Raw genomic sequence first — 57671 nt, 5'->3', positions numbered from 1 at the left:
GGCGGGGCTCGCCGTCGACGACCTCGCCCTGCGCCGCCCCACGCTCGACGAGGTGTTCCTGCATCTCACCGGCGGCACCGCCGGCACCGCACTCGACCCCGTCCAGGAGGCACGATGACCACCACCAGCTCCCCCATCGCCGCACCGGCCGACCTGCGCGACCGCCGCCCGAACGCGCTGCGCGAGGGCCTGCTCATCGCGGGACGCGATGCCCTGCACCAGGTTCGCGAACCCTGGGGCATCGTGTTCGGTCTCGCGTTCAACATCATGCTGATCCTGATGTTCGGGTTCCTCTTCGGCGGCGCGATCGAACTGCCGGGCGGCGGCGACTACATCGCGTTCCTGCTGCCCGGGATGTTCGCCCTCGCGATGCTCTTCGGCCTCGAGTCGACCATGACCGCGATGTCCGACGACGCGAAGCGCGGCATCACCGACCGCTTCCGCTCGCTGCCCATCACGAGCGCCTCGGTGGCACTCGGTCGTGCGATCGCCGACCTCGGCTCCTCGGCCCTCAGCCTCGGGGTGCTGATGATCGGCGGCCTGCTCATCGGCTGGCGACCGACGACCGGCCCGGCAGAGATCGCCCTCGCCGTCGTGCTGCTGCTTTGGCTGCGATTCGCCCTGCTCTGGCTCGGCATCTTCCTCGGCCTGAGCTTCCGCGGCCCGGGGGCGACCACGGCGGTGCAGGTGCTCGTCTGGCCGATCGGCTTCCTCTCGACGGTGTTCGTCTCGGCCGAGACGATGCCCTCGTGGCTCGGCGCGATCGCGGCGTGGAACCCGATCTCGGCGACGGCGACCGCCGCGCGTGAGCTGTTCGGCAACCCCACCGGCGCGACGAGCGGGTGGCTCGCCGAGAACGCCGTGGTCGCGGCATCCGTCTGGCCACTCGTGATCACCGCGGTGTTCCTGCCGCTCGCGGCAGTCGCCTACCGGCGCCTGCGGCGCTGACGCGCGCCGCCACTCCGCGGGCACGTCCCATTCAGCCCACCCACCTCACACGTCCCGAAAACAGGAACGAGCGACCTGAGATGGTCGCTCGTTCCTGTTTTCGGGGCTTCTCCGGCGTGTCTTCCTGTTTTCGGGACGTTCGCCGCGGCATTGCACGGTGAGTCACGCCCGGGCGGCGGGCGCCGGGCAGGCGACCGGATGCTACTTCTTGGACTTCTCGGGCACCGGCAGGGTGCCCGACGCGCGCTGCGCGGCGTAGTAGGCGCGCGCCTCGTCCTGGCGCTCAAGCTCGGCGCCCGAAGCGATCTTCGCGCGCAGGTGCTCGGGCTTGTAGCCGAACGCGTCGACGAGGTCCTGCGCGTGCGGCCGGAGCCGCTCGAGCAGCCGATCGATGTACGCCGTCACCGCCTGCGCACGCTGCGGCGAGAGCCGCCCGTTGATGAGGTACCAGGCCAGGTGCTTCTCGATGAGGCCGAGGCCGAAGAGGTCGCGCACCCACGTGAGCACCTGCTTCGTGCCGGGGTCGGTCGTCTTCGCGAGCCCGCGGGTGAACGCCTCCCACTGCAGCAGCTCGCCGTGCGCGCGAGCCGCCTCGATGAGCTGGTTCTGGTGCCGATTGAACGCCGCCGCCGCGTCGGCCTTGGGCAGCTTGCGCGCGTCGCGCAGGTGGCCGGCGATCTCGGCGATCATGGCCTCGACGCGATCGGTCAGCAGTTCGCGCTGGGTCTCCTCGTCGCGCAGCTCGGTGACCGAACGAGCGGTCGAGCCGAAGTCGGCGATCGTCTGCGCGAGGCGTCGCAGGCCGGTGCCGTGGTAGGCGCGCTCGGCGGTCGACTGCACGACGTAGCGGGCCAACGCCCCCGCGTCGGCGTTCGCGAACTGCTTCGAGAAGTCGGTGAGCAGGCGCTTGGCGACGAGCTGCAGCAGCACGTTGTTGTCGCCCTCGAAGGTCGCGTAGATGTCGAGGTCCTGTCGCAGGCCGACGATGCGGTTCTCGGCGAGGAACCCGGCGCCGCCGGTGGCCTCGCGGGCCTCCTGCAGCGTCTCGAGGGCGTGCCACGTCGACAGGGGCTTGAGTGCGGCGGCGATCGTCTCGAGGTCCTGGCGGTCGTCGTCGGTGTCCTCCCTGCCCGAGAAGACGGCGTCGAACTTCAGCAGGAACTCGTCGTGCGCGAAGACCTGCGCGTACGTCGTCGCGAGCTTCGGAAGCAGGCGTCGCTGGTGGCGCTGGTAGTCGAGCAGCACCTCTTCGTCGGTGTCGCTCGCGGCGTTGAACTGGCGGCGCTGGTTGCCGTAGGTGATCGCGATCGTGAGCGCCATCGCCGCGGCGCTCGTGGCCGCGCCGTCGAGTGAGACACGGCCCTGCACGAGCGTGCCGAGCATCGTGAAGAAGCGGCGGCCGGGGCTCGCGATCGGGCTCGAGTAGGTGCCGTCCTCGGCGACCGAGCCGTAGCGGTTCAGCAGGTTCTCGCGCGGCACGCGCACGTTCGTGAAGTGCAGCCGGCCGTTGTCGATGCCGTTGAGGCCGCCCTTGAGCCCGTCGTCCTCACCGCCGATGCCCTTGAGGAAGCCGCCCTTGGTGTTGCGGATCGGCACGTAGAACGCGTGCACACCATGGTTGACGCCCTTGGTGATGAGCTGCGCGAACACGACCGCAGCGGTGCCGTGCAGCGCCGCGTTGCCGAGGTAGTCCTTCCACGCGCCACGGAACGGCGTGTTGATCACGAACTGCTGCTTCGCCTCGTCGTACGTCGCCGTCGTGCCGATCGCTGCGACGTCGGACCCGTGCCCGGTCTCGGTCATCGCGAACGCGCCCGGCACCTTCAGCGACATGATGTCGGGCAGGAACGTCTGGTGGTGGTACTCGGTGCCGAGGTGCAGCACCGCGGCACCGAAGAGGCCCCACTGCACACCCGACTTGATCTGCAGGCTCGGGTCGGCGATGACCAGCTCTTCGAACGAGGCGATGTTACCGCCGTGGTCCTCCTCGCCACCGAGCTCCTTCGGGAACGCCCGATGCACGGCGCCCTGCTCGACGAGCAGTTTCAACTGCCCGAGCACGCGCTCGCGGTGCTCGGCCATGGACTGGCCGTCGATGCGCTGCAGGTCGGGCTGGGCGGCGCGCTCACGCGCCGCGATGCGCAGGTCGGCCCACGTGCCGAGCAGTTGCCGGCCGAGCGACGCCACGTCGACCTTCGGCTGTGGTGCCGCTGCGCCGTTCGGCGACGAGGGTGCAGGGGCGGATGCCGCGGGGCGGGCCGGCTTCGACCCAGCGGCGGTGCCGGGGCGACGTGCAGGTGCCCCGGCGGTCTTGGTGGTCTTCGAAGTGGTACGGGGTGCCGTGTCAACCATCGAGCGTCCTTCGTGTGGATTTGGTGGGCTTCATCCCCACGGTATGACCGCCCGCGAGCGCGACGAAACCCTGCGTTCGGCCCCTACAAACCGCTCGGGCGGGGCTTCGACGACCGCTGTGGGCACCCTACAAACCCGGGTGACCCCGGCAATGGGACATCCACAATGCGTCGTCAGTCGCGGAAGAAGGCGCTCGCGCGACCCGACCAGAGCAGCGCCAGCACGATCACCGAGACGGCGATGCCGAAGTACTCGCCGATCGCGCCGGCCGGGTACGCGATCGCGAGGAAGATGGATCCGGCGATCGACAGCACCTGGAAGACGGTGATGACGATGCGGGCGGTGGCGCTGCCGCGAAGCAGCATCGTCGCGATGATGATGACGATCGCCCCGACCAGGATCGAGATGATCGCCGAGGTGATGAGTGCGCTCGCCCCGCCGAACTGCTCGACCGTCGCGGCGACGCTCGTCTGGAACAGCAGGATGGTGCCGCCGAAGATGTCGAGCAGCCCCGAGATCCACGTGAGCACCGCGACGAGGGTGACCCCGCCCGGACGATCGATCGATGCAGACATGTGCGTCCCCTTCGCCGTTTGCATTGGTTGCAATGTAGCGCCGGGCACGCGGAAAGCGCGACCTTGGCACGCGTGGCGGGCCAGAGGGACCGTCACGGAGGTCGCCGCCGTCGCGAAGCGCGAAACGCCCGGATCAGCCCGCGGCCACGACCTGGAGGAGCGCCTCGCCGTAGGCCTCGCGCTTCTTCGCACCGATGCCGGTGATGCCGTCGAGGTCGTCGAGGCGCTCAGGCCTCGCGACGGCGACGGCGCGCAGGGTCGCGTCGCCGAACACGATGTAGGCGGGTACGCCCTGCTCGCGGGCCTCGGCCGCCCGCCAGGCGCGCAGCTGCTCGAACAGCTCGGCCTGGGCCGGCTCGAGGTCGGCAGCGGCCGGAGCCGCCCTGGGGCCGCGAGCACGCGCCGCCCGCTCGGGCTCGGTGCGCAGCATCACCTGGGCGGAGCCCGCGAGCACGGCAGACGCGGCATCGGTCACCGTGAGCGTGCCGTACTCGCCGTGGGTCGCGAGCAGCCCTTGCGCGAGGAGCTGTCTCACGACGCCGCGCCACTGCTGCTCCCCGAGGTCTTGGCCGATGCCCCACGTCGCCAGCGAGTCGTGACCGTACTGGCGCACGCGCGGCGTCTCTTTGCCGCGCAGGATGTCGATGAGGTGACCGGCGCCGTAACGCTGGCGCCGCTCGCGTGCGAGCCGCACGATGGTCGACATGAGCTTCTGGGCGGGCACCGTTCCATCCCACGCGGCGGGCGGCTCGAGGCACGTATCGCAGTTGCCGCATGGCCGGCTCGCCTCGCCGAAGTAGCCGAGCAGGTTCTGCCTGCGGCACTGCACGGTCTCGCAGAGCGCGAGCATCGCATCGAGGTGCTGCGTCAGCCGCCGTCGGTGCGCCAGGTCGCCGGGGCTCTCGTCGATCATGCGACGCTGCTGCACGACGTCTTGCAGGCCGTAGGCGAGCCACGCGGTCGCCGGGGCACCGTCGCGGCCGGCGCGACCCGTCTCCTGGTAGTAGCCCTCGACCGACTTCGGCAGGTCGACGTGGGCGACGAATCGCACGTCGGGCTTGTCGATGCCCATGCCGAATGCGATCGTCGCCACGACCACGACGCCGTCTTCGCGAAGGAAGCGTTCTTGCGTTCGCCGACGCACGCCCGCGTCGAGGCCCGCGTGATACGGCAGCGCGTTCACGCCGTTGGCCGCGAGGAATCCGGCGATCTTCTCGGTGCTCGCGCGCGACAGCGCGTAGACGATGCCCGAGACGGGCGTACCCGCGGCGTCGACGCCCTCGCTGCGTACGAAGTCGAGCAACTGCTTGCGCACCTCGAGCTTGGGCGCGATGCGGTATTGGATGTTGGGCCGATCGAAGCTCGAGACGAAATGCTCGGCCCCTTCGAGCGAGAGCCGCGACGTGATCTCGCGGTGGGTCGCCTCGGTGGCCGTGGCGGTGAGGGCGATGCGCGGAACATCGGGCCAGCGCTCGGCGAGCTCCGAGAGCGCGAGGTAGTCGGGCCGGAAGTCGTGCCCCCACTGGGCGACGCAGTGCGCCTCGTCGATGGCGAACAGGGCGACCGTGCCGTTCCCGAGGAAGCGCTTGACCGCCTCGCTGCCCAGCCGCTCGGGCGCGATGTAGAGCAGGTCGAGTTCGCCCGCGAGGTAGGCGCGCTCGACTGCCGCGCGCTCGGACGGCTGCTGGCTCGAATTGAGGTAGGCGGCGCGCACGCCGTTGCGCACGAGCGCATCGACCTGGTCGTGCATGAGCGCGATGAGCGGCGACACCACGATGCCCGTGCCCTCGCGCAGTAGTGCGGGGATCTGGTAGCAGAGGCTCTTGCCGCCGCCGGTGGGCATGAGCACGACGGCGTCGCCGCCGCCCGTCACCTGCTCGATGATCGCGGCCTGCTCGCCGCGGAAATCTTCGTAGCCGAAGACGGTGTGCAGCGCCTCGGCCGCGGTCGCGAACCGCGGTGGGGCTGCTGCGGCGACCAGAGGCGCCGGCGCCGCCGGCGCCGTATTCGACGCGGATGTCGCGGGGCCGGGCACCCCCTCGGGGGCGGGCTGCCACGCGTCGGCAGGGGGCGGCGGGGCCCACTCGTCGGGCGGAGGGGCGAGCTCGTCAGGATCCCACGGCACCTCTTCGGTCGGGTCGGGTTCGGTGCTCCAGCTCACCCGTCGAGTGTAACGAGCGCCCCCGACGGGCGAGCCGGATCATCCTCAGGCTCGGCGGCGTCGAGCGGTGAGCGCGAGCACGATGCCCACGGCGCCGACCACGAGGCCGCCGATGCCGAGCACCCGAGCCACCGTGTCGTCGGTGGTCGTGGCTGCGACATCCGATGCCGACTCGACGTGCTCATCGGAGACGGTCGCCGCGGTTCCGTGCCCGCCCTCTTCGCCGGTCGCCTCGGTGACGACGATCGTCGGCGCCGGGCTCTCGGGCTCGGCCTCGCCCTCTTCGGCGACCTCGCTCCAGTCGTTCTCGCCCACGACGCACGTCTGGAGCACCGGGAAGGCGAGGGTCTCGCCCGCGGCATCCTCGGGGAGACGCATCGAGAGCTCGATCGTGTCGCGATAGCCGTCTTCGACCGGGGTGATCGCGGTGTAGACGACTTGCGTCGTGCGGTCGCCCTCGACGACCTTCTCGATCGTGTAGTTCGGGTTGAGCGTCGGCGAGACGCTCGGGAACGACTCGGGGATGTCGATCGTCAGCTTCGCCGTCGGCGACTCGGCGCAGCCGTGGCTGAATGCGAACGTCAGCACGGTGCTGCTGCCGGCCGCCGTGCTGCTCGGCGTCACTCCGACGTGGGCCGAGGCGGCGAGCGGTGCGGCGAGGGCGAGGAGGGCTCCGCCGGCGAGGGCGGTGACGGCGATGGTCGTGGTGCGGATGGTCGTCGTGCGAGTGCTCATGGTGTTCCTGATTTCTGTGCGGGGGTCGCCGAAGCGACGCGTGCCGGTGTGAGGTGGTTCGGAGCCGCGGCGCGCGCGGGCGCGCAGGAGAGCAGAACGTCGGATGACGCTGCTCAGGCGGCGGCGAACCCCACCGGCGGACCCCGATGGCGCATCGCGGACAGCACGACGAGGCGAATGCTCGGGCGCGGCGAGCGCATGGCGACGGGCCGCGGTCGCGGCAGCCACGCGCCGTCGAGCACTGGGACGCTCGGCAGCACCGACGCGACGGCGACTCGGATCGCCCGCAGCGCCGCCTGCATGGCTCGCTTTCCATGACGGATGGCGACGACCGTGACGGCGATGGCGACCAGGTGCGAGACCAGCATCGGCGCCTCATAGGACAGCGGCGAACCCGCGGTCGACGACCAGTCGACGGCGGCGTGCTGATGGCTCACGGAGCCCGAGGTTGCGATGGGTGCCGCGCCCTGCACGGAGTACAGCGTGTGCAGCAGGAACTGCGTCGCCGCGACCGCGATCACGGTGCGCGTGAGCGTCAAGCGACCGCCGGCGACCGTGAGGCACAGGAGTGTCGAGAAGGCCATCGACAGCACGACGGCGAGCAGCCCCGGGGGCGCACCGCCGCCGACGGTGTGCGAGAGCGCCGCGACGAACGTCGCGAAGGCCGCGACCGCCGCGCCCTGCGCGACACGCGCCCATCTCGAAGTCACAGGGGAAGCCTAGGCGACCGGTGGACGATTCGGCCACCGTCTGGGGCGGGCACCTCACCCTCAGCGGCCGGCGTCAAGGGGAACGGCCCCCGACTCACGTCGGGGGCCGTTCTCGTATGGTCGAGACTCAGCTCACAGCGGAAGCGTGAACGAGCTCGTCGTGCCGGTCGGCGTCGTGATCACGAAGCGCGACTGCGCGGTGGCGCCCGCGGGAATGGCGAACGTCACCGTCGCCCGGCCGATCTCATCGAAGGTGTTCGGTGTGGGGAACGAAGCGTCGACCGCGGCGCTGGTGCTGAACCCGTCGAGCGAAACCGTGACGGTTCCGGCCTTCGTGTCGGCCGCCGTGCTGAAGTCGAGCGACGAGAGGTTGACCGTCGCCTGGCCGCCCGCGACGCTCACGACGTCGACCCCGACCGCGCGCTGAGCGTAGTCGGGCGATGCGGTGCCGAACGCCTCGAAGTAGTCGACCATCGCCTCGAGGTCGATCTTGCCACTGTCGGCCTTGTTCACGCCGTCGCGGAAGGTGACGAAGTTGTCACCGCCGCCCGCCAGGAACGAGTTGGCGCCCACGGTGTACGTCGCCGCGAGGTCGACCGGCGCACCGTCGAGGAACATCTCGGTGATGCGCGCATCCTCGGGGGCGTTCGGGTCGTACGTGTACGTGAACCCCTCGTTGACGCCGAGCCGCAGGAACGGACGCGACGCGCCGACGGGCTGCCACTGCTCCTCGAGAATCTGCTTGATCTGCGCACCGGTGAGGTCGAGCGTCACGAGCGTGTTCGCGAACGACTGCACGTTCGCCGCCTCGCGATACGTCGTCTCACCGGCATTGATGTCGGCTCGGAGCCCACCGGGGTTCATGAACGTGATGTCGACGTCACGGGTGCCGTCGACCTCGAGCGCCCACAGCTGCACGTCGGCGACGAAGTTGCCGAGCGTCGACTCACCACCGCGGTTCTCGACGAGGGCGGGCTGGCCGTTCACGGTGCCCGGCCGCTGGGCTCGGTTGAAGGCCGCGGTCGTCGTGCCGATCACCACGTTGCCGAGTTCGTTGGCGACCTCGGTGGCCTCGGTCACGATCGGCACGATCTCGGGATCGGGCTCGAACAGCCAGGCCGTCGGGTTGCCGTTCGCATCGAACGCGGTGGCCATCGTGTAGAGCGTGTTCTCCATCTTCGTGATGGAGCCGGTCGCACGGTCGTAGCTGATCTCCATGTTGCTGAACCGCTCGCCGTACTGGCCACTCGAGATGACCGGTCGGCCCTCGATCACGTGGTTGTACGGAAGGTGCGTGTGGCCCGAGACGATCGCGTCGATGTTGTCGTTCGCGTTGAGGACGATGTCGCCGAAGCGCGTCGTCGGATCGGTCGCCGACGCGATGTCGGTCGTCGCGGCGCCCTCGTGCACGAGCATGATGACGATGTCGGCCTCGCCGTTGCCCTTCTTGCCGTCGCTGAGCTGATCGGCGACGCGGTTCGCGGCCTCGACCGGCGAACCGACCGAGATGTCCTCGATGCCCGTGGGGCTCACGAGCGAGGGCAGCTCGTCGGTGACCGCGCCGACGAACCCGATGGTCACGCCCTGGAACTTCTGCAGCCAATACTCGGGCAGGGCCGGGTCGGTGGTGTCCTTGTGGTAGATGTTCGCGCCGAGGTACTCCCAATCGGCGAGCGGCATCACGCGATCGGTGAGGTCGGCGAAGCCCTTGTCGAACTCGTGGTTGCCGACCGAGCTCACGTCGAGTCCCGCTGCGTTGAGGGTCTCGATCGTGGGCACGTCCTGCTGGATGAACGACGTGAACGTCGATGCGCCGATCAGGTCGCCGGCGGCGGCGAACACCGTGTTCGGGTTCGCGGCACGGAACGAGTCGACGGCGCTCCCGAGGCGGGCGATGCCGCCGGCGGTGCCGGCCTGCTCGATGCGGCCGTGGAAGTCGTTGACGGTGACGAGGTTGATGTCGACGCTGCGCGCCTCTTGGCCCTTCGGCGACGGCACGGCCTGCGCCGGTGCCATCGCACCCAGCGTCAGCCCGACGGCCGTGGCTGTGGCGAGCGTGCCGGCGACGATCCGCCGGTGTGAACGTGTGGTCCCCCTGGCGCGGACGCCCGCGCCATTGGAATGTGACTGCATCCCGTGATCTCCTCTGCGAGTCGCCCGAGGAGCGTCGGATTCGCATTCCCCGGCCCTGCGTCCCCGGCACGGAGTGCAGGTGACCCTCGCAGCCTACGTTCGCGGTTCGACCCTGCCAAGGGGGTAATGCGCATTGCTTGTCGGGTCGTTACCCGAGATTCATCCGGCACCGCTCATATGAGCACGAATGCCCGGTCAGACCGCGCGAATGCGCACGAATGCGCCCAGCAGGGCCGAGCCGCACGTCAGAGCCGCACGACCTCGACGACGCGCACCACCGCGGTGCCCTGCTCGGCCGATGCCTCGAGGTCGACCTCGGCGCGGATGCGCCAATCGCGATCACCCGCCGGGTCGTCGATCGTCTGCTCGACGCGCCAGACGCCGGCAGCGGCATCCGTCTCGTCGATCGCGACGAGTTGCGGCGACCGGGCCGCCGGCCCGACGCCGATCTCGTCGTGCTCGTCGTAATACCGGTCGAGCGCGTCGGGCCAGTCGATGTCGGGGTCGAGTTCGGCGAGCTCCTCATCGCGCTCGAGCGCCGCGAGCTGCACCCGGCGGAACAGCTCGTTGCGCACCAGCACCGTGAACGCACGGCGATTGGTCACGACGCTCGGCGGGTCCGGCGGCACGACCGCAGCTTCGTCTTCGGGCAGGTGCGACGCGGGGTCGATGAGCTCGGCCCACTCGTCGACGAGACTCGAGTCGACCTGGCGCACGAGTTCGCCGAGCCACTCGATCAGGTCGAGCAGCTCCTCGTTCTTCGCCTCCGCGGGCACGGTCTGCCGCACCGCGCGGAAGGCGTCCGAGAGATACCGCAGCACGAGTCCCTCGCTTCGCGCGAGCTGATAGAACGAGACGTACTCGCCGAACGACATGCTGCGCTCGAACATGTCGCGCACGACCGCCTTGGGGCTGAGCTCGAAGTCGCGCACCCACGGCTGGCTCGACGCGAACGTCTCGAACGACTGGGCGAGCAACTCGTCGAGCGGCTTCGGCCAGGTGACCTCTTCGAGTGCCTCCATGCGCTGCTCGTACTCGACGCCGTCCTGCTTCATCACCGCGACCGCCTCGCCGCGGGCCTTGTACTGCTGCTGCGAGAGGATCGGCCGCGGGTCGTCGAGCGTCGACTCGATGATCGACACGACGTCGAGCGCGTAGTGCCCCGTGCCGACCCCGGGCGTGCCCGGCGCCTCGTCGGGGTCGAGCAGTTCGATCGCGGCGAGCGCGAACGGCGACAACGGCTGGTTGAGGGCGAAGTTCGGCTGCAGGTCGACGGTGAGCCTGATCTCGACGCCGAGCCCCGGCCTCGTCGTCGCCCCGCCGCGGCCCTCGCCGCCGCCGCCATTCGCCGAATGTTTCCGTTCCGACCCGGTGTCTCCAGTACCGCGGGCACCGTCGGTGGAAACGGAAACATTCGGCGGCATGAGGGGATTGGCGGACGAGGCGAGCGGCGCGATCACCACGACGCCCGCGTCGCGGAGGGTGCGGAAGATGTCGAGCGCGCGCCGGGCCAGCTCGAACCGCCGGGCGCGCGGCTCGTGGTTGTCGAAGACGAGCGAGCGGATGTCGCCGACGACGTCTCCCCCGCGGGCGATCACGTTGATGAGCATCGCCGCAGTGAGCTGCAGGTGCGGCGCGAGCGGTTCGGGCTGGGCCTCGACGAGCCGCTCGAACGAGACGGCGCTCCAGTTCACGAAGCCGGCGGGAGCCTTCTTGCGCACGACCTTCTTGAGCTTCTTCGGGTCGTCGCCGGCCTTGCGCAGCGCGACCTCGTTCTCGATCTCGTGGTCGGGCGCGAGCACCACGACGGTGCCGGCCGTGTCGTAGCCGGCTCGTCCGGCCCGCCCGGCGATCTGGTGGAATTCGCGAGCGCTGAGCTGACGCATCCGCTGCCCGTCGTATTTCGACAGCGCCGTGATGAGCACCGTGCGGATCGGGACGTTGATGCCGACGCCGAGCGTGTCGGTACCGCAGATGACCCGCAGCAGTCCACGCTGCGCGAGCGTCTCGACGAGCCGCCGGTACCGCGGCAGCATGCCGGCGTGGTGCACGCCGATGCCCGCCCGCACGAGGCGCGACAGGGTCTTGCCGAACGCCGTCGTGAACCGGAACCCGCCGATCGCCTCGGCGATCTCGTCGCGCTGCTCGCGGGTCACGACCCGGATCGACGACAGCGCCTGCGCACGCTCCATCGCGGCCGCCTGCGAGAAGTGCACGATGTACACGGGTGCCTGCCGGGTCTCGAGCAGCTCCTCGACGGTCTCCTGCACCGGGGTCTTCGCGTACGAGAAGTGCAGCGGCACGGGCCGCTCGACACCCGTGACCTGCGCGGTGTCGCGACCCGTGCGCCGGGTGAGATCCTCGGCGATGTCGGTGACGTCGCCGAGGGTGGCCGACATGAGGATGAACTGCGCGCGCGAGAGCGTGATGAGCGGGACCTGCCAGGCCCACCCGCGATCGGTGTCGCCGTAGAAGTGGAACTCGTCCATGACGACCTGGTCGACCGCCGCGTCGGGCCCGTGCCGCAGCGCGAGGTTCGCCAAGATCTCGGCGGTGCAGCAGATGATGGGGGCGTCGGCGTTCACCGAACTGTCGCCCGTGACCATGCCCACGTTCTGCGCGCCGAAGATCTCGACGAGCTGGAAGAACTTCTCGCTCACGAGCGCCTTGATGGGCGCCGTGTAGTACGAGCGGCCGCCCTGGGCGACGGATGCCGCGTGCGCGGCCACCGCGACGAGGGACTTTCCGGTGCCCGTGGGGGTCGAGAGGATCACGTTGGCGCCCGAGACGATCTCGATGATCGCCTCATCCTGAGCGGGGTAGAGCTCGAGCCCCCGATCGGCCGACCACTCGACGAAGGCGTCGTACATCGCGTCGGCGTCGAACGGGCGTGGCACGCGATCGAGGAGGGGCAGGGTCATCCGTCGAGTCTGTCACGCGCGCAGTCGCCGGCGGCGCACGGCCAGCCGGCGACCCTCGGACGCCGATGACATCGGAGGTTTGCGAGAAGTGCCGCACGGAAAGTGTTGACCGATCGCGACTTGGCCCCTACCTTGAGGGACGAGAGATCGGATGTTTAAGCGATTCTCGGCCGCTCGACACACCTCGAACAAAGGAGTTCCATTGGCTTACCAGGTCGCCTCCGAGATCGGCGAGGTCCATCGACCACGCCACCTCCTCCGGATGATCGCCGGTGCGGGCCTCGCCGCGCTCGCCCTGTCCACGTTCACCGCACTGCCCGCGCACGGAGCTGAAGGCGTCACCGTCTATGTCGCCCCGAACGGCAGCGACGGTAATGACGGCGCCTCGGCCTCGGCGCCGGTGAAGACGCTGGGCAAGGCCCAGCAGCTCGTCCGCGACGCGCTTCCCGGCGGCGCGCCCGTCACGGTGCAGCTCGCCGAGGGCGAGTACTACCTCGACTCCACCCTCGAACTCACGAACGCCGACTCGGGCACGGCGGACGCCCCGGTCCGCTGGGTCGGCGCCGGCGACGGCGCCACGCTCAACGGCGGCCGCCTGCTCACCGGCGCCTGGACGCCGTGGGCAGACGACCCGAGCGTGATGGTGACCGATGTCCCCGCAGGCATCGACTTCGACGAACTCTTCATCGACGACGCCCGGCAGGTGATGGCCCGCTACCCGAACTGGAACGACAGCGCCAAGCGCCTCGAAGGCACGACCACGATGGCGACGCTGAACTCACGCTCGGCCGACTGGTCGAATCCGACGACCGGCTATGTGCGCGCGATGCATTGCCACGACTGGGGCAGCGTGTCCTTCACGATCACGGGGCGCAGCGCCGGCGCGCTCTCGGTCGATTTCGTCGGCGACAACAATCGCCCGCAGGACTGCGGCTCCGGGCTGCCGATGAACGGCGGCGCAGTCATGGTCGAGAACATCCGCGAGGAGCTCGACGCTGCAAACGAGTGGTTCCTCGACCGCGAGGCGAACAAGCTCTACCTGAAGCCCGCCGTGGGCCTCGACCTCGCCACCGCGACCGTCGAGGTCGGCGAGCTCGACGAGCTCGTGACCCTCACCGGCGCAGCGCCGGGCGACCCGATCCATGACATCGCCTTCGAGAACCTCGCGTTCGAGCGCACCCACCGCACCCTCTTCAACAGCACGTTCGAGGGCCTCTCACGGGGCGACTGGTCGGTCGTCCGCAAGGGCGCGGCCACCGTGAAGAACAGCCGGGACGTGGCGTTCACGGCCACCTCGTTCACCGACCTCGGAGGCAACGGCATCTTCCTCGACGGCTACAACAGCGGGACGAAGATCACGGCGAGCCGGTTCGAGAACAACGGCGCCACCGACGTGCACGTCGTCGGGTCGCCCTCCGCCGTCCGCGACTACGCCGGCAACTACTTCACTACTCCGCGCATCACCGACCTCGGCGCCGGACCCAAGACCGAGGATTACCCGCGTGACGTGCTCATCCAGGGCAACGTCATGCGCAACAACGGGCGGTACGAGAAGCAGACCTCCTCGGTCAACATCTCGATGGCGCTCGACGTCACCGTGCGCGGCAACTCGCTCTCGGACAGCCCGCGCGCCTGCCTGAACTTCTCCGACACCACGTGGGGCGGGCACCTCATCCAGGACAACGACATCTTCGACTGCGTGCGCGAGACCGGCGACAACGGCTCGATCAACGCGTGGGGTCGCAGCCGCTTCTGGAAGACGGGCGCGGCGAACAACGCGTTCGCGAGCCTCGCCGACGGCGTCGAATTCATGGGCAACACGGGCGGTACGCTCACCGCCGAGCAGGCACGCGAGATGATGAAGCTCGACACGGTCGAGCCGATCACGATCGACCACAACCGCTTCTGGCACGACGGCGACTGGGCCATCGACCTCGACGACGGGTCGTCGAACTTCGTCATGACGAACAATGTGCTGCTGAAGGGTGGCGTCAAGCTGCGAGACGGCTTCGACCGTACGCTGCGCAACAACCTCATCCTCGACGGCTCGACCTACGAGCAGGTGAGCTACATGCCCGGCGGTGACGAGATCGACCGCAACATCACGCTCGGGCGACTCCCCTACGACAATGTGCTCAACGATCCGACCCGCGCGCAGTACGCGATCGGCAAGAACCTCTTCTGGAACGCCGGCGCCGCGATCGACATCCGGCCGCGCGGCGGCGTCACCGAGAAGCTCTCGGTCGACGGGACGTCGCTCAACACGGCGACGAGCTGGTACGCCGCGGGGCTCGACCGCGACTCCGTCGTCGGCGACCCGGCATTCACGAGCGCCGACCCGGCCGGCGACTACGACTTCGTGGTCGGCAGCGCCTCGCCCGCACTCGCGCTCGGATACGAGAACATCCCGATGACGGGCTTCGGCGCGCCGGGCGGCGCGCTGCCGCCCGAGGCGGTGCTGCCGACCGGCACGACCGGTCCTGACCCGATCGAGCTCGCCCGGCGCAAGTACGTCGAGCAGCTCTGGGGCGGAAGCATCGCGAACATCACCACGACGGCCGAGCAGTCGTCGTACGCGATCAGCGACTACAAGGGCGTGAAGTTCGTCACCGTGCCCGACGGCAGCGTCGCCGCGGCCTCGGGCCTGCGCACCGACGACCTCGTGCGCACCATCAACGGCACCGAGGTCACCGAGCAGCGCAACTCGTTCTGGCAGGCGTACAACGCGCTGGCGGCGGGCGAGCCGATCACGCTCGGCGTCCGTCGAGCCTCGACCGACGTCACCGTCACTCTCACGAAGCCGACCGAGCCGGAGTTGCTCAACAACACGTCAGGCGTCGTCTACCGGACGGCGGCGTCGCCGACCCGGGAGACGTGGCTCTGGCGCGACGCGGCGCGCGGCGGCGGCGGCGCCTGGCTCGACGACATCGACGCGACGCAGAGCCTCGGCGACTCGTGGGAGCTGACCTTCCACGGCACCGGCATCGATGTCGTGTCGCAGATCAACAGCGACCTCGGAGATGTCGACATCAGCATCGACGGCGAGTTCAGGAAGACCCAGTCGTTCGCGAACCCGACCCGCCTGCACCAGCAGACGGTGCTCTCGATCAGCGACCTGGCTCCCGGTGTCCACACCATCACCGGCACGATGAAGTCCGGCAGCTACATGATCGTCGACGCGTTCCGGACCCATCCCGTCGTCCCCGACACCGGTGCTCCGCAAGTCGCGCTCACGACCTCCCCCGAAATGCCCGAGAGCGGCTGGTTCACGGGTGGGGTGGCCGTCACGGCGACCGCAACCGACGATGTCGACGAGGCGCCGTCGCTCGAGATCTCGACCGGCTCAGGTTGGCAGCCCTACACGGAGCCGCTCGCGATCGCGACCGACGGCACGACGACGGTCACGGCGCGCGCCACCGACGCCGCGGGCAACGTCTCCGAGGAAACGACCATCATCGTCCTCCGTGACACCGTCGACCCCAACACCACCGCGAGGGTCGACACGAAGAAGCGGGTTGTCACGCTCACGGCGACGGACGCCACGTCGGGCCTCAGCCGGATCGAGTACCGCATCGGCGAAGGCGCGTTCCAGACGTACACCGGACCGATCCAGGCCGCCAAGGGCGCGACGACGATCACGTACCGGGCGATCGACGCGGCGGGCAACACCGAGTCGGATCGAACCCTCGAACTCGAACGGAAGGCCGGGCCGATGTAGTCGGCACCTCGGGCGGAGCCGCTGAGGCGGGTGGTGCGCGGGCACCGCCCGCCTCAGTCGTGCGGGGCGTGGTTCGTGAGCACCGCCCGCCTCAGTCGTGCGGGGCGAATCTCGAAGAAGACCCGGTCCGATCGCATTCGGTCCGATCGCATTCGAAGGGGGAAGCCGGCCGGCAACGCGGATTCGGGTGCGTGATGCCGGCCGGCTTCGCGACCGCCGCGATCCCGGTGACAGTTCCCCCTGCAGTCCGGAAGCGGCGATCGTGTTCAACGGTAGATTCCGATGCCCGCCCATGGGATCAGGGCCAGCACTGACATCGGATGCGGCCGGTCACTGTTCCGCGAAAGGGCCGGGAGCGCTAGCGTTCGCTCAGATGTCACTCCGAGGAAGGCCCCCGCGATGCGTATCTCCACGGAAGCCGCGCCCGGCACGGAAGCCGCGCCCGGCACCGAAACCGCGCCCGGCACCGAAGCTCCGGCCGAAGTCGTCGAGGCCGAGACGGCCGGCGGGGCACTCGCCGCCCCCTTCGATGTCGCGCTCGTCGTCGTGCACGGGATGGGCGACGCCTACACGAGCCAGATCCTGCTCGAGTGGGCCGAGCCGCTGCTCGGCCGGCTCGAGTGGCTGGCGCGCGACCCCCTGATCGGCGGCAACCGGGAGGGGTTCGGCGTCGTCATCGACGAGTCCACGCTCGCCGGCGAGACGCCCGTCGTGACCGCGACGGTGACATTCCCGAAGCGGCAGGGCGAGCAGGGTGCCCGGCGCACGGGGCCGATCGGCGAGCCTGAGAAGGCGACGCGCCGGATCGCGATCGTCGAGGCACGCTGGGAGGACGCGTTCGTGCCGCTCGATCGCCGCACGGTGTTCAAATGGGCGGTCCCCTTCATGTGGCGCGCGTTCGGGCGCATGCTGCGCCTGTTCGCCTACACGCTCGTGCTCGTGCACTGGTACGTCCTGCTGCGTCACCTCAGGGGCGAAACGAAGACGCTGCTGCCCAAGTGGCTGAACATCCCCATCGACCTGGTCCGCCTCGCAGCGTCGACCCTGTTGTTCGCCGTGATCTGGGTGTTCATCGTGGCGCTCGGCCTCGTGCTCACGCCGATCCTGCCGCTGCTGAGCCCGCTGCTCATCTTCCCGTGGTTCGCGAACGTCGCGAAGGCCACCCTCGACACGATCGTCGAATCGATCGGCGACGCGGCGACCTGGCGAGAGCGGCCGGTGAGGGCGAGCGCGATGCGCATGGTCGTTCGCGACGCGGTGACCCGCGCCAAGCGGCTCGTGGGGGACTCGGGCGAGGTGCACGTGCTCGCGCACTCGCAGGGTGCCGCGGTGGCAACGTACGCGCTGCTCGAGGAACTCACGCCGAACGCCTACAACGTACGACGCCTCACCACCGTCGGCGCCGCGGTCGTGCTGCTCGGCGCCGACACGTGGCCCGGCCGTAACACCCCGTACCGCCCGATCGAGAGGTGGATCGCGCTCAACGCCGACCTCCCCGATGAGAAGCGCCTTGTCTGGCAGAACTACTGGGCCACCTGGGATCCGTTCTCGGCCGGGCCTATCGCCGACGGGTCGAAGACACTGCAGCGGCGCTGGCGGGCCTCGTACTTCCCGGAGATCGCGTCGACACCAGACGGCCCAGAAGAGCATGCGGTGCACAACACGAGTCAGCCGTTCCTCGATCACTCGCTCTACTTCGACAACGTCACCGAGGTCATCGAGCCGACGGCACTGAACCTCCTCGGCGACGACTATCCGCGACCGCCCAAGGCGGTGGCGTACGTCGAGTCGCGCCTGGCGGTCATCGCGAAGAAGTCGCTGGCGGCCAACGTGCTCGCCGCCGTCGTGATCGCCGCGATCGTGCCGGGGCTGCCGCCGGTCTCCGAGTTCCTCGCCGGCGTGCTCCGCGACATCTCGGCGTTCTTCTCGGGGGTGTTCGACCTGTTCAACGGCTCGGCACCCGCGCCCGGGTTCGAGGAGAGCGTCGGATGGTTGCGACGTGACAGCGAGCCCGAGTCCCTCTCGATCTGGGGTTGGATCGTCGCGGCGGTCCTGATCCTCGCCGCTCTGATCTGGGTGAACCAGCTGCTGCACCGTTTCATCCTGCGCTCGCGTGTGTGGAAGCGCTGCCCGATGGACGCGCGCAGGTGGCTTGCGTACACGATGATCCCCCGGTCGGTCTACGCGCTCCTCGCCTCCGCCGCGGTGTTCTTCGGCATCATGCTCTGGCCGGACTGGTCGGGGAACACCGAGACCGACACGGCCTGGGCGCTCACGTGGATTGCCATCGCGCTTGTGCTCCTCACGGCGATCGCCGTGTTCCAACCACGCTTCGCTCCCGCGCCCGTCGTCCTGCGCGGCACCATGCCGCCGAAGTTCGTCGAGCCCCAGGCCGCTGCCGCACCACCCGCCGCGGCGGCGGCGAACGCGACGTTGCCCGTCGATGTGCCGGCGAGCGAACAGACCACCGCCGGTACGCGTGCACCGGCCGGGTTCGCGGCGAACCTCGCGATCAACGCCCCGGTGCGCGAGGCGACCGCCCGCGAGCAGATGACGCTCGGCAAGGCGATGGATGCTGAGGACTACACCCTCGAGCGCGACGCTCGCCGCCGGATCGTATCACCTGAGCGCTGGCCGACTCGACCTTCGACTGGCCGCGCCAACCGTCGGCGCCCGTCAGACCCTTCGATGCCCGCGGCACCGGGCGCGACCGGCACCGTCTGACCCTCGCTACCGCCGGCGCCCCGACCGCCCGACCGCGGTCGGCCGCACGACCGATCCCGGGTCGCCGCCGGTCACCAGCTCGACGATCACCTCGATGAGCCGGAACGGTGCGACCGCGAGCAGCTGCAGCACGACGAGCGGCGACAGCACCGCGCCCGAATAGTTGAGCAGCAGCATGAGCGGCGCGAGCCGCCACCACGGCACGGCGGCGATCGCGGGCAGCACCGCGAGCACGAGCCATCCGATGTTCCAGAACGCGAGCACGGATGCCGCGACGACGACGATCGCCCCCAGGATGGCCTGCCAGACGAAGACCGCGCCGGCGACGCCGGCGAGCCCGCGCTCGCGGTCGGCCGAGACCCACGCCCACATGAGCGTCGACCGCAGCAGCGGCACGCCCTGCTCGCGCAGTGCCGTACGGAACACCCGGTCGACCTCGCGCCGCCGCTCGAGTTCGGCGCGACGGTCGGGCGTCACCGGTTCGTCGGTCGGGGCCGCGTACACGTCGTGCATCACGGCGGGCGCCGACTGGCGGCCGTAGCTCGCGATGAAGGCCCAAACAAGGGTCGGCACCGAGGCGAGATCGGTCTCGACGCGCTGACCGGACTGCTCGGGGACCGGATAACGGCGCCCTGAGGCGGGATCGACGTACACGAACGGCTCGCGCAGTTCGAAGCGGTACCCGTCGGCCGGCCGCTGCGCGAGCGCGAGTTCGTCGAGCGGGTGTCCGTCGTCGGTGAGGAACGGCATCTGGTCTCCTTGTCAGCCGAGCAGGAATGCGACCGTGAGCAGCACCGGCACCGAACCGACCGTCGTGATGAACACGGTGTCGCGGGCGACGATCTCGGCGGTCTCGTAGCGTTGCGCGTAGTTGAACACGTTCTGTGCGGTCGGCAGCGCGGCGAGCACCGTGACGGCGTACAGGGCGACGTCGTCGAGGCCGAACACGAAGCGGCCGATCGCCCAGGCGGCGAGCGGCATGACGACGAGCTTCAACGCCGAGGCGAGCAGCACGTCGCGACGCCCGGTGCCGGCCTCGAGCAGGCGTTGCCCGTGCAGCGACAGCCCGTAGGCGATGAGCATGAGCGGCACCGCCGCGTTGCCGATGAGGGCGATGGGCTCGAGCACGATCGGCGGCAGTTCGAGCCCGGTGACGGCCACGAGCACGCCGAGCAGCGAGCCCACGATGATGGGGTTCGTGATCGTCGAGCGCACGATCTGCCACGCGGATGTCGCACCGGTGACCTTCGCGCCGAGGATCGCGAGCGCGATCGGGGCGAACAGCAGCAGCTGCAGCAGCACGATCGGTGCCGAGTAGGCCGCGTCGCCCAGCATGTACACGGCGATCGGGATGCCGAAGTTGTTGGCGTTGACGTAGCCCGAGCCGAGCGAGCCGACGACGGTGCGGGCGATGCCGCGTCGCCAGATGAGCAATGAGATGAGGGCGAACACGAGCATCACCGCGACCGCGGCGATCGCCGAGACCGGCAGCAGCACCGAGAACAGGGCGCCGACATCGGCCCGGGCGAGCACCGAGAAGAGCAGGAACGGCGCGAGCACGCTGAAGTTGAGCCGTGCGAGCACCGGCCGTGCCTCGGGGCCGAGTACGCCGGTGCGGCCGGCGATGTAGCCGACGATCACCGCGAGCGCGATGACCGCGAACCCCGTGAAGACCTCGATCATGCGCGCCCGCCACCCGTTCGGGTCGCGGGCGCGTCGCTCGTCGTCTCGGGGTGGATCATCGCCACCACGCTACCCGGGCGACACCTCCGCGACCTACGCTCGAAGGGCACGCCGAGCCGAACGAACGGGGAGACGATGGCCGCAGCAGCCGAGCAGGGTGAGGGGTTCGATCGAGGCGGGGGCGCGGCATCCGTGCCGCTCGACATCGTCGACGCGTGGTGGCGGGCCGCCAACTACCTCAGCGTGGGCCAGATCTACCTGATGCGGAACCCGCTGCTCGATGCACCGCTCGAGCGCGACGACGTCAAGCCCCGGCTGCTCGGGCACTGGGGCACCTCCCCCGGACTCAACCTCGTCTATGCGCACCTGAACCGGGCGATCGTCGAGCGCGGCACGCCGACGCTCTACGTGTGCGGGCCGGGGCACGGCGGCCCGGCGATGGTCGCGAACACGTGGCTCGACGGCACGTACTCCGAGCTGTTCCCTGCGGTGACGGCCGACCGTGCGGGCATGGAGCGGCTGTTCCGCCAGTTCTCGTTCCCGGGCGGCATCCCGTCGCACGCGGCGCCCGAGACGCCCGGATCGATCAACGAGGGCGGCGAGCTCGGATACTCGCTCATGCACGCCTACGGCGCGGCGCTCGACAGTCCGGGTCTCGTGGTCGCGTGCGTGATCGGCGACGGCGAGGCCGAGACCGGCCCGCTCGCCGCGAGCTGGCGGGCACACACGTTCCTCAACCCCCTCACCGATGGCGCGGTGCTGCCGATCCTGCACCTGAACGGGTTCAAGATCGCGAACCCCACCCTGCTCGCCCGCATCCCGGAGTCCGAGCTCGTCGAGTTCCTGCGCGGCAACGGGTACGAGCCGCTCCTGGTCACAGGCGGCTTCGACGGTGAGGACCCGATGGCCGTGCACGCCCGCATGGCCGACGCGATCGACGTGGCGTACGACCGCATCGCCGATATCCGAGCGGATGCCTCGGCGGGAGCATTCGACGTGGCGGCGCCGCGCTGGCCCGCCATCGTGCTGCGCACGCCCAAGGGCTGGACCGGCCCGCGCGTCGTCGACGGCGTGCAGGTCGAGGGCACCTTCCACTCGCACCAGGTGCCGCTCTCGGGCGTGCGCGAGAACGCCGAGCACCTCGCGCTGCTCGAGCAGTGGCTGCGGTCGTACCGTCCGGAGGAGCTCTTCGACGGGGAAGGGCGCCCCGTCGCCGGGCTCGACGTCGTGCGACCCACGGGCGGCCTGCGCATGAGCGCGACCCCGGCGGCGAACGCCGGCATCGTCCGGGCCCTCGAGCTGCCCGACACCGCGCCGTTCGCGCTCGAGGTCGACCCCGACGCGCGCGGCTCGAGCGGGCAGGCGATGACGGCGTTCGGCACCTGGTTCGCCGAGCTCATGCGCCACAACCCCGACGACGTGCGCCTGTTCGGCCCTGACGAGGTGCTCTCGAACCGGCTCGGCGCCGTGTTCGAGGTCACGTCACGCGCGTGGGCGGCTCGGCTGCATCCGCTCGACGAGCACCTCGCCCGCTCGGGACGCGTCATCGAGGCGCTCAGCGAACACCTCATGCAGGGCATGCTCGAGGGCTACCTGCTCACGGGGCGGCACGGGCTCATCACGAGCTACGAGGCGTTCATCCACATCGTCGACTCGATGTTCAACCAGCACGCGAAGTGGCTCGAGTCCGCGAGGGACGTGCCCTGGCGCGGCGATGTGGCATCGCTCAACTACGTGCTCTCGTCGCACGTGTGGCGCCAGGACCACAACGGTTTCTCGCATCAGGACCCGGGCTTCCTCAACGTCGTCGTCAACAAGCAGGCCGAAGTGGTGCGGGTGTACCTGCCGCCCGACGCGAACACCATGCTCGCCGTCATGCGCCACGCGTTCGACACGCAGAACCGCGTCAATGTCGTGGTCGCCGGCAAGCAGCCGCACCCGCAGTGGCTCACCGCCGACGAAGCCGACGCGCACGTCGCGGCCGGGCTCGGCGTGTGGGCGTGGGCGGGCAACGAGCCCGGGTTCGACGCCGACGACCCCGGGGCATCCGTGCCCGACGTGGTGCTCGCCTGCGCCGGTGACGTGCCCACCATGGAGACGGTCGCCGCCGCGCAACTGCTGCGCGAACGGTTGCCCGACCTCGCCGTGCGGGTCGTGAACGTGGTCGACCTGATGCGCATCCAGGACCCGTCGCACCATCCGCACGGCATGCGCGACCTCGAGTTCGACGCGGTCTTCACGCGATCGGCACCCGTGATATTCGCGTTCCACGGCTACGCGTCACTGATCCACCAGCTCGCCTACCGGCGCACCAACCACGCCAACCTGCACGTGCGCGGGTTCATCGAGAAGGGCACCACGACCACGCCGTTCGACATGCTGCACCTGAACGATCTCGACCGGTTCCGGCTCGCGCTCGACGTGCTGCGCCGCGTGCCCGGGCTCGCCGGACGCCCCGGCGTCGCCGAGATCGCCGACGAGTGGCACGCGGCCCGGGCTGCGGCACGCGAGTACGCCTACGAGCACGGCGAGGATCCCGCGCAGATCACGGGCTGGCAGTTCCGAGCGGGCTGACGCGCGGCGGGCGGGATCTCGAGACGCGCTTCGCGCTCCTCGATCAGCGGGACGCGGCTACCAGCGGCCGTGCACCTGCGTGCGGATCTCGCGGTCGTACAGTTCGCGCACGACGTCGTCGAAATCCTCGGGCAGTTCGAGCGAGCCCGCGGCGGCGTTCGCCCGTGCCTGCTCGGGGTTGCGTGCGCCCGGGATCACCGTGCTCACGCCCGGCTGGGTCGCGACCCACGCGAGCGCGACCTGCGCGGGCGTGCGCTCGGGTGCCGCGTCGTGGGCGAGCTCGCTGAACTCCGTCGCCGCGCGCACGCCGGTGGCGTAGTCGACGCCCGAGAAGGTCTCGCCGACGTCGAACGACTCGCCGTGGCGGTTGAAGCTGCGGTGGTCGTTCGGCGCGAACTGCGTGTCGAGGGTGTAGCGCCCCGAGAGCAGCCCGCTCGCGAGCGGGACCCGCGCGATGATGCCGACGCCCGCCGCGCCCGCGGCAGGCAGCACCTGGTCGAGCGGCTTGAGCCGGAACGCGTTGAGGATGATCTGCACGGTGGCCACGTTCGGCCGGGCGATCGCGGTGAGGGCTTCTTCGACCTGCTCGACGCTCACGCCGTAGTTCGCGATGGCCCCCTCGTCGACGAGGGTGTTGAGCGCGTCGAACACCCGGTCGTCGCCGAACACGGAGGTCGGCGGGCAGTGCAGCTGCACGAGGTCGAGCCGGTCGACGCCGAGGTTCGCGCGCGAGCGGTCCGTCCAGGAGCGGAAGTGCTCGAGGGAGTAATTGGCATGCTCCTGGGGCATCCGCCGGCCCATCTTGGTGGCGACCGTCACACCCGAGTCGGGGTGTTCGCGCAGCCAGCGGCCGATGAGGGATTCACTGCGGCCGTCGCCGTAGACGTCGGCGGTGTCGAAGAACGTGACGCCGGCTTCGCGCGCGGCGTCGAGCACGGCGAGTGCTTGGCCCTCGTCGACGTCGCCCCAGTCGGCGCCGAGCTGCCAAGTGCCGAGTCCGATGACTGAAACGGTGCGGCCGGTGCGGCCGAGGGTGCGCGTCTGCATGATGCTGCCCACGATATCGGCACCGCCCGACCGGCGGGCCGGCCGTGAGGGCGCGGCCCGCCCGTCGTCTGGCCGGTCAGCGCTCGGAGTCTTCGCCGAACCGCTGCCGTGCCTCGGCCGGGATCAGGGGGCGCTCCGCGCGAGCCTTGATCTGCTGCACGGCCCAGGTGTTGCCGTCGGGGTCGGCGAACCCGAAGAAGGTGCCGCCGTCGCGCGGGTCGATGACCTGGATCTCGCTGCACTCGACCCCACGCGAGGTGAGCTCGTCGCGTGCGGCGGCCGCGTCGGCGACCACGAGCTGGATGCCCTTCAACGATCCTGGCGCCATCTCCTGTTGCGCCGGCAACGAGCCGATGACGATCGAACACCCCGAGCCGCGCGGCGTGAGCTGCGCGACATGCATGTGCTCGTTCTGCGTGTCGTGGTCGAGTGCGAAGCCGACCTGGTCGCGGTAGAAGGCGATCGATCGGTCGAGGTCGCTCACCGGCACGATGACGACTTCGAGGGTCCAGTCCATGATGTGCTCCGTTTCAGGGTGGGTCGTTCAGTGGCAGGGCGAGCGGATGCCGCGACACGAGGCCGCGCTGCGACATCCGCTCGCCCATGATCAGGCAGCGATGGGCATCAGGCGGCGACGAGCGCGTCGAGGCGTTCGTAGCCCTCGCGGATGCCGGTCTCCATGTCGCTCGCAACCATGCCGTCGCGCGACTCGACGGTGGGGTACACCGAGTGGATGCGCAGCCGGGTGCGGCCGTCGCCGAGGTCTTCGAACGTCATCGCCTCGATCGCGACGACGTCGGGGTAGCCCTCGAACTCGAACGTCTGGATGGCGAACTCGTTCTCGCGAACGGTGTGGAACGTGCCCCGGAACGCGAAGGATTCGCCCTCGGCGTTCGTGTGCACGTAGCGGTAGCCGCCCTGCGAGACGAAGTCCCAGCGCTCGACGTTCATCTCGTAGCCGTTCGGCCCGAGCCACTGCGTGATGAGCTCGGGGTCGCGATGCGCGTTGAACACCGCAGCCACGGGGGCGTCGATCTCGCGCTCGATGTCGATGAAGGGAAGCCCCTCGGGGGCGGTGATGGTGACGGGGTTCGTCATGATTCTGCGTCTTCCTGTGTGCCGTCGGGGGTGCCCCCGGCGGATGATGCGGCGCGGCCGCGGTCGGTGGCGAGCAGCGCGTCGAGTGCCCGGAACTGCTGCTCGTGGATCAGCCGGTAGCGGTCGATCCACGCGGTGAGTGCCTCGAGGGCGGCGGCATCGAGGTGCACCGGGCGACGCTGGGCGTCGCGGGTGCGCGTGACGAGGCCGGCCTGCTCGAGCACCTGGATGTGCTTCGAGACCGCCTGCTTGGTGATCTCGAACGGTTCGGCGAGTTCGTTGACCGTGGCCGGCCCGCGACTCAGGCGGGCGATGATGCGACGGCGTACCGGGTCGGCCAGCGCCGTGAAGGCGCGGTCGAGGCGGTCGTCGGCACTCGGATCCACGATCATCACCCACCTCCGATCGATTGCGTGTTGATCAATGTGTTGCTTGATCAACTGCTTGATTGATTACCAACATACGAGCGATGGATGACCCTGTCAAGGGTTTCCCGAGGGGTTGCCGCAGTCCGTCCGAGCGGCCACGCTCGGATTGTCACGAACGACGAGTCGAAAGGGTGGACACGATGGTCACGCTCAACCCCTATCTCAACTTCCCCGACAACGCCCGCGAGGCGATGGAGTTCTACCACTCGGTCTTCGGCGGCGAGCTCACGACGAGCACGTTCGCCGAGTTCGGCGCCGCCGAAGACCCGGCCGACGCCCAGAAGATCATGCACAGCCAGCTCGAGTCGGGCAGCATCACCCTCATGGGAGCCGACACGCCCAGCTCCCTGACGTTCCCGGGCACCAACAGCAACATCTCGGTCTCGCTCTCGGGCGGCCCCGACGACGACGCCACGCTGCGCGGCTACTGGGACAAGCTCGCCGAGGGCGGCACGATCGCGCAGCCGCTCGAGGTCGCGCCCTGGGGCGACGCATTCGGCATGCTCGAAGATCGCTACGGCACGACCTGGCTCGTGAACATCGGAGGCGCCGGCAGCCCGGGCTGACGTCGGCCCCGGTCTCTCGCGTTCCGGGGGTGCTTTCGCGCCAGATTTCGTGGAATCCTGCTCGAAATCGGCGCAGAAGCACCCCCGGAGCGGGGGAAGGGAGTCGGGACTCAGTCGAAGAGCTCGGAGAGCCAGCTCTCCTTCTTCTTCTTGCGGTACTGGCCCTGATCGCCGTACCCGCGGTTGTCATAGCCGCGGTTGTACCCGTTGTCGTAGGACTGCTGGCCGTAAGCCGGTTGCCCGTACTGCGGCTGCTGCGGCTGAGCAGGAGCGGGCGGCTGGGTCGGCGCGGACTGCTGGGCGCCACCGAGCTCACGGCCCGCGCGCTCGACGATCTTGTCGAGCTCGCCCCGGTCGAGCCACACACCGCGGCACGTGGGGCAGTAGTCGATCTCGATTCCGCTGCGCTCGCTCATCACGAGCACGGTTCCATCAGTGGGGCACTGCATTCGGGGCTCCTCCTCGGGGGTCGTGATGCGAGCGTACGGAGCGAAGCTGGGGAGATGCCCGGACGGGGCGGCGGGTCTCGATACACGTCACCTCCGGCGCCGCTGGCCGACGACGAACGCGAGCGAGCGGATGCCCCGGCACGCGCCTCACGCAGAGGCGGCGGCCGTGACATCCGCTCATCGACCGGCGGCTTCGCCGCCGATCAGGGGGTTCGAGAACTAGCCGATGACGGTGATGTTCTCGGCCTGCAGGCCCTTGGGGCCGCGGGCGGTCTCGAACTCGACCTTCTGGTTCTCTTCGAGCGAGCGGTAGCCGCCCGACGCGATCGCGCTGAAGTGCGCGAAGACGTCGGCGCTGCCGTCGTCGGGGGCGATGAAGCCGAAGCCCTTGTCGGCGTTGAACCACTTGACGGTTCCGGTAGCCATATTTCTTTTCCTTCTGTAAAGCCGAGCCGCCGTGGCGGCTGCGACGTGCACGACCTCAGGTCGTGCGGGGTTCCGCCGGCGACGTCCGCCTGCGGAAGTGTGTGGCCCGGGTGATCAGACTCTGCGGAACTGGTTCACCATCGGGCAGTCGAACGGATCGCGCGCGGCGAGGCCGACGCGATTGAGGTACTGGATGACGATGCCGTACGACTGCAGCATCGTCGTCTCGGTGTACGGCACGTCGAGGGTGCGGGAGTACTCGCGGACGATCTCGCGCGCCTTCGCGAGGTGCGGTCGGGGCATGTTCGGGAACAGGTGGTGCTCGACCTGGTAGTTGAGGCCGCCGAAGAGCGCGCTCGCCCACATGCCGCCCGAGATGTTGCGCGACGTGAGCACCTGCTTCGAGAAGAAGTCGAGCTTCGCATCGGCGGGGATGATCGGCATGCCCTTGTGGTTGGGCGCGAACGAGGCACCCATGTAGATGCCGAACACGGCGAACTGCACGCCGATGAACGCGAACGCCATGCCGAGCGGCAGCACCCAGAAGATCGCTCCGAAGTACACGGTGAAGCGCGCCGCGATGAGGCCGAGCTCGATCCAGCGGCCCTTCACCGGGCCGCGCGCGAAGAGGGTGCTGATCGACCGGTAGTGCAGGTTGATGCCCTCGAGCGTGAGCAGCGGGAAGAACAGATAGCCCTGCTTGCGCGTGATCAGCGCCATGAGGCCGCGCTGCTTCGCGGCATCGGCCTCGACGAACGAGATCGTGTCGAAGTCGATGTCGGGGTCTTTGCCCACCTTGTTCGGATTCGCGTGGTGACGCGTGTGCTTCGTCATCCACCACGAGTAGCTGATGCCCACGACGCCGGCCGCGAGGATGCGGCCGACCCGGTCGTTGGCCGGCCCGGACTCGAGCACCTGGCGATGCGAGGCCTCGTGGGCCAGGAACGCGAACTGCGTGAAGATGATGCCGAGCGCACCCGCCATCAGCAACTGGAACCAGGAGTCGCCCAACAGGATGAACCCGGTGATCGCGCCGCCGAGCGCGAGCGTCAGCAGGCTCACGAGCGCGAGGTAGAACCAGCGTGTGCGGTTGAGCAGCCCCGACTCGCGGACGACTCGGGAGAGGGCGGTGTAGCTGCGGGTGATATCCGTGGAGCCGGTGCGGGGCTTCGTAGCCCGGATCGCACCGAGAGATTCGGTGTGAGAGATGTGCGTGTCCCAGCTGTCGTCGACTTCCCAGCCGGGGATCGCGGGTAGAGCACCCGCTGCAGATGATCCGACCCTAGCCGGTCGGCATGGGAGGGCGCTGGGAGATGTCCTCGCGGCGGTTGGCGGTGCGAGACTGAATCGCATGCGCATCATCGTCACCGGCGGCTCGGGCAAGCTCGGTCGCACCGTCGTCCGCACCCTCCGTGACGAGGCCAACCAGGTCGTGAACCTCGATCGCGTCGGCGAGCGCGGCACCTTCATACAAGTCGACCTCACCGACTTCGGGCAGGTGATCGACGCGATCGCGGGCGTCGACGACCGTCACGACGGCGCCGATGCGATCGTGCACCTCGCCGCGATCCCCGCGCCGGGTCTCGCAAGCGATGTCGCGACCTTCCACAACAACATGCTGACGACGTTCAACGTGTTCCAGGCAGCGAGGCGGCTCGGCATCACCCGCATCGTGTATGCGTCGAGCGAGACCGTGCTCGGGTTGCCGTTCGAGGAGCCGCCGCCCTATGTCCCCGTCGACGAGGACTACGCCGCTCGACCCGAGAGCACGTACTCGCTCGTCAAGCACCTGGAGGAGCAGATGGCGATCGAGCTCGTCCGCTGGCATCCCGAACTCTCGATCACGGCGCTGCGATTCTCGAACGTCATGGACCCCGCCGACTACGCCGAGTTCCCATCGTTCGACGCCGACGCGACCCTGCGCAAGTGGAACCTGTGGGGCTATGTCGACGGCCGCGACGGTGCACAGGCCGTGAGCCGCGCGCTCGCGACGGCTGGTCCGGGCTTCGAGCGGTTCATCATCGCCGCGGCCGACACCGTCATGTCACGGCCGAACGCCGAACTGCTCGCGGAGGTGTTCCCGGATGTCCCGGTCCGCGGCGATCTCGGAACGCACGACACCTTCCTCTCGATCGAGAAGGCACGCCGCCTGCTCGGCTACGAACCGCGGCACTCGTGGCGCGACCACGCGACGCCGAACCCGTAGCCCGGTACGTCGACACCGTTCACCCGAGGTTCACCCCTCGGCCACGCGGCATCCGCTCATCGCGTTCCCGGCCCCGGCAATCTGACCGTGTGCGTCCGGACGCGGCGCACCGAACGTGATGGGAGCCCCTGATGACCATGACCCACGAACCGGCGCGCCGCGACGAGACGACCTCGTCGGCGCGCCCCGTCGCACGCCGCTCGCTGCTGCCGCTGCTGCCCATGCAGGGGCACACCTCCGGCAAGCGCAGCGCCGTGACCTGCCACCTCAAGTGCGCCGACGCGTGCTTCCACCCGGTGCCGAACACCTCCGACAACGGGTACTTCCGCGACATCGTGAGCGCGAGCATGTCGCGCCGCACGGTGCTCGCCGGCGCCGGTGCCGCGGCCGCCGCGATCGTCATCGGCGGCGCCGTCGCCGGTGACGCCGCACCCGCCGCCGCGATCCCGGGCGGCAACGGCGGCAAGCTCGCCTTCGACCCGATCGCTCCCGTGCCCGCGAGCGTCGACGACGTCGTCGTGCCCGACGGGTACCAGTGGCGACCGATCATCCGCTGGGGCGACCCGCTCTTCTCCGAGGACGACGCGTTCGACCCGCAGAACCAGACCGCCGAGAAGCAGGCCCGCCAGTTCGGCTACAACAACGACTACCTCGACATCATCGCCGAGCCGAACGGCAAGCGCGGGGTGCTCGTCGCGAACTTCGAGTACACCAACGAGTCGATCATGTTCCCGCCCGAGCTCGACGCGGCCGAGCGCAGCCGCATCGCGATGGCGGCACACGGCTTCGGCGTCGTCGAACTGACGCGCTCGAAGAAGGGCCGGCCCTGGAGCTACGTCGTGGGCGCGCCGCGCAACCGCCGGATCACCCTCGAGACGCCGTTCACCTTCACCGGCCCCGCCGCCGGATCCGACCTCCTGAAGACCGTCGAGGACTCGACGGGAACCACGGTGCGCGGCACGCTCAACAACTGCGCCGGAGGCACGACACCGTGGGGCACGATCCTCTCGGGCGAGGAGAACTTCAACGGGTATTTCCGCAACCCCGGCCAGACCCCCGCCGAGCAGCGCTACGGACTGAACGCCAACGGCGACGGTCGCGGCTGGCGGGGCGTCGACCCGCGCTTCGACGGGGTCGCCAACCCCGGGTACCGCAACGAGCCGAACCGGTTCGGCTGGATCGTCGAGATCGACCCCGAGGACCCGACCTCGACGCCCGTCAAGCACACCGCGCTCGGCCGTTTCAAGCACGAGGGCGCGAACATCAACATCTCGACGAGCGGGCACGCCGTCGCCTACCAGGGCGACGACGAGCGCTTCGACTACCTCTACAAGTTCGTCTCGAAGGACCGCTTCGACGGCTCGAACAGCCCCACGGCACGTACGCACAACAAGACGCTGCTCACCGCGGGCACCCTGTACGTCGCGCAGTTCTCGGGCGACTCCCCCGCCGGCGAGATCGACGGAACGGGAACCGTGCCGTCGGACGGCCAGTTCGACGGGACCGGCCGGTGGGTGCCGCTCGTCATCGACGGCGTGAGCCAGGTGCCCGGGTTCTCGGCCGCCGAGGTGCTCGTGAACACCCGCCTCGCGGCCGACGCCGTCGGTGCGACCAAGCTCGACCGTCCCGAAGACGTCGAGCCGAACCCCCGCACCGGACGCGTCTACGTCGCGTGCACCAACAACACCGACCGCGGGGTTCCGGGTCGCAAGGAGGGCGCGACCGAGGTCAACCCGCGCAACCGCAACCGCGACGGCCACATCATCGAGATCACCGAGAACGGCAACGACGCGGCCGCGACGACGTTCGGCTGGAGCATCCTCATCCTGGCCGGCGACCCCGCCACGAACCCGTCGACCTACTTCGCCGGGTTCCCCGCCGACAAGGTCTCGCCGATCTCGTGCCCCGACAACGTGGCGTTCGACTCCAAGGGCAACCTCTGGATCTCGACCGACGGCCAGCCGGGCACGATCGGCCTGTGCGACGGGCTCTTCAAGGTGCCGCTCGAAGGCGCCGAGCGCGGCCGGGTGCAGCAGTTCCTGTCGGTGCCGCGCGACGGCGAGACCTGCGGTCCGCTCATCCACGACCAGGACGGGTCGGTCTTCGTCGCGGTGCAGCACCCGGGTGAGGACGGCTCGTGGGCGGCCCAGCGGTCGTACTTCCCGGACTACGTGACGCCCGGCGCCCTCGCCGACGGGAACTGGGGCGGCCCTCGCCCCTCGGTCGTGCAGGTCTGGAAGCCGTAGACCGAGCCGGAGATCCGGTCGGGACGACGAACGCCCCCGCAGCTTGCGCTGCGGGGGCGTTCGCGTGGTGCCTGTGCCGGCTCAGAGCCCGCGGATGTTCTCGGCCTGCAGACCCTTCGGGCCCTGTGCGACCTCGAACTCGACCTTCTGACCCTCTTCGAGCGAACGGTAGCCGTTGCCCGAGATGGCGCTGAAGTGCGCGAAGACGTCGGCGCTGCCGTCGTCGGGAGCGATGAAGCCGAAGCCCTTTTCGGCGTTGAACCACTTGACGGTTCCGGTTGCCATACTGCTGTCCTTCTTATTCAGATGGGCCGCTGATGCGGACCCGATGCGACCGACGGTCGATCGCTGCCCCGGCGACCTTGTGTCGTCGAAGCGGGGGCGAGGGGCGGGATTGCGCTCAGGCATCCGCCTTCTCGTATCGGGTCATGCCACGCGGATCGGTCCGCCTCCGGGCAATCAGATGGAGGCCGGGCAAGTGCCCGCTTGATGGAGGAATCAGTGATAGTACCCTATCGGGTTACGCTCAGGTTCACACCGGCTGCGACCAGATTGTGACACTCTTCCGCACTCGCCACGTCGGGCGACGGGGCATCCGGGATTCGGACCGCCTGTGGATAACAGCAGTTTCATAGCGTCACGGGGGCACAATGGGGGGATGGATCGCCGCCCCCTCGGTCTCGTCGCTGCCGCATACGCGGCCGTCGTGCTGTGGGTCACCGTCGGTCCGGCGCCCTGGCGCACCGCCACCCACCAGATCGAGGGCGGCATCCTGAACCCCGCCGCGTGGACCTCGTCGGTCACGTGGACCACCGGGTACCTCGCCGAGATGGTGTTCAACATCGCCCTCTTCGTGCCGGTCGGAGTGCTCGCGGCGCTGCTCATCCCCCGACGCCGGTGGCCGCTCGCGCTGGTCGCGGGGTTCGCGTTCACCGCGGTCATCGAGCTGTTGCAGCTGCTCGCTCCAGACCGCATCTCCGACCCGCGCGACCTCGTCATGAACACCGCCGGCGCGGTCGTCGGCGTGTTCCTCGTGCTCGTCGCACGCATGGTTCGCCGCGCGGGCGCGGTGGCGGCATCCGGGGTTCGAGCTCCCGGCGAGTCGCTCGCCGACTCGGCGAGCACGGTACCCGCCCGTCCGGTCGAGCTCGTCGGCGCCGGCGGCGGCGCCAGAACGCGCTCCGCCGGCGACCAGGGCACGGGCACCACTGCCGATCGCGCCGCGTAGCCGGCCGCCAGTACAGTAAGTCGGGTGACTTCGCCCGCCCCGCTCACCCCAGCGCCTTCGCGGGCATCGTGGGTGCGGCTCGCGCTCATCGGCGCCGCGGGTGGGCTGCTGTCGGGAGCGTTCGGCGTCGGCGGCGGCATCCTCATGGTGCCCCTGCTCATCGTGTTCGCCGACATGGACCAGCGCCGCGCCTCGGCGACGTCGCTCGCGGCGATCGTGCCGACCGCCGTCGTCGGCGCGATCACGTACTCCGTGAACGGCGAGGTCGACGTGATCGCCGCGCTGTTCGTCGCGGCGGGCGGCATCGTCGGCGGATGGCTCGGGGCGAAGCTCTTGGGGCGCATCCCACTCACGTGGTTGCGGTGGATGTTCATCGGCCTGCTCGTCATCGTGGCGGCACGCATGCTGTTCCTCGTCCCCGAGCGCGTCGCGGGCCTCGTCGAACTCGACGCGCTCACGATCGTTGGCATGGTCGTGCTCGGCGTCGTGATCGGCATCGCCGCGGGGCTGTTCGGCATCGGCGGCGGCATCATCATGGTGCCGGCGTTCATCATCCTGCTCGGCATGAGCGACCTCGTGGCGAAGGGCACCTCGCTCGCCGTGATGATCCCCACCGCGGTCAGCGGCACGGTCACCAACGCCCGCAGCGGCATCGTCGACCTGCGCGCGGGCATCATCGCGGGTGCGGCGGCGACGGTCGCCTCCTTCGGAGGAGTGGCGATCGCCCACGTGCTCTCGCCCGAATGGTCGACGTGGCTGTTCTCGGCGCTCATCGTGATCGCCACGGTGCAATTGGCGGTGCGCGCTGTTCGTGCGCAACGAAGAGAGAGGAACGAGCGTGGCCGCTGACTCACGCCCCGCGGGCTGGTACGACGACGAGGCCGACGCCGACGCGATCCGGTACTGGGACGGCAGCGCCTGGACTCCCCACACGGCTCCGAAGACGACGGATGCCGCTGCCCCGACCAGCTCGCATGCCTTCGAGCCTGCGGTGACGCCGCAGGTTTCGCCGGTGACGGTGACCGTGCCTGCCCCGGCGTCGACGCCTGCCCCTGCCCTAGCCCCCGCCTCTACCGTCGACGACTCGATCGACGAGCTGACGTCGGTACGCACTGCCTGGCCGAGCACGCCCGCGTCGGCGACGCCATCCGCGACCCTCGCGACCGACGTCAACGAGCACACCACGGTGCCGTTGCCTCCCGAGAGCGCCGGGCCCGCGACATCCGCACCGGTGTTCACCTACGACACGTACCGCAGCGCCGGGCGCACGTTCCTCGCGACCTGGCTGTTCGCGCTGCTGCTCGGGTACTGGGGCGTCGACCGGTTCTACCTCGGCAAGGTCGGCACCGGCATCCTGAAGCTCATCACCCTCGGCGGGCTCGGCCTGTGGGTGCTCGTCGACCTGCTGCTCGTGCTCACCGGCGCGCAGCGCGACGCCCAGGACCGCCCCCTCGAGGGCTACGCCGAGCACTCGCGCATCGCCTGGATCGTGACCGGCGGCGTCGTCGCGCTCGGGCTCGTCGCCGGGCTCATCTCGGGCATCGTCGGGGTTTCGAACCTGGTCGTCGCGATCGGTCGATGACGATCTGGGCCACGGGTGTCGGCCGTGGCGAGTAGCATCCATCCCATGCGTTTCCGCTTCACCGCCCCGCTCTGGGAGTGGAGCTCACAGGGCGGCTGGTTCTTCGTCACCCTGCCCCAAGACGTGGCCTCCGATATCCGGGAGGTGCCGCGGATGCCGCGTGGGTTCGGCTCAGTGCGGGTGCGGGTGACGGTCGGCAGCTCGACCTGGTCGACCTCGGTGTTCCCCGATTCGAAGCGGGGCAGTTACCTGCTGCCCGTGAAGAAGGCGGTGCGCCAGGTCGAGGGTCTCCTCGACGGCGACGAGATCGAGGTTGCGCTCGAGGTGCTCGACCTCTGATGGCCGATCGCCCGAGACGTTATCGCACACTGCGCAGCGACTCGGCCTTCGCGGCGAGGTAGCGCTGCTCGGGTCCGTTGAGGGTGCGCCTGGCCGCCTCGGTGAAGGCGAGCGACGCGGCATCCGTCGCCCCGCTGCGTTCGAGCAGGTGGGCGCGCACCGCCCACGTGCGGTGGTGCTCGGCGAGCGTCGTGCCGTACGCGCCGTGCGCGCCGTGCGTGCCGTGCGCGCCGTGCGTGCCCTCGTCGGCCGACTCGGCGCGTTCGAGCGCGGCGAGCCCCGCCGCCGCCCCCTCGACCATGGCGAGCGCGACGACGCGCCCGAGCGTCACCATCGGCCCGGGCGCGAGCCGCTCGAGCAGGTCGTAGAGGCCGAGGATCTCGATCCAGTCGGTCGCATCGGTCGAGGCGGCCTCGTCGTGCACGGCGGCGATCGCCGCCTGCAGCTGGTAGGGGCCGATCGGGGCACGGTCGAGGGTCTCGCTGATGATCGCGACACCCTCGGCGATGATGGCGCGGTCCCACGTGCTGCGATCCTGCTCGTCGAGGGGCACGAGCGCGCCCGCCTCACCGGTGCGGGCCGCGCGTCGGGCCTCGGTGAGCAGCATGAGGGCGAGCAGGCCGGATGTCTCGCCCGAGGGATCCTCCGCTGCGGCGTGCAATTGTCGGGTAAGGCGGATCGCCTCCGCCGAGAGGTCGACTCGCGCGAGCGCGTCGCCCGAGCTCGCGGTGTGGCCCTCGGTGAAGATCAGGTAGAGCACCTGGCGCAGCGCTGCGAGGCGCTCGTCGAGTTCGTCGGGCCGGGGCATCCGGAACTCCTCGCCGCTCGCCCTGATGCGCGTCTTCGCCCGCGAGATGCGCTGTGCGATCGTGGCCTCGGGAAGCAGCAGTGCACGGCCGATCTCTGCGGTCGTCAGGCCGCCGACGGCACGCAGGGTCAGCGCCACCTGCGCCGGACGGCCCAGTGCCGGGTGGCAGCAGAGCAGGAAGAGTGTGAGCGTGTCGTCGACCGCCGGCACCGGGGCGGGCGGCGGCTCAAGCTCGACGGCGTGCGTTTCGCGGCGGCGCCGCGCGACATCCGCTCGCACCGCATCGATGTAGCGGCGCGACGCGACCCGCACGAGCCACGCACGCGGACTTTCGGGCACGCCCTCGCCCGGCCACTGCGCCGCCGCGGCGATGAGGGCCTCCTGCACGGCGTCCTCGCACGCCTCGAAGTCGCCGTAGCGCCGAACGAGCACCGCGAGCGCCGACGGTGCAGCGTCACGCAGTGCCCGAACGGCGGTCGCAGCGGCGTCGGCCGGTGGGCCGGGGGTTCCGGGCGTTCCGGGGCTGCCTGGATGGCCGGGGGTACCGGGCGGGCCGGGCATCGTCAGACGTCGGTGCCCGAGGTCATCTCGAGCACGGGACGCACCTCGATGAGCCCGAACTCGGCCTCGGGGAACCGGCCGGCGATCTCGATGGCCCGCGCCTCGGTCTCGCAGTCGACGAGGTAGAAGCCGGCGAGCAGCTCCTTGGTCTCGGCGAAGGGGCCGTCGCTCGCGACCGTGCCGGCGCTCTCGCTCACGGTCACGCGCTTGGCGAGCGAGATGTCGGCGAGCGCCTCGTCGGCGAGGAGTTCGCCACTCGAGCGGAGCTCGTCGCTGATGCCCTGGTAGTAGGCGTAGCCCTCGGCCTGCTGCTCGGCGCTGAAGCTGTCCCACATCGCACGCGAGGCGGGGTTGCTGTAGATCTGGATCAGGTACTTCATCGCAATCGCTCCTTCGATCTGGGGAGGCGGAACCGCGCTCCCATCAGTATGTCGAGGCTGCGATCGGATTCTCGACGCGTCGGCGAACCTCGACCCGGGTCATCCGTCGAATGTTTCCGTTTCCTCCCAGTGTTCCCGCTCTCGCGGCGACACTCGGCGCGAACGGAAACCCTCGACGCATGCCCGTGGGTGTCAGGGCGCTACTCGCGCGGCGAGTCGCCGTTCGCCCGGCGGTCGCCCGCGCGCCTGCCGTTGATGCGATGGGTCTTCGTGACCTCGAAGGTGCGCTGCAGGGGCCCGGTGACGTCATCGCCGCGGCGCTGGGCGATGCGCACGAACAGGAAGTCCACGAGAGCCAGCTGGGCGATGCGGCTCGACATCGCGCCCATGCGGTAGCTCGACTCGCGCGCATGCGTCGTGAGCACGAAGTCGGCGAGCTCGGCGACCGGCGAATCGGGCGAGTTCGTGATCGCGACCGTCGTGGCACCCGCGTCTCGCGCGACGCCGAGCGCGTGCGTCGTCTCGGTCGTGAGTCCCGAGTGCGAGATCCCGATCGCCACGTCGGTCGGCTTGCGCAGCGCCGCCGAGACGAGCGCCAGGTGCACGTCGACCGAGCAGAAGGCCGAGATGCCGATGCGGGCGAGCTTCTGCTGCAGGTCCTGCGCGGTGAGCCCGCTCGCGCCGAACCCGTAGAGGTCGACGTGCGCGCCGCCGACGATCGCATCGACGACCCGGTCGAGCACCGCGGTATCGAGTCCCTCGACGGTCTGCTCGATCGCGAGGACCTCGTGGAACGCGACCTTCGCGACGACGTCCTCGGCGCTGTCGAGCGGGTCGATGTCGGAGTTCGCGAGGCCGAAGCGCTCACGCTCGGCGGCCTCGCGGCTCACCGCGCTCGCGACCTCCATGCGGAACTCCCGGTAGCCCGAGTAGCCGAGCGTCTGGCAGAAGCGGGCGACCGTCGAGAGCGACGTGCCGCAGACCTGCGCGAGGTCGGTGATCGTGAGGTCGACGACGAGGTGCGGATCGGCGATGATCGCCTCGGCGACCCGCGCTTCCGACGAGCTGAGGCGCGGCAGCGCCTCACGGGCGGCGGAGAGCACGTTCGCCGTCATCTACTGGCTCCTCGGTTGCTGGTCGGGTCGGTCGCGGGCACGTCTTGCACGCTGGAGATAGCATCGCGCAGCACTCCATCCTCTGCGGCGAGGCGCGCGAGCGCGACTTCAGGTGCGACCCCAGTCAGGGTGACGAGGATCGCCGCCTTGACCGAGCCGTCGACCGAGCTCAGGGCCGACGATGCCGAGGCGGCATCGACCCCCGTCGCCTGCATGACGATGCGTTCCGCGCGCGCGCGGAGCTTGGCGTTCGTGGCGCGGACGTCGACCATGAGGTTGCCGTGCACCTTGCCGAGCCGCACCATCGCGATCGTCGAGATCGCGTTGAGCACGAGCTTCTGCGCCGTGCCGCCCTTGAGCCGCGTCGATCCGGCGACGATCTCGGCGCCGACGACGGTCTCGATCGCGAGGTCGGCGGCGGCGCCGATCGCGGAGTCGGCGTTGCACGCGAAGCCGACCGTGAGTGCGCCGACGCGGCGCCCGTACTCGATGCCGCCGAGCACGTAGGGGGTGCGTCCCGACGCCGAGATGCCGACGAGTGCGTCGTCGGGGCCGAGGCCGATCGCCTCGAGGTCGGCGGCGCCACGGGCGGCCTCGTCCTCGGCGTCCTCGACGGCCGCGCGCAGCGCGACCTCACCGCCGGCGATGACCCCGACGACGAGCGAGGGGTCGGTGCCGAACGTGGGCGGGATCTCGCTCGCGTCGAGCACCCCCATGCGCCCTGCCGTGCCCGCGCCTGCGTACACGAGCCGGCCCCCGCCGCGCAGGCGCGCGACGATCGCGTCGATCGCGGCGGCGATCTGCGGTGCGGCCTCGGAAACGGCGGCGACCGCCTGCGCGCTCTCCTCCTGCATGGCCAGGAGCTGCGACTCGGTCGAGAGCAGGTCGAAGCCCGCGTACTCCTCGTTGACGCGCTCGGTCGAGAGCTCGCCGAGCAGGTCGCGCAATGCGACGTGTTCGGGCGATTGCTTCGGTGCGGTGGTCATCGGGCCCCTCCCCCGGATTCGATGCGTTCGTCGAGTTCGACGCGTTCGATGCGTTCGTCGAGTTCGTCGAGTTCGGCGCGTTCCACGCGTTCGATGTGTCCGACGCGTTCGATGGCGACGGATGTCCCTTCCGCGAGCGGCTCGGGGAGTCGAAGCGGCCCCGCCGCCGGCGAGAGGCGGCCGAGCACGCGCCCTGACGTGTCGCGCCCGAGCGGGAACGGCACCCCGTGCCAGCTGCAGTAGCCGAGGAACGCGAACAGGAGCGACTCCTTGAACGCGGGGTCGATGCCGCGGTCGGCGCTGGACTCGACGGCGATGCCGCGCTCGACGCCGAGCGTCGTGAGCCGTGCGAGCAGCACGGGGTTCAGTGTGCCGCCGCCCGAGCAGACGAGCGCCGCCGGCTGGTCGGCCCGTTCGGTCGTGATCGCCTCGATGACGCTGCGCGCGGTGAGCTCGGTGAGCGTCGCCACGAGGTCGTGCACGCCGAGCCCGAACGCGCCCGAGGCGACGATCGCCGCGTCGACGAGGCCGAGGTCGAAGGTCTCGCGCCCGGTCGACTTCGGCGTCGGTGCCGCGAAGTACGGATGCCGCAGCAACTGCGCGAGCAGCCCGTCGTGCACGCGTCCCGCCGCGGCGAGGCGCCCGCCGTCGTCGAAGCCGTCGACGCCGCGGGAGTGCCGGTCGACGACCGCGTCGATCAGGCAGTTGCCGGGGCCGCTGTCGAACGCGACGACCTCGCCGTCGGTGCCGACGAGCTGCACGTTCGCGATGCCGCCGAGATTGACCGTGGCGATGCTGCGTCCCTCGGCGCGCGCGTCGGCGCCGAGCCAGGCGCGGTCGAAGGCCGCCATGAGCGGCGCGCCCTCGCCGCCCGCGGCGATGTCGGCCATGCGCACGTCGGAGAGTACGGGCACGCCCGTGCGCTCGGCGATCCACGCGGGCTCTCCGAGCTGCAGGGTGCCACGGGCGTGCCCGGACTCCACCCAGTGGTACACGGTCTGGCCGTGCGAGACGATGAGGTCGGGCGTGACGCCCGATTCGCGGATGCCCCGTGCCGCGGCCTCGGCGAAGGACTGGCCGAGTCGCGTGGTGAGCCGGGTCCAGGCGCCCGCGTCGAGGGCCTCGCCCGCGGCGACCGCGAGGATCTGCGCGCGGAGGTCGGGTTCCCAGTCGACGGTCTCGGTGTGGTGCACGGTGAGCGAGATCGCGGTGGGTCGAGGAGGCGCGCCAGCGCCGTATCGAGATCTTGCGCCCGACGAAGGAGGACGCGTATCGAGGCCCTGCGCGTTCCTGGTCTCGATACGCTCGCTGGCGCTCGCTACTCGACCGACGGGCACGATCTCGACGACGGCGACGTCGATGCCGTCGGCGGAAGTGCCAGATTGCAGGGACAGCACGATCACGCGGGTGCCCCCGTATCGAGCAGGGCGCTCGCCGCCTCGGCCGCGACGCGGCTCGCGGCACGCAGGTGCAGGGTCGAGAGCGGCAGCACGGCGCTCGGCATGCCGGCGTTGACGACGATCGCGTCGGGTCGCATGCGTGCGATGTTCGCGACCCGTTCGACCTGGGGTCCGGGTGCGCCCACGGCGTCCACGAGCACGACGAGCGCGCCCGATCCGGGCACCGCCGCGTCGCCCCGAAGCACAGTGCCACCGGCGGCCAGGGTCGCCTCGACGTAGTCGCGGTCACTGTCGACCGCGAGCGTCGAGCGGCCGCGCACGTCGAGCACGGTCCGTGGTCCGGGTGTTGCGGGCACCGCACCGTCGACGGTGATCGCACCGCGTGCGACGAGCGGCGCATCGAGGGGCATCCGATCACCGGCGGCCGAGCGGCCCACCGAATCGGCGAGCGTTCGCACTCGGCCGGCGGCGCGTTCGAGCACGTCGACGGGCAGGGTGCCGTCGTCGAGCGCGTCGAAGATCGCCTGCTGCACCTCGCGGAAGTCGCGCACGTCTTGATCGGGTGCGGCGGCCGCGCCGAGGTTCCTCGGATTCGAGATGCAGAGCAGGTCGGCACCCGCGAGCAGCGCCTGCACCGCCCCGGGACCCGCGCCCACGGTCTCGCGCACCGCAGCCATGTCGAGCGCGTCGGTCACGATGACCCCGTCGAATCCCATGCCGCGCAAGTGGCCGAGCGCCACGGGGTTGAGCGTCGCGGGCGCGTCGCCCCACGCGGGCACGACGATGTGCGCCGTCATCACCATGTCGACGCCCGCGTCGATCGCCGCCCGGAACGGTGGCAGGTGCACCCGCTCGAGCTCGTCGATCCCGATCGTGAGTGCCGGCGCTGCGTGGTGCGAGTCGAGGTGCGTGTCGCCGTGCCCCGGGAAGTGCTTGACGCACGCGGCGGCTCCAGCCGACTGGATGCCGCGCAGCGCGGCCACGGCGTGCCGGCCGACGAGTTCGGGCGTCTCGCCGAACGAGCGCACGCCGATCACGGGGTTGCGGGGGTCGGTGTTGACGTCGGCGACCGGGCCGAGCACGGCGTTCGCGCCGACGGCGAGCGACCGGTCGGCGAGGTGCTGCCCCACCGCCTCGGTCACGGCGAGGTCATCGAGGAACCCGAGCTGCGCGGCTCCCGGCAGGGTCGAGCCCGCGGCCGCGTCGACGCGCGTGACGTTGCCGCCCTCCTCGTCGATACCCACGAGCAGTGACGGGCGGATGCTGCGGAGATCTGCGGCGAGGGACATCCGGTTTCGAGACGCTCCTTCGTCGCTCCTCAACCCACCTTCAGCGTGGAGGTTGTGCGCGAACAGCACCACGCCCGCAAGGCCCTCGTCGAACTCGCGGCGAAGCCAGTCGGGAACGGTGCGGCCGAGGAATCCCGGCCACAGCACACCGCCCACGAGCGCCCGAAGCGCCCGGTCGTCTGCCGCGCTCATCCCTTGACCGCTCCCGCGACCAGGCCGCTCGACAGACGGCGTTGCACGATGACGAAGAAGATCATCACGGGGATCGTGATGATCGTCGAGGCGGCCATGATGTAGCCCCACTCGTTGGAGTGCTCGCCGAAGAACTGCTTGAGCCCGATGGCGACGGTGTAGTTCTCAGATGCGCCGCCGAGCAGGGTCATCGCGAAGATGAACTCGTTCCACGCGGTGATGAACGAGAAGACGGATGTCGCGACCAGGCCCGGCATCACGAGCGGCAGCAGCACCGACCGGAACATGCGGCCCCAGCTCGCGCCGTCGATGTAGGCGGCCTCCTCGAGCTCGACGGGCACCGCCGCCACGAACCCGCGCAGCATCCAGATGCCGAACGGCAGCGACAGCGCCACGTACACGACCATGAGGCCCAGCAGCGTGTTGAGCATGCCGAGGTCGCGCACCTGCACGAACAACGGGATGACGAGCGCCTCGAGCGGCACCATCTGCACGATCAGGATCATGAGCAGCATCGCAGTGCGGAACGTGAAGCGGAACCGAGCGACCGCGACCGAGGCCAGCAGCGCGAGCACCGCGCTCGCGAGCACCGTGACGAGCGCGACGATCGCCGAGTTGCGCAGGAACACGTCGAAGCCGCCCTCGGTGAGCACGTACGCGAAGTTGTCGAACGTGAACTCGCGCGGCAGCAACTGCTGGCCGCCGGTGCCGGCCTTCGCGTCGAACGCGCTGGAGAGCATCCAGAACGCGGGGAACAGGGTGAACGCGAGCAGCAGCACGACGAGCACGGCCTTGCCCGCGGCCGAGCGGGTCTTGCGGGCCGAGCGTCGGGTGGCGCGCACGGAGGTGTCGGCGGTCACAGCTCGTCCTCCTTCAACATGGTGCGCACGTACACGACGGTGATGCCGAGCAGCACGAGGGTGAGCAGCACGGCGATCGCCGAGCCGAAGCCGTAGCGGTTCTGCCCGAACGACTCGACGTACGACCACACGCCGAGGTTCAGCGCCTCACGGTTGGACCCCGCCCCGCCGGGCATCAGGTAGACCTGCGCGAAGACCTTGAAGTCCCAGATCGTCGACAGGATGATCACGACCGCGAACACCTGCTTGAGGTTCGGCACGATGATGCGCCAGAAGCGGCGCCACGGGCCCGCGCCGTCCATCTCGGCGGCCTCGAGCATCTCTTTCGGCACGCCGAGCAGGCCCGCGAGGATCGTGATCGCCACGAACGGGAAGCCGTGGTGGATGACGTTCAGGAGCACGATCGCGTAGAAGGTGTAGCGGTTCGTGAACCAGTTGACGGGCTCGTCCTGCAACCCGAGCGCCTGCAGGGTCTCGTTGAAGATGCCGCGGTCGGCGTCGAAGATCCACACCCAGACGTAGGTGCCGGTGACCGCGGGCATCGCCCAGGCGATCATGATGGCGCTGCCCACGACGGTGCGCCAGAAGGGGCCGAGGGAGGCCATGAGCACGGCGACGGCGGTGCCGAACGCAACCGTGCCGGCGACGGCGAGCACGGCGAAGCCCACGGTGTTGGGCAGTACGACGGTGTAGAGCTCGGGGCTCGTGAAAATCTCGCCGAAGTTGGCGAGGCCGATCCAGTTGGGCTCGCCCGAGACGATCTCGCGCAGCCCGTAGTCCTGCAGGGAGAAGAGGAACACCCGTACGAGTGGCCACAGCAGCAGCACCGCGAGCACGGCGAGTGCGGGTGCCAGCAGCAGCCACGGCCTGGTTCGGGTGAGGAGGTTCTTGGTGCGGCCGGGGCCGCCGGCCGCGCGGGGAGCGGAAGTTCCCTGCGCGACCGGCGGAGCCTGAAGGGTGTTCGTCACTCGATCAGCCGTTCATGATCTCGTTCATCTCCGCTGCGGCGTCAGCGGTGGCCTGTTCGACCGTCTTCTGCCCGGAGAGGATCGCCTGGATGGCGGTGTTGGTGGTCTTCTTCGCCTGCACGGCACCGTACTTCGGGGTCACCGGCACCGTGCCGCCGCCCTCGACGAGCTGCGTGGCGAACGGCGCGACGAGCGGGTCATCCGACTCCATCGTCTCGGCGAGCAGCGACGCCTGGCCGGGGAAGTAGCCCGACTGCTGGCCCCACTGGTCGGCGAACTCACCGGTCGTCATGAGCTTGACGAACTCCCACGCGAGCTCCTTGTTCTCAGCCGTCTCGAACATCGAGAGGTGCGAACCGCCGAGCACCGACGGGGCGATGCCGCCGTCCTTGCCGGGGATCGGAGTCGCGGCGAACTTGCCCTCGAGTTCGGCGTTCTTCTCGACGATCGCCGCGGGCGTCCACGAACCCATGAGGGCCATGGCGATGTTGCCCTGCGCGAAGTTGTCGAGCACGTCGGTCTCCTTCCACGTGGTGGCGCCGGCCGACGAGAAGCCGTGCTCGGTGGCGAGGCCCGTGTAGAAGCCGATGCCCTCCTGCGACTCGGCGCTGTCGAGGCCCGAGACCCACTCGTCGCCCTCCTGCGTGGCGACCTCGCCGCCGGCACCCCAGACCCACGGGTACACGGGGAACTCGGCGTCGCCCGGCACGGCGAACGGCATCATGTCGGGGTGCGCGGCCTTGACGGCCTCGCCTGCGGCGACGATCTCGTCCCACGTGGTCGGCGCCTCAAGGCCGAGCTCTTCGAAGATGTCGGCGCGATAGACGAGCGAGCGCACGCCGGCGTACCACGGCATGCCGTAGAGCTCGTCCTCGTAGGTGCCCGACTCGACGAGGCCCTCGACGAGGTCGTCGCTCAGGCCTGCCTCGTCGACGAAGTCGCCGATGGGCGCGAGCGCGCCGGCGTCGGCGAACTCGGCGGTCCAGGTGGTGCCGGTCTCTGCGACGTCGGGCGTGGTGCCGCCCGCGATCGACGTGACGAAGCGGTCGTGTGCGTCGGCCCACTGCACGAACTCGACGTCGAGCTCGGCGCCGGTCTCGTCGGTGAAGGCTTCGCCGACGGAGTCGAAGAACGCCTCGGAGTCGGGGTTGGTGCCTTCCATGATCCAGACGGTGAGCGTCTGGCCTTCGGCGTTGACGCCGCCGCTGCCGGTGTCTTCGGAGCCGCTGGCGCACGCGGTCAGCGCCAGCGCGGCCGTGAGGCCGAGCGCGACGATCGGGAGGGAGCGCTTGTTCATAGGGTTGGTCTCCTCGTTGAAACTTGGGGGCAGATCGTGCCCGGGCTGTGGTTCTGGATCAGACTGGTGATCCGTACAGGGTGGTGACTCTGGAAGTAGTATTCAGGAATGGGCGCGACTTTGCAAGAAACTTCCAAGCGTGCAGGTTGGGTGCTGGGCATCGACATCGGGGGCTCCGGGAGTCGAGCGGCGTTGGAGCCGATCGACAGGGGTGCTGCGAGTGGCGCTCGCCACCTGTTCGAGGCCGGGCCGGTGTCCATTTCACCGGGTGGAAGCTCCGCGTTGCCTGTGATCGCCTCGCTCATCGAGCGCGTTCGCGTCGAACGACCGGATGCCACGTTGGCGGGTGTGGGCGTCGGCGCGACCGGTCTCGCGTCGCTCGTCGTGTCACCGGCGGCCTCGCTCGCGGCGCTGAGTGCGGCGGCGGGTGCGCCGGTCGCGCTCGCGATCGACGCGGTCACCGCGCATCTCGGAGCGCTCGGCGGTTCGGCGGGCGCCGTCGTCGCCGTCGGCACCGGGTCGATCGCGATCGGCACCGACCTGCGCGAGGTGTGGCGTCGCGTCGGCGGGTGGGGGCATCTCTACGACGATCGCGGCTCGGGCGCGTGGATCGGCATCGAGGGATTGAAGGCCGCCATTCAGACCCACGACGGCGTGACGACGGATGCCCCTGCCCTGCTGTCGGCCGCGGTCTCGCGGTTCGGCCCGGCGCCGACCTGGCCGTCGCAGCTCTACACGCGCGACGACCGCGGCGCGGTGCTCGCAGGGTTCGCGGCGGATGTCGCGGGCCTCGCATCGGTCGGAGATGCCGTGGCCACGCGCATCATGTCGACCGCCGGCGCCCTCGTGGCGGGCACGCTCGCCGCGGCGCTCGACCCCGCACTTCCGGCCCGTGGGGCGGGTGTCGGCGGCGTGTTCGCCTCAGGCGCGGCGTTCACTTCTTCGTTCGCGGAGGAGTTCGCGCGGATCGCGCCCGACGCGACACTCGTGGAGGCGGCCGGCGGGCCGCTCGACGGCGCCGTGGAGCTGGCGCGGCTCGTGGCGGCTGATGAGGTCGTGGCCGCGCATCCGCCGTTCATCTGGAGGTAGCGCCGCCCGAAGGCGTCCTCAGCAGCCGGGGCTCGAGGGGTAGGCCTTGCAGTCACCCACCGTCAACACGGTGTCGACCTCACCGACGAGCACACGCTGCGGGGCCGCGTCGATCGTGAGCGTGCCCGCGATGGGTAGCCAGCCCGATCCGGCGAAGCGGTATTCGGCGGCGAGCGCGACCCGCAGCGTGACGGTGTACTCGCCACTCGCGGTGTAGACGTGACTCGTATCGGTCGGACTGAACTCGGCGACCCCGAGCGAACTCCACGTCGCGCCGGGCGATGAGCTCGTGACGGTCGCTCCGTCGGAGTGAACCCATCTGTATCCGACTGGCGTGAACCGAACGTCCGCGGGTTGCCCGAGGAGCGTGCCCGACACGACCTCGGAACTCGCGTCGGCGACGAAGTTCGCCGGGAGCCCCTCGACGGCCCACCCGTTCGGCTCCATGACGTCGCTCGGCTCCGCCGGCCGGAACGATGCGATGTCGCGCAGCGTCACCGCGGGCGTCCCGGGCGCCGGCGTCGCCGGTGCAGCCGGTGCCGACGGGCGGGAGCAGCCAGCCTCGAAGTTCGCGCCGCAGAGCTGCTCCCAGCCGGGCCCCGCCCATACGTCGACGGCGCCTCGCGGTGGCGGCTCAGTCTCGGCGCTGCCGACGTTGTCGCCATCCTCGCCGCCCGGTACCTCACCGGTGCTCTCGTGACGACGCTCCGCGTGCACGTCAACCGCTGATTCGGAGATCGCGCCTGTTATGTAATCGAGCGAATTCACATCGGGTGGGTCGTTCGAAGTGAAAATGAGCATCAACCCGATGGCAACCGCGTGCCCTAACAGAAGTCGTCGCCCGACCACGGCTCTGTCCCTGCTACCAGTAGCTGGTTCGCACCAAGAAACCTAGACTCAAATCTCACTTGCAGCGGCGCCCGGAGTATCCGATCAGGCGGGGTCACGTCGGCTCCACTGCTGTCGACAACACGAGTATCGCCAATGTCGAGGCAGACGTACGCGCTCACGTGGGCCACATCGTCGGCCTCGAAGTGCTCAATCAGCTCGACGGTGTCGAATGTCGTTGCTCCTGTCGTGCGCATGCCGCTCGCACTTAGTCGTTCGAGCGATGCAGAAATGCCGGCAGCATACTCCGCGGTCGCGACCTCTTCGAGCTTTTCGATTGCAACTCCTCCGGCATGCGAGAGTTCGTCGACCACTACGAGTTGGGCCGCATAGGCTTGCTCAGCCGCGGCAAGCGCCTCCTCGTCGGAGGCGAAGATCGGGGCGGCCTCGGTCGGCGTCGGCGTGGGGGTCGGCTCGGCGGCGCCGACGCATCCGGTGAGCACGAGGGCGAGCACGCTCGCTGCGGCGGCCGCGCCGCCGAGACGGCGCGACCGTCGGCGCTTCAGGCGAGAGGTCGGCATGGCGAATACCCTAGGCGAGGCATCAGCGATCTCGCGTCGGTTATCCACAGGTGCGGCTACGCCACAACCCCGGCGGGCCGTCCTGCTGAGACCAAGAGCACGGGCACCCGCGATCGAGAGCGCGGCACTTCGGTACTTCGGCACTTCGGTACTTCGGCACTTCGGCACTTCGGCACTTCGGCACTTCGGCACTTCGGCACTTCGGCACTTCGGCACTTCGGCACTTCGGCATTTCGGCTGCAGGACAAACCTCCTCACCCAAATCCGCAACCCCGGCCCGCATCCGACGAAGCCCCTCGCGGATGTCGGCGGGCCGTCGCATGATGGGGGGCATGCGCAGGATCACGGTGAACAACGACGTCTCGCTCGACGGCGTGATGCAGGCGCCGATGTCGGCGGCTGAAGACACACGCGGCGACTTTCCATACGGGGGTTGGGCACTCGAAGGCAACGACGAGGCCCTCGCCGCCGAGATGGGCGTCGGCATGGAGTCGGGCGGCGCGATGCTGTTCGGCCACCGCACCTACGACAACATGGCCGCGTTCTGGCCGCACCAGACCGACGGCAACCCCTTCACCGAATACCTCAACCGGGTCGAGAAGTTCGTCGTGTCGCGACATCCGCAGACCGAACTCGACTGGCAGAACTCGACGGCGCTCGTCGGCGACGCCGCCGAGACCGTCGCCGCACTCAAGCAGACCGACGGTCCCGACCTCACGATCCTCGGCAGCGGCGAACTCGTGCGGTCGCTCGCGGCGGCGGGGCTCGTCGACGAGTACGTGCTCATCATCCACCCGGTGGTGCTCGGCACCGGCATCCGCCTGTTCGGCGACACGCACCAAGCGCTCGAACTCACCCGCAGCATCACCACACCGAAGGGCGTCACCGTGGCGCACTACCGGCCCACCGGCGATCCCGAGGCGGTTCCGTGAGCAACGGGTCCGTGAGCAACGGTTCCCTGAGCAACGGTTCCCTGAGCAACGGTTCCCTGAGCAACGGTGCCCGGGGCGAGGTGCGATGAGTGACGGTGTCGTGAGCGACGAGTCGGGGGCGCCGCATCCGTCGCTCGTGTTCCGGCCTGCGACCGAGCGCGACCATGCGCGAGTAGTCGCGGCAATCCCAGAGTGGTGGCAGACCCCCAACTCAGAGACGCTGCCGCTGCTGCTACCACGCCTGTTCTTCCAGCACTTCGGCGACACCTCGACGATCGTCGAGGACGGCGACGGCGAACTCGCGGCGTTCCTCGTCGGGTTCCGATCGCAGTCGCAACCCGAGGTCGCGTACGTGCACTTCGTCGGCGTGCGTCCCGACCTGCGCGGCACGGGACTCGCGCGCTCCCTCTATGAGCGCTTCTTCGCCCAGGTGCGGGCGCTCGGATGCCGACGTGTCGACGCGATCACGGGCCCGATCAACGTGCGCTCGCAGGAGTTCCACCGCGCGATGGGGTTCACGCTCGGCGGCGACACCGACGTCGACGGTGTTCCGGCGTACCTCGACTACGACGGGCCGGGCGAGCACCGGGTCACGTTCACGCGCGCGATCTGAATGACGAGACGCTGCGCCGGGTCCCGTTCACGCGGGCGATCTGATCGGCGGGCGGATGCTCGACGCATCGGACGCAGAACAAGTCAGCGGGCGGATGCCCCAGCTCACGCCCGCGCGAGGATCGCCGCGGTGTCGACACCCGCCGGCAGGGCGCCATAGAGCAACCCTCCGGCGCCCTCGAGGCGCGTGCGCACGAAGACGTCGGCGACAGCGGCCGGCGCGTGCTGCACGAGCAGCGACGCCTGCAGCACGAGCGCCAGTCGCTCGGTGAGCTCGCGAGCCCGCGCGGCAGCGGCCGAGCTTGCCACATCGGAAGCCAGCTCCCTCACGACTGCCCGCGCCTCGGCGAGCGCGACATCGAACGCGGCGTGCTCACCGACTGCCTCGCCCACGACGTCGAAGAACGCCTCGAACGCCTCGGGCTCGCGCCCCAGCACGCGCAGCACGTCGAGGGCGATGACGTTGCCCGAGCCCTCCCAGATCGCGAGCAACGGTTGCTCGCGATACCGGCGCGCGAGCGGGAACGCCTCGGTGTAGCCGTTGCCGCCGAGGCACTCGAGCGCCTCGTAGGCGTGGCCGGGGCCGCGCTTGCAGATCCAGTACTTCGCGACGGCCGTGGCCAGACGGCGAAACGCCCGCTCGGGGCCATCTGTATCATCGTCGTACGCGCGAGCGAGCCGCATCGCGGTGATCGTCGCCGCCTCGGACTCGATCGCCAGGTCGGCGACGACCGCCGCCATCGCCGGCTGATCGACGAGCAGGGCGCCGAACGCACTGCGGTGCCGCACGTGCCACGCGGCTTCGGCGACCGACTGGCGCATGCCCGCGGCCGACCCGATGACGCAGTCGAGGCGGGTGCGCGTGACCATCTGCACGATGGTCGTGACACCGCGCCCCTCGTCGCCGACGAGCCAGGCGGTCGTGCCGTCGAGCTCGATCTCGCTCGACGCGTTCGAGCGGTTGCCGAGCTTGTCCTTCAGCCGCTGGATGCGGAACACGTTGCGCGTCCCGTCGGGCAGCACGCGCGGCACGAAGAAGCAGCTGAGGCCGCCCGGCGCCTGCGCCAGCACGAGGAACGCGTCGCTCATCGGTGCGCTGCAGAACCACTTGTGACCGGTCAGGCGGAACTCGTGGCCCCACCCGTCATCGACACCCGTCGGCTCGGCGCGCGTCGTGTTCGCCCGCACGTCGCTGCCGCCCTGCTTCTCGGTCATCGCCATGCCCATGAGCGCCGACCGCTTCGCCCCGGATCTCGATACGGGTCGCGCTTCGCGCGGCCCTACTCGATCAGCGGGAGCGGGTCGCGCTTCGCGCGGCCCTACTCGATCAGCGAGGGCCGGCTCGTACGCGCGGCTCAGCAGCCGGGGCATCCATTCGTCGTGAAGGCCGGATGCCGCGAGCTCGAGTGTCGGCACCGCCGCGTGGGTCATCGACACCGGGCACGCGTGTCCCGGCTCGACCTGCGCGAAGAGGAAGAAGGCCGCGGCACGGTCGACGTTCGCGCCCGCTCCCGGTGACGCCCACGCTGACGTGTGCGCGCCTGCGCCGATCGCCGCGGCCATGATGCGGTGGTAGGCGTCGTCGTACTCGACCTCGTCGATGCGGTTGCCCCAACGGTCGTGCGTGTGCAGCACCGGCGGGTGCGTGTTCGCCCGTTCGGCGTCGCGCTGGAACGCCGCCGCGCCGACGTGGCGTCCGATCTCGGCGAGGGTCGAGACGGCCGGTCCTGCGCGGTGCGTGCGACTCGGGCCCGCGGGCGCAGCCTCGCCCGGGACATCCGCTCGTCCCCATCTCGCGACCGCCTCGACGAGCGGCACATTCGTACCGAACTCGTCGACGCCCTCGCGGGGCGGCGCCTGGTTGAGGACCTCATGCGTGATCATCGTCGACCTCCGGGGTCCATTCTGCGCCGTGCGCATGGTGGCCGCAGGCAGGCCGGCGGGCGGTGGCACGCGCCGCATGCGGCGTCAGGCGGCGTAGGCGCGGAGGAACGCGGCGGCGCCGCGCTCGGCGCGCTCGATCGCGCGGGTCGCCGTCGCGGTATCCGTGTCGCTCGCGAGATCGAAGAGCGCGCGATCGAGCGACGGGCCGATCGCGAGGAACGCGAAGTGCTCGGCAGCGAGCTCGGGGTCGTCGACACGCAGCAGTCCGCGCTCGCCGAAGGCGCGGAGCGCGGTCGCGACGGCAGCCATCACGCGACCGGGCGCGCGATCGTAGTACTCGGCCGCGAACTCGGGGAACCGCGACGCTTCGCCGATGAGGAGCCGCCGCAACGGCACGACCCGGCCGCTGAGCACGGATGCCGCGAGCTCGCGTGCGAGCGTTGTGAGTGCCGCCTCGACGTCGTCTGCCTCGGCAGCCGTCTCACCGAGCGCGAGCGAGTACCGCTCGGCCGTCGCGATCGCCTGGCCGAGGATCGCCCGGAACAGCTGCTCCTTGTCTTCGAAGACGTTGTAGACGGTGCGCTTGGAGACGCCGGCCTCGGCGGCGATGTCGTCGACGCTCGTGCCGGGGTAGCCGCGCTCCAGGAAGACGCGGGCGGCCGCGTCCATGATGAGGGCGCGGGAGCGGGTGATGCGCGGGTCCTCGTAGTCGGTCCGAGCAGTCGTCGACGTCGTGCTCATGGCCGCCTCCCATTCTTTTGCACTCATCCGTTTACTTATGTATCTCTCGGTGTAATACTACACCCATGAGGGCAGAAACCTTTGAGGCACAGCAACGAAGCAGGAAAGGATGAGCACGATGTCCACCACAGTTCCCGGAACCTCGTCCCCCACGACCTTCGACCGCGGCCGCGCCGTGACGAAGTCGCTCCTCGGCTGGGGCGTCATGGCGGGTCCCTTCTACCTCGTCGTCGGTCTGGCTCAAGCGCTGCTCGTGCCGGGGTTCGACCTCTCGCGGCACGCGCTGAGCCTGCTGCTGCTCGGACCGCTCGGTTGGATCCAGGCGGCCAACCTCGTGCTCAGCGGCATCATGGTGCTGGCCGCTGCCGTCGGGTTCGCGCGACTTGTGCCCCGGCGTCCGGGGATCACGGCGGCCGTGCTCCTCGGACTCTACGGCGTGAGCCTCTTCGCCGCCGCGCTCCTCCCGCCCGACCCGATGGGCGGCTTCCCGCCCGGGGGCACGGATGCCACGGCGGCGTCGGTGACCGGCCTGTTGCACCTCGTTGCGGGCGCGATCGGCTTCCTGAGCCTCGCCGCGGCGGCGATCGTGCTCGCCGGATGGTTCCGCGCCGAAGGTCGGCGCAGCGTGGCGATCACGTCGTGGGTGGCCGCCGCGGTGATCGTGTTCGGCTTCATGGGCGGGGCCGCCCTCGCGACGGTCCCGGCGGGCATCGGACTGCTCTGGCTGGCGGTCGTCGCCGGGTGGACGTGGCTCGCCTGGGCGTCGTTCACGGCCTACCGGATGGCGCCCCGTCCCGACCGGTGACCCCCGGATACAGCTCGTCGAGCAGGCCGAGGGCCATCTCGCTGAGCGCGGCCTGAAGTGCGCGTTCGAGCCGGTCGCATGCGTCGTCTGCCGAACGCCGCGCCCACACCGCCGCGAGCGTTGCCGAGTTCGCGACGACGGCAGCGACGACGAGCCGGCGCCAATGCGGCGGGTACTCGCTCTGCTTCCACTCGCCGCGACCGCGACCGTAGTGCGCAATCGCGAGGTAGCGCAGCAGGGCCGACGTGACGAGGCCGTCGAGGAAGGCCTCCTCCCAGCGCAGGCTGGACTCGGTGCGTCCCCGCACGAGGTTGACGCCGCGGGCGACCCCGGCCCCGCCGAGGGCGCCGATGACCGCACCCGCCACCATGCCGGCGCCGAAGGTGAGGCCGCCCGCCATGAGGTCGGCGCCGAGTCCGGCGGCCGCTCCCGAGAGCACACCCGAGACGACGCCGGCGCGTCCCTCGTCGATCGGAGCGTCGACCCGCACGTCGCTCGCCACGCGCGCCAGCACCTCGTCGGCGGCGCGACCTTCGAGTTCGTGGATCGCGATGAGCCGCTCGGTGCTCGACCGCAGTCCGGCGTCGAGCCGCTCCTCCATCTCGTGCGTCGCGTCGGCCCGGGCCTGCGTGCGGGCGGCGATCTGCATGCCGATCGAGCCACCGAGCCGGGTCGTGAGCGGCTCGGGCGGAAGCGCGGCACGATCGCACGCGGCCTGCGCGATCGGTTCGGCGAGCGCGGTCATCGCCTGGTCGAACTGGTGCATGCGGCGATCGCGCCACGCTTGCGACATCCGCTCGAACGCCGCCGCACGCTCCTCGGGCACCACCCGCCGGATCGCCGCGAAGAGCGTGAACTCCTGCACCCAGCAGCGGGCGAACGCGTCGAGCGCGAGCACGTCGCGCACGTGCGGGGCGTCGGCGAGCGCCGCGCGCCACCGGTCGGCGTCGGCCGCCTCGACCTCACGCTCGCGGGGACGGCCGGTCTGGTTGAGCAGCACGAGCACGGGCTTGCCGACCCACTCGAGCACCTCGAGCTCGGACGCCAGGTACCCGAGATCGCCAGGTTCCTCGGCCGCGTTCACGAGGTAGAGCACCACGTCGGCCTGCTCGGCGACATTGCGCACGGCGAGCTGGGTGAGCCAGAACGCGCGGTCCTGGTAGCGGTCCCACACCTGCGACAGGAACCAGCCGATGGGGCTGCCATCCTGCCGCAGCCGCCGCACGAGTCGCACGCTGTCGCCGAAGCCCGGTGTGTCCCAAAGGGTGAGCAGGTCGCCCTCTGCGGTCTGCACGAGCGGGAACGGTGTCGCCTCGAGCGTCACGTGGGGTGCGTCACGCACCTCGCCGACGTCGCGGCCGAGCAGGGTGCGGGCGAGGGTCGTCTTGCCGGCGTTCGTGTGCGAGATGAGCGAGAGGGAGACGGCCGCGGGCTCGGTCGATTGAGCCGGCGTTGTCGGCTGCGCCAGCCCGGTCGGCTCGGCGGACGGTTCGGTGGGCTCGTTCACGTCACCTTCCCCTTCGGCGATTCGCCGGCATCGGCGGCGGATGCCGCGGCGAGGTCGGCCTCGGCCGCCGCGAGATCGGGCGACGAGAGGTCGAGGAACACCGCGACGGCCGCGTGATCGTTCACGAACTCGCGCCAGGCAGCGCGGCGGCCGGCGAGACGGCTCTCGTCGTCGGGCCAGCGGGCGAGGAAGCCGGATTCGTCGATCAGGGCGATGAGCGGATGTCCCGTGGGCACGCCCCTGGCGAGCGCGTCGAGGAACACGCCGTGCGCCTCGCGCTCGGGCGTCGCGGCGAGGCTGAACAGGGAAAAGAGCACGGCGGCCTCGCTCGCAGCACCGCCGTGCTCGAGCGGTGGGGCCGGGGCGCCGGCCCAGAGCCCGAGGAGCGCCTCGTCGTCGCCCCACCCGATGGGCGGGTCGATGGTCGCCGCCGCCCCGCCGTAGGCCCGGGACAGCACGGCGTCGAGCCCGGCCTGCGCCTCGGCCGTCACGGTGTAGCTGTACGGCACGACCCGCACGCGACCGGGTCCGCCGAGGTAGCCCGCGACGAGCCGCCGGTAGTACGGCTCCGAGAGCGGCAGTCGCACGCGGGTCGCACGGCGCCGCTCGATCAGACCGTTGATGATCGCGAGCACGAGGCGCGGGATGACGACGACGGCGGCAACGGTGCCGGCGAGCAGATGCATCCAGGTCGCCGCATTCTCGCTCGCGGGCGCGCGGATCGCCTCGATCGCCGCCACGTCGGGGATCGGGATGCCGGTGATCCACGACCCGGGCGCGAGGGTCACGGCGAGCAGCGCGCGCACCTGCTCGGCGCCGAGGAACGTGCTCTCCCACGACGCGCGGTACTCGAACGCCAGCCCGCGTATGTAGAGGCCCGAGATCACGCCGAGGGCGGTCGCGGCCGCGGCGAGATGGAGCACGCGGGCGGCGCGGGCGCCGTACAACGGTGCGGCGATGCTCGCCCAGTCGGCGGGGAGCGCGGCGAGGATCGATCGGCGCGCGGCCCCGGGATCGTCGCCGCGGTGCCGGGTCAGCGGCGTGCGCAGCGCGGCGAGGCGGATGAGCCCCGACCGCACCGGCCCGGGGGCCGCACCCCGGAAGGCGACAGCGCGCACGATCAGCGAGAGGTAGACGACGACGTTCCACACGACGAGCGCGAACACCGGCGGGGCGAGCAGGTTGATGCTCGCGCCGCCGCCGATGCGGTCGATGACGAGCCCCAGCAGGAACGCCGCGACGATGACGACGACACCCACCCACGGCCGCCAGACGAGGGCACGCACCGCGCGCGGCACCGCGGGCTGGCGCGGTCCGATGCGCTCGAGCACGAGCCGCGCGCGCCGACTCAGGTAGGCCTCGGGAGTCGCGCCCTCGCCGACGACCTCGGCCGCGGCGCGACTCGCCCACTCGCGGTCGGCGTCGGACCAGAGCAGCCGGTCGCGGTCGCCGGTCTCGACAGCGCGCGCCGCAGTGACGTCCAGGGCGGCTGACTCGTCCATATGCGCGAATTCTATGCCGCGGCCTCGCGGGTGTCAGGGCGACGCGGGGAGCGGCATCCGGCAGCCGGGATTTCGCGTTCGGTGAACGCGCATGTCGGATGCCGCTGTTCGTATTGACGCGCAAGAAGGCCCGTGTAAGCCTCAAATCCTGCAATGTCGCAAGGGGGTGCGACACTGTACCCGCCGTCGGGCAGGTGCCTCTCGTCCACACTTCGTGGGGCTCCGTCAGACGACTCTCCTTCCCGCCCTCCGACCCGGAGATCTCATGCTCGGAAAAATCCTCTTCCGCTACCTGAAGCCCTACAAGTGGTGGCTGCTCGGTGTGCTGGTGTTCCAGTTCGCCTCGGCACTGGCCACCTTCTACCTGCCGAGCCTCAACGCCGACATCATCGATGAGGGCGTCTCCAAGGGCGACACCGCCTACATCTGGAGCACCGGCGTGTTCATGCTCACGATCTCGCTCGGGCAGATCACGGCGTCGATCATCGCCACGTACTTCGCGGCGCGTGCCGCGATGAGCGCCGGTCGCGACATCCGCAACGACGTCTTCGAACGCGTCTCGAGCTTCTCCGAGCGCGAGGTCTCGAAATTCGGGCCGGGCTCGCTCATCACCCGCAACACCAACGACGTGCAGCAGGTGCAGATGCTCGCGATGATGGGCGGCACGTTCCTCGTGACCGCGCCGATCCTCGCGATCGGCGGCATCATCTTCGCGCTGCGGCAAGATGTGGGGCTCAGCTGGATCATCGCGGTGTCGGTGCCGGCGCTTCTCGTCATCGCCGTGCTCATCATCAGCCGCATGGTGCCGTTGTTCCGCAGCTACCAGAAGAAGCTCGACAACGTGAACCGCATCATGCGCGAGCAGCTCACCGGCGTTCGCGTCGTGCGCGCGTTCGTGCGCGAGCCCATCGAGGAGGAGCGGTTCGGCGAGGCGAACACCGACATCATGATCGTCGGCCGCAAGGTCGGCTCGCTGTTCGTGCTGCTGTTCCCCCTCTTCATGCTCGTGCTGAACGTCACGGTCGTCGGGGTGGTCTGGTTCGGCGCGTTCGAGGTCGACGCGGGCCGGGTGCAGATCGGCACGCTGTTCGCCTTCATGCAGTACGTCATGCTCATCCTCACGGGCGTGCTGATGGCGAGCTTCATGACGATCATGATCCCGCGCGCCGCGGTGTCGGCAGAGCGCATCGGCGAGGTGCTCGATGCCGACACGTCGCTCAGGCGCCCAGCGAACCCCGTCTCCACGTTCCCGGCGCCCGGCACCGTCACGTTCGCCGATGCCGAGTTCAGCTACCCCGGAGCCCAGCACCCGGTGCTCTCCGACATCTCGTTCACGGCGGGCAGGGGCGAGACGGTCGCGATCGTCGGCTCCACCGGCGCGGGCAAGACCACGCTCATCTCGCTCATCCCCCGCCTGTTCGACGTCACCGGCGGCAGCGTCGAGGTCGGCGGCGTCGACGTGCGCGAGGCCGATCTTGAGAAGCTCTGGAGCTCGATCGGCCTGGTGCCGCAGCGACCGTTCCTCTTCACCGGCACGGTGGCATCGAACCTGCGCTACGGGCGTGAAGACGCGACCGACGAAGAGCTGTGGCACGCACTCGAGATCGCGCAGGGGCGCGACTTCGTCGAGGAGATGGATGGCGGCCTGAACGCCCGCATCGCGCAGGGCGGCACGAACGTCTCGGGCGGGCAGCGTCAGCGGCTCGCGATCGCGCGGGCGATCGTGCACAACCCCGACATCCTCGTCTTCGACGACTCGTTCTCGGCGCTCGACCTCACCACCGACGCCAGACTCAGGCAAGCACTCTGGAGGGAGTTGCCACAGGTGACCAAGATCGTGGTCGCGCAGCGCGTCTCGACCATCACCGACGCCGACCGAATCATCGTGCTCGACGACGGCCGCATGGTCGGCGTCGGCACGCACGACGAACTGCTCGAATCGAGCACCACGTACCGTGAGATCGTCGAATCCCAGCTCGGAGTGGAGGCCGCACGATGACCGCGCAGACCCCCCTCTCCGCAGAAGAGCAGCTCGAGATCGAGCTCGGCGAGCAGGCTCGCATCAACGCCGACGACTGGAGCGGCGCCGTCGCACCGGGCAAGGCGAAGAACTTCGGCCAGAGCTTCGGCCGGCTCATCGGCCTGCTCAAGCCGCACGCGTTCGCGTTCACGTTCGCGTCGATCCTCGGTGCCCTCGGCGTCGTGCTCGCCGTGTGGGCGCCGAAGGTGCTCGGCGAGGCGACGAACATCATCTTCGCCGGTGTCATCGGGCAGCAGATGCCCCCGGGCACGACGACCGAGCAGGCCGTCGAGGGCCTGCGGGCGGCCGGGCAAGACGATCTGGCGAACGTCGTGGCGGCCGCCGGCGTCGTGCCGGGCGAGGGCGTCGACTTCGTGCGCCTCAGCCAGGTGCTCATGCTCGTGCTCGCCCTCTACATCATCGCCTCGGTGCTCACGTGGCTGCAGGGCTACGTCATCAACGTGA

Annotated in this window: 50 protein-coding genes (2 of these 50 only partly in view); 18 read left to right on the top strand and 32 right to left on the bottom strand. The window is 70.1% G+C overall.

The features are described from left to right. Together LQ757_RS04445 and LQ757_RS04440 are read left to right on the top strand one after the other, a co-directional pair. Positions 1–118, top strand: partial view of an ATP-binding cassette domain-containing protein gene (locus LQ757_RS04445; protein ID WP_231045981.1) — the 3' end only. Its footprint begins 884 nt before the window's first position; the window shows 118 of its 1002 coding nt (coding positions 885–1002); its start codon lies off the left edge, out of view; it ends in the stop codon at positions 116–118. Continuing rightward, positions 115–948 carry an ABC transporter permease gene (locus tag LQ757_RS04440; protein ID WP_231045980.1) on the top strand — a complete coding sequence of 278 codons (834 nt, stop codon included), beginning with the start codon at positions 115–117 and terminating at the stop codon, positions 946–948. Before LQ757_RS04445 ends, LQ757_RS04440 begins: the two co-directional genes overlap by 4 nt. A gap of 201 nt (positions 949–1149) precedes the next feature. On the opposite strand, the gene LQ757_RS04435 is transcribed toward LQ757_RS04440, so the two are convergent. From LQ757_RS04435 to LQ757_RS04405, 7 genes are all read right to left on the bottom strand, one after another. Next, entirely contained in the window at positions 1150–3300 is a 2151-nt protein-coding gene (locus LQ757_RS04435) for an acyl-CoA dehydrogenase family protein (protein WP_231045979.1), read from the bottom strand. Positions 3301–3473: 173 nt separating this feature from the next. Continuing rightward, on the bottom strand, positions 3474–3875 hold the full coding sequence (locus LQ757_RS04430; RefSeq protein ID WP_231045978.1) for a DUF7144 family membrane protein: 402 nt from the start codon (positions 3873–3875) through the stop codon (positions 3474–3476). 133 nt (positions 3876–4008) lie between these two features. Next, positions 4009–6036, bottom strand: coding sequence for a DNA helicase RecQ (recQ, locus tag LQ757_RS04425; RefSeq protein ID WP_231045977.1), 2028 nt, complete (start codon positions 6034–6036; stop codon positions 4009–4011). A 45-nt stretch (positions 6037–6081) separates the two neighbouring features. Then, a complete protein-coding gene (locus tag LQ757_RS04420; protein WP_231045976.1) occupies positions 6082–6771 on the bottom strand; it encodes a YcnI family copper-binding membrane protein in 690 nt (229 codons plus the stop codon). A gap of 113 nt (positions 6772–6884) precedes the next feature. Beyond that, a complete protein-coding gene (locus tag LQ757_RS04415; RefSeq protein WP_231045975.1) occupies positions 6885–7481 on the bottom strand; it encodes a hypothetical protein in 597 nt (198 codons plus the stop codon). A 132-nt stretch (positions 7482–7613) separates the two neighbouring features. Then, a complete protein-coding gene (locus tag LQ757_RS04410) occupies positions 7614–9497 on the bottom strand; it encodes a bifunctional metallophosphatase/5'-nucleotidase (RefSeq protein ID WP_231045974.1) in 1884 nt (627 codons plus the stop codon). A 362-nt stretch (positions 9498–9859) separates the two neighbouring features. Further along, entirely contained in the window at positions 9860–12535 is a 2676-nt protein-coding gene (locus tag LQ757_RS04405) for a DEAD/DEAH box helicase (RefSeq protein WP_231045973.1), read from the bottom strand. Positions 12536–12737: 202 nt separating this feature from the next. Here LQ757_RS04405 and LQ757_RS04400 point away from each other — a divergent pair, with 202 nt between their 5' ends. Both LQ757_RS04400 and LQ757_RS04395 read left to right on the top strand, forming a co-directional pair. After that, positions 12738–16253 carry an OmpL47-type beta-barrel domain-containing protein gene (locus LQ757_RS04400; protein WP_231045972.1) on the top strand — a complete coding sequence of 1172 codons (3516 nt, stop codon included), beginning with the start codon at positions 12738–12740 and terminating at the stop codon, positions 16251–16253. Positions 16254–16652: 399 nt separating this feature from the next. Next, positions 16653–18977, top strand: a complete 2325-nt coding sequence (locus LQ757_RS04395; protein WP_231045971.1) for a lipase family protein — start codon at positions 16653–16655, stop codon at positions 18975–18977. A gap of 6 nt (positions 18978–18983) precedes the next feature. On the opposite strand, the gene LQ757_RS04390 is transcribed toward LQ757_RS04395, so the two are convergent. Together LQ757_RS04390 and LQ757_RS04385 are read right to left on the bottom strand one after the other, a co-directional pair. After that, positions 18984–19727 carry a DUF1353 domain-containing protein gene (locus tag LQ757_RS04390; protein WP_231045970.1) on the bottom strand — a complete coding sequence of 248 codons (744 nt, stop codon included), beginning with the start codon at positions 19725–19727 and terminating at the stop codon, positions 18984–18986. Between the two features lie 12 nt (positions 19728–19739). Next, a complete protein-coding gene (locus LQ757_RS04385) occupies positions 19740–20660 on the bottom strand; it encodes an AEC family transporter (RefSeq protein ID WP_231045969.1) in 921 nt (306 codons plus the stop codon). Between the two features lie 135 nt (positions 20661–20795). Between LQ757_RS04385 and LQ757_RS04380 the strand changes: the two genes are divergently transcribed. Further along, positions 20796–23234 carry a phosphoketolase family protein gene (locus tag LQ757_RS04380; protein WP_231045968.1) on the top strand — a complete coding sequence of 813 codons (2439 nt, stop codon included), beginning with the start codon at positions 20796–20798 and terminating at the stop codon, positions 23232–23234. Between the two features lie 57 nt (positions 23235–23291). Here LQ757_RS04380 and LQ757_RS04375 read toward each other — a convergent pair whose 3' ends face one another. The 4 genes from LQ757_RS04375 to LQ757_RS04360 form a co-directional block, all read right to left on the bottom strand. After that, positions 23292–24281 (bottom strand): aldo/keto reductase, encoded by a 990-nt coding sequence (locus tag LQ757_RS04375; protein WP_231045967.1) that lies wholly within the window; start codon positions 24279–24281, stop codon positions 23292–23294. Between the two features lie 76 nt (positions 24282–24357). Then, positions 24358–24798: a VOC family protein gene (locus LQ757_RS04370; protein ID WP_231045966.1), complete on the bottom strand. Its 441-nt coding sequence runs from the start codon at positions 24796–24798 to the stop codon at positions 24358–24360. A gap of 107 nt (positions 24799–24905) precedes the next feature. Continuing rightward, positions 24906–25379 carry an SRPBCC family protein gene (locus LQ757_RS04365; RefSeq protein ID WP_231045965.1) on the bottom strand — a complete coding sequence of 158 codons (474 nt, stop codon included), beginning with the start codon at positions 25377–25379 and terminating at the stop codon, positions 24906–24908. Beyond that, the gene (locus LQ757_RS04360) at positions 25376–25771 is read right to left on the bottom strand and encodes an ArsR/SmtB family transcription factor (protein WP_231045964.1); all 396 of its coding nucleotides are present in this window, start codon (positions 25769–25771) and stop codon (positions 25376–25378) included. Before LQ757_RS04360 ends, LQ757_RS04365 begins: the two co-directional genes overlap by 4 nt. A gap of 176 nt (positions 25772–25947) precedes the next feature. Here LQ757_RS04360 and LQ757_RS04355 point away from each other — a divergent pair, with 176 nt between their 5' ends. Further along, positions 25948–26373: a VOC family protein gene (locus tag LQ757_RS04355; protein ID WP_231045963.1), complete on the top strand. Its 426-nt coding sequence runs from the start codon at positions 25948–25950 to the stop codon at positions 26371–26373. A 110-nt stretch (positions 26374–26483) separates the two neighbouring features. Here the strand turns inward: LQ757_RS04355 and LQ757_RS04350 are convergent, their stop codons facing one another. From LQ757_RS04350 to LQ757_RS04340, 3 genes are all read right to left on the bottom strand, one after another. Beyond that, a complete protein-coding gene (locus tag LQ757_RS04350; protein WP_231045962.1) occupies positions 26484–26822 on the bottom strand; it encodes a TFIIB-type zinc ribbon-containing protein in 339 nt (112 codons plus the stop codon). A gap of 219 nt (positions 26823–27041) precedes the next feature. Further along, positions 27042–27248, bottom strand: a complete 207-nt coding sequence (locus LQ757_RS04345) for a cold-shock protein (RefSeq protein WP_159602901.1) — start codon at positions 27246–27248, stop codon at positions 27042–27044. A 114-nt stretch (positions 27249–27362) separates the two neighbouring features. Next, a complete protein-coding gene (locus tag LQ757_RS04340) occupies positions 27363–28601 on the bottom strand; it encodes a fatty acid desaturase family protein (RefSeq protein ID WP_372459625.1) in 1239 nt (412 codons plus the stop codon). Here LQ757_RS04340 and LQ757_RS04335 point away from each other — a divergent pair. Together LQ757_RS04335 and LQ757_RS04330 are read left to right on the top strand one after the other, a co-directional pair. Then, the gene (locus tag LQ757_RS04335; protein ID WP_231045961.1) at positions 28600–29454 is read left to right on the top strand and encodes an NAD-dependent epimerase/dehydratase family protein; all 855 of its coding nucleotides are present in this window, start codon (positions 28600–28602) and stop codon (positions 29452–29454) included. The two genes, LQ757_RS04340 and LQ757_RS04335, sit on opposite strands and share 2 nt — an antisense overlap. A 131-nt stretch (positions 29455–29585) precedes the next feature. Further along, positions 29586–31700 (top strand): PhoX family protein, encoded by a 2115-nt coding sequence (locus LQ757_RS04330; RefSeq protein ID WP_372459624.1) that lies wholly within the window; start codon positions 29586–29588, stop codon positions 31698–31700. 81 nt (positions 31701–31781) lie between these two features. Here LQ757_RS04330 and LQ757_RS04325 read toward each other — a convergent pair whose 3' ends face one another. Beyond that, a complete protein-coding gene (locus LQ757_RS04325; RefSeq protein WP_022893782.1) occupies positions 31782–31985 on the bottom strand; it encodes a cold-shock protein in 204 nt (67 codons plus the stop codon). A 373-nt stretch (positions 31986–32358) separates the two neighbouring features. Between LQ757_RS04325 and LQ757_RS04320 the strand changes: the two genes are divergently transcribed. Genes LQ757_RS04320 through LQ757_RS04305 form a run of 4 tightly spaced genes read left to right on the top strand, consistent with a single transcriptional unit; the run spans position 32359 to position 34849 of the window. Further along, the gene (locus tag LQ757_RS04320; protein ID WP_231045960.1) at positions 32359–32928 is read left to right on the top strand and encodes a VanZ family protein; all 570 of its coding nucleotides are present in this window, start codon (positions 32359–32361) and stop codon (positions 32926–32928) included. A 24-nt stretch (positions 32929–32952) separates the two neighbouring features. Continuing rightward, a complete protein-coding gene (locus LQ757_RS19355) occupies positions 32953–33777 on the top strand; it encodes a sulfite exporter TauE/SafE family protein (protein ID WP_231045959.1) in 825 nt (274 codons plus the stop codon). Next, entirely contained in the window at positions 33767–34510 is a 744-nt protein-coding gene (locus LQ757_RS04310) for an NINE protein (RefSeq protein WP_231045958.1), read from the top strand. Before LQ757_RS19355 ends, LQ757_RS04310 begins: the two co-directional genes overlap by 11 nt. Before the next feature lie 45 nt (positions 34511–34555). Next, a complete protein-coding gene (locus tag LQ757_RS04305; protein ID WP_231045957.1) occupies positions 34556–34849 on the top strand; it encodes a DUF1905 domain-containing protein in 294 nt (97 codons plus the stop codon). A 19-nt stretch (positions 34850–34868) separates the two neighbouring features. On the opposite strand, the gene LQ757_RS04300 is transcribed toward LQ757_RS04305, so the two are convergent. The 9 genes from LQ757_RS04300 to LQ757_RS04260 form a co-directional block, all read right to left on the bottom strand. Then, a complete protein-coding gene (locus LQ757_RS04300; protein ID WP_231045956.1) occupies positions 34869–36218 on the bottom strand; it encodes an RNA polymerase sigma factor in 1350 nt (449 codons plus the stop codon). Positions 36219–36220: 2 nt separating this feature from the next. Beyond that, on the bottom strand, positions 36221–36598 hold the full coding sequence (locus LQ757_RS04295; protein ID WP_231045955.1) for a YciI family protein: 378 nt from the start codon (positions 36596–36598) through the stop codon (positions 36221–36223). A 200-nt stretch (positions 36599–36798) separates the two neighbouring features. Further along, entirely contained in the window at positions 36799–37713 is a 915-nt protein-coding gene (locus tag LQ757_RS04290; RefSeq protein WP_231045954.1) for a MurR/RpiR family transcriptional regulator, read from the bottom strand. Further along, positions 37710–38699, bottom strand: coding sequence for an N-acetylmuramic acid 6-phosphate etherase (gene murQ / locus LQ757_RS04285; protein ID WP_231045953.1), 990 nt, complete (start codon positions 38697–38699; stop codon positions 37710–37712). The genes LQ757_RS04290 and murQ overlap by 4 nt, the downstream gene beginning before the upstream one ends. Next, positions 38696–40102: an anhydro-N-acetylmuramic acid kinase gene (locus LQ757_RS04280; protein WP_231045952.1), complete on the bottom strand. Its 1407-nt coding sequence runs from the start codon at positions 40100–40102 to the stop codon at positions 38696–38698. Before LQ757_RS04280 ends, murQ begins: the two co-directional genes overlap by 4 nt. Further along, positions 40099–41580, bottom strand: a complete 1482-nt coding sequence (locus LQ757_RS04275; protein WP_231045951.1) for a glycoside hydrolase family 3 protein — start codon at positions 41578–41580, stop codon at positions 40099–40101. Before LQ757_RS04275 ends, LQ757_RS04280 begins: the two co-directional genes overlap by 4 nt. Further along, positions 41577–42368, bottom strand: a complete 792-nt coding sequence (locus tag LQ757_RS04270; protein WP_231046314.1) for a carbohydrate ABC transporter permease — start codon at positions 42366–42368, stop codon at positions 41577–41579. Before LQ757_RS04270 ends, LQ757_RS04275 begins: the two co-directional genes overlap by 4 nt. A gap of 68 nt (positions 42369–42436) precedes the next feature. Then, the gene (locus tag LQ757_RS04265) at positions 42437–43408 is read right to left on the bottom strand and encodes a carbohydrate ABC transporter permease (protein ID WP_372459623.1); all 972 of its coding nucleotides are present in this window, start codon (positions 43406–43408) and stop codon (positions 42437–42439) included. Positions 43409–43412: 4 nt separating this feature from the next. Next, on the bottom strand, positions 43413–44705 hold the full coding sequence (locus LQ757_RS04260; protein WP_231045950.1) for a sugar ABC transporter substrate-binding protein: 1293 nt from the start codon (positions 44703–44705) through the stop codon (positions 43413–43415). Positions 44706–44813: 108 nt separating this feature from the next. Here LQ757_RS04260 and LQ757_RS04255 point away from each other — a divergent pair, with 108 nt between their 5' ends. Next, positions 44814–45794, top strand: a complete 981-nt coding sequence (locus LQ757_RS04255; protein ID WP_372459622.1) for an N-acetylglucosamine kinase — start codon at positions 44814–44816, stop codon at positions 45792–45794. Positions 45795–45812: 18 nt separating this feature from the next. Here LQ757_RS04255 and LQ757_RS04250 read toward each other — a convergent pair whose 3' ends face one another. Both LQ757_RS04250 and LQ757_RS04245 read right to left on the bottom strand, forming a co-directional pair. Further along, entirely contained in the window at positions 45813–46562 is a 750-nt protein-coding gene (locus LQ757_RS04250; protein ID WP_231045949.1) for a PKD domain-containing protein, read from the bottom strand. A gap of 56 nt (positions 46563–46618) precedes the next feature. Beyond that, entirely contained in the window at positions 46619–47203 is a 585-nt protein-coding gene (locus LQ757_RS04245) for a hypothetical protein (protein WP_231045948.1), read from the bottom strand. 332 nt (positions 47204–47535) lie between these two features. On the opposite strand from LQ757_RS04245, the gene LQ757_RS04240 reads away from it, so the two are divergent. After that, positions 47536–48135 (top strand): dihydrofolate reductase family protein, encoded by a 600-nt coding sequence (locus LQ757_RS04240; protein WP_231045947.1) that lies wholly within the window; start codon positions 47536–47538, stop codon positions 48133–48135. A gap of 85 nt (positions 48136–48220) precedes the next feature. Then, a complete protein-coding gene (locus LQ757_RS04235; RefSeq protein ID WP_231045946.1) occupies positions 48221–48748 on the top strand; it encodes a GNAT family N-acetyltransferase in 528 nt (175 codons plus the stop codon). A 104-nt stretch (positions 48749–48852) separates the two neighbouring features. On the opposite strand, the gene LQ757_RS04230 is transcribed toward LQ757_RS04235, so the two are convergent. Together LQ757_RS04230 and LQ757_RS04225 are read right to left on the bottom strand one after the other, a co-directional pair. Next, on the bottom strand, positions 48853–50631 hold the full coding sequence (locus tag LQ757_RS04230) for an acyl-CoA dehydrogenase family protein (RefSeq protein ID WP_231045945.1): 1779 nt from the start codon (positions 50629–50631) through the stop codon (positions 48853–48855). A gap of 84 nt (positions 50632–50715) precedes the next feature. Beyond that, positions 50716–51372 (bottom strand): TetR/AcrR family transcriptional regulator, encoded by a 657-nt coding sequence (locus tag LQ757_RS04225; protein WP_304504427.1) that lies wholly within the window; start codon positions 51370–51372, stop codon positions 50716–50718. Between the two features lie 118 nt (positions 51373–51490). Between LQ757_RS04225 and LQ757_RS04215 the strand changes: the two genes are divergently transcribed. After that, positions 51491–52177: a DUF998 domain-containing protein gene (locus LQ757_RS04215; protein ID WP_231045944.1), complete on the top strand. Its 687-nt coding sequence runs from the start codon at positions 51491–51493 to the stop codon at positions 52175–52177. On the opposite strand, the gene LQ757_RS04210 is transcribed toward LQ757_RS04215, so the two are convergent. Next, positions 52140–53684 (bottom strand): DUF3482 domain-containing protein, encoded by a 1545-nt coding sequence (locus LQ757_RS04210; RefSeq protein WP_231045943.1) that lies wholly within the window; start codon positions 53682–53684, stop codon positions 52140–52142. The two genes, LQ757_RS04215 and LQ757_RS04210, sit on opposite strands and share 38 nt — an antisense overlap. After that, the gene (locus LQ757_RS04205; RefSeq protein WP_231045942.1) at positions 53681–55186 is read right to left on the bottom strand and encodes a DUF2868 domain-containing protein; all 1506 of its coding nucleotides are present in this window, start codon (positions 55184–55186) and stop codon (positions 53681–53683) included. Before LQ757_RS04205 ends, LQ757_RS04210 begins: the two co-directional genes overlap by 4 nt. 265 nt (positions 55187–55451) lie before the next feature. On the opposite strand from LQ757_RS04205, the gene LQ757_RS04200 reads away from it, so the two are divergent. After that, positions 55452–57185: an ABC transporter ATP-binding protein gene (locus tag LQ757_RS04200; RefSeq protein ID WP_231045941.1), complete on the top strand. Its 1734-nt coding sequence runs from the start codon at positions 55452–55454 to the stop codon at positions 57183–57185. Further along, positions 57182–57671, top strand: the 5' portion of a protein-coding gene (locus tag LQ757_RS04195; RefSeq protein ID WP_231045940.1) for an ABC transporter ATP-binding protein. It continues 1586 nt past the right edge of the window; 490 of the gene's 2076 nt are visible here — the first part of the coding sequence; the start codon lies at positions 57182–57184; its stop codon lies off the right edge, out of view. Before LQ757_RS04200 ends, LQ757_RS04195 begins: the two co-directional genes overlap by 4 nt.

It is taken from the genome of Agromyces cavernae, assembly GCF_021044935.1.
In the GTDB taxonomy this organism is placed as follows: Bacteria; Actinomycetota; Actinomycetes; order Actinomycetales; family Microbacteriaceae; genus Agromyces; species Agromyces cavernae.
Note: the sequence above shows the minus strand (reverse complement) of the source record. Positions and strands in the feature narration are given on the sequence as shown.

Coding starts and splice junctions, on each gene's coding strand:
- LQ757_RS04355 (WP_231045963.1), top strand. CDS start 25,948: ATGGTCACGCTCAACCCCTATCTCAACTTCCCCGACAACGCCCGCGAG.
- LQ757_RS04290 (WP_231045954.1), bottom strand. CDS start 37,713: ATGACGGCGAACGTGCTCTCCGCCGCCCGTGAGGCGCTGCCGCGCCTC.
- LQ757_RS04320 (WP_231045960.1), top strand. CDS start 32,359: ATGGATCGCCGCCCCCTCGGTCTCGTCGCTGCCGCATACGCGGCCGTC.
- LQ757_RS04335 (WP_231045961.1), top strand. CDS start 28,600: ATGCGCATCATCGTCACCGGCGGCTCGGGCAAGCTCGGTCGCACCGTC.
- LQ757_RS04395 (WP_231045971.1), top strand. CDS start 16,653: ATGCGTATCTCCACGGAAGCCGCGCCCGGCACGGAAGCCGCGCCCGGC.
- LQ757_RS04365 (WP_231045965.1), bottom strand. CDS start 25,379: ATGACGAACCCCGTCACCATCACCGCCCCCGAGGGGCTTCCCTTCATC.
- LQ757_RS04275 (WP_231045951.1), bottom strand. CDS start 41,580: ATGAGCGCGGCAGACGACCGGGCGCTTCGGGCGCTCGTGGGCGGTGTG.
- LQ757_RS04300 (WP_231045956.1), bottom strand. CDS start 36,218: ATGCCCGGCCCGCCCGGTACCCCCGGCCATCCAGGCAGCCCCGGAACG.
- LQ757_RS04215 (WP_231045944.1), top strand. CDS start 51,491: ATGTCCACCACAGTTCCCGGAACCTCGTCCCCCACGACCTTCGACCGC.
- LQ757_RS04325 (WP_022893782.1), bottom strand. CDS start 31,985: ATGGCAACCGGAACCGTCAAGTGGTTCAACGCCGAAAAGGGCTTCGGC.
- LQ757_RS04255 (WP_372459622.1), top strand. CDS start 44,814: ATGGGCGCGACTTTGCAAGAAACTTCCAAGCGTGCAGGTTGGGTGCTG.
- LQ757_RS04380 (WP_231045968.1), top strand. CDS start 20,796: ATGGCCGCAGCAGCCGAGCAGGGTGAGGGGTTCGATCGAGGCGGGGGC.
- LQ757_RS04340 (WP_372459625.1), bottom strand. CDS start 28,601: ATGCGATTCAGTCTCGCACCGCCAACCGCCGCGAGGACATCTCCCAGC.
- LQ757_RS04350 (WP_231045962.1), bottom strand. CDS start 26,822: ATGCAGTGCCCCACTGATGGAACCGTGCTCGTGATGAGCGAGCGCAGC.
- LQ757_RS04205 (WP_231045942.1), bottom strand. CDS start 55,186: ATGGACGAGTCAGCCGCCCTGGACGTCACTGCGGCGCGCGCTGTCGAG.
- LQ757_RS04375 (WP_231045967.1), bottom strand. CDS start 24,281: ATGCAGACGCGCACCCTCGGCCGCACCGGCCGCACCGTTTCAGTCATC.
- LQ757_RS04235 (WP_231045946.1), top strand. CDS start 48,221: ATGAGTGACGGTGTCGTGAGCGACGAGTCGGGGGCGCCGCATCCGTCG.
- LQ757_RS04260 (WP_231045950.1), bottom strand. CDS start 44,705: ATGAACAAGCGCTCCCTCCCGATCGTCGCGCTCGGCCTCACGGCCGCG.
- LQ757_RS04420 (WP_231045976.1), bottom strand. CDS start 6,771: ATGAGCACTCGCACGACGACCATCCGCACCACGACCATCGCCGTCACC.
- LQ757_RS04330 (WP_372459624.1), top strand. CDS start 29,586: ATGACCATGACCCACGAACCGGCGCGCCGCGACGAGACGACCTCGTCG.
- LQ757_RS04390 (WP_231045970.1), bottom strand. CDS start 19,727: ATGCCGTTCCTCACCGACGACGGACACCCGCTCGACGAACTCGCGCTC.
- LQ757_RS04305 (WP_231045957.1), top strand. CDS start 34,556: ATGCGTTTCCGCTTCACCGCCCCGCTCTGGGAGTGGAGCTCACAGGGC.
- LQ757_RS04410 (WP_231045974.1), bottom strand. CDS start 9,497: ATGGCACCGGCGCAGGCCGTGCCGTCGCCGAAGGGCCAAGAGGCGCGC.
- murQ (WP_231045953.1), bottom strand. CDS start 38,699: ATGACCACCGCACCGAAGCAATCGCCCGAACACGTCGCATTGCGCGAC.
- LQ757_RS04200 (WP_231045941.1), top strand. CDS start 55,452: ATGCTCGGAAAAATCCTCTTCCGCTACCTGAAGCCCTACAAGTGGTGG.
- LQ757_RS04435 (WP_231045979.1), bottom strand. CDS start 3,300: ATGGTTGACACGGCACCCCGTACCACTTCGAAGACCACCAAGACCGCC.
- LQ757_RS04245 (WP_231045948.1), bottom strand. CDS start 47,203: ATGCCGACCTCTCGCCTGAAGCGCCGACGGTCGCGCCGTCTCGGCGGC.
- LQ757_RS04240 (WP_231045947.1), top strand. CDS start 47,536: ATGCGCAGGATCACGGTGAACAACGACGTCTCGCTCGACGGCGTGATG.
- LQ757_RS04440 (WP_231045980.1), top strand. CDS start 115: ATGACCACCACCAGCTCCCCCATCGCCGCACCGGCCGACCTGCGCGAC.
- LQ757_RS04405 (WP_231045973.1), bottom strand. CDS start 12,535: ATGACCCTGCCCCTCCTCGATCGCGTGCCACGCCCGTTCGACGCCGAC.
- LQ757_RS04230 (WP_231045945.1), bottom strand. CDS start 50,631: ATGATCACGCATGAGGTCCTCAACCAGGCGCCGCCCCGCGAGGGCGTC.
- LQ757_RS04345 (WP_159602901.1), bottom strand. CDS start 27,248: ATGGCTACCGGAACCGTCAAGTGGTTCAACGCCGACAAGGGCTTCGGC.
- LQ757_RS04385 (WP_231045969.1), bottom strand. CDS start 20,660: ATGATCGAGGTCTTCACGGGGTTCGCGGTCATCGCGCTCGCGGTGATC.
- LQ757_RS04360 (WP_231045964.1), bottom strand. CDS start 25,771: ATGATCGTGGATCCGAGTGCCGACGACCGCCTCGACCGCGCCTTCACG.
- LQ757_RS04225 (WP_304504427.1), bottom strand. CDS start 51,372: ATGAGCACGACGTCGACGACTGCTCGGACCGACTACGAGGACCCGCGC.
- LQ757_RS04370 (WP_231045966.1), bottom strand. CDS start 24,798: ATGGACTGGACCCTCGAAGTCGTCATCGTGCCGGTGAGCGACCTCGAC.
- LQ757_RS04295 (WP_231045955.1), bottom strand. CDS start 36,598: ATGAAGTACCTGATCCAGATCTACAGCAACCCCGCCTCGCGTGCGATG.
- LQ757_RS04430 (WP_231045978.1), bottom strand. CDS start 3,875: ATGTCTGCATCGATCGATCGTCCGGGCGGGGTCACCCTCGTCGCGGTG.